The 57671-nt window shown below is 38.3% G+C and carries 51 protein-coding genes, 1 other RNA gene and 1 other annotated feature (2 of these 53 only partly in view); of the genes, 51 read left to right on the forward strand and 1 reads right to left on the reverse strand.

The window, feature by feature from the left end:
* From ACSV5T_RS01340 to ACSV5T_RS01370, 7 genes are all read left to right on the forward strand, one after another.
* Positions 1–1218: the 3' portion of a diaminopimelate decarboxylase family protein gene (locus tag ACSV5T_RS01340; protein WP_438320060.1), read on the forward strand. Its footprint begins 39 nt before the window's first position; the window shows 1218 of its 1257 coding nt (coding positions 40–1257); the start codon falls outside the window, past its left edge; the stop codon is at positions 1216–1218.
* A gap of 296 nt (positions 1219–1514) precedes the next feature.
* Positions 1515–2258 carry a Fe-S cluster assembly ATPase SufC gene (gene sufC / locus ACSV5T_RS01345; RefSeq protein WP_039969146.1) on the forward strand — a complete coding sequence of 248 codons (744 nt, stop codon included), beginning with the start codon at positions 1515–1517 and terminating at the stop codon, positions 2256–2258.
* Between the two features lie 8 nt (positions 2259–2266).
* Positions 2267–3676 (forward strand): Fe-S cluster assembly protein SufB, encoded by a 1410-nt coding sequence (gene sufB / locus ACSV5T_RS01350; RefSeq protein ID WP_295231997.1) that lies wholly within the window; start codon positions 2267–2269, stop codon positions 3674–3676.
* A 9-nt stretch (positions 3677–3685) separates the two neighbouring features.
* On the forward strand, positions 3686–4732 hold the full coding sequence (locus ACSV5T_RS01355) for a SufB/SufD family protein (protein WP_438320062.1): 1047 nt from the start codon (positions 3686–3688) through the stop codon (positions 4730–4732).
* Between the two features lie 12 nt (positions 4733–4744).
* Positions 4745–5974 carry a SufS family cysteine desulfurase gene (locus ACSV5T_RS01360; RefSeq protein ID WP_438320063.1) on the forward strand — a complete coding sequence of 410 codons (1230 nt, stop codon included), beginning with the start codon at positions 4745–4747 and terminating at the stop codon, positions 5972–5974.
* Between the two features lie 14 nt (positions 5975–5988).
* The gene (gene sufU, locus ACSV5T_RS01365; RefSeq protein WP_438320064.1) at positions 5989–6414 is read left to right on the forward strand and encodes a Fe-S cluster assembly sulfur transfer protein SufU; all 426 of its coding nucleotides are present in this window, start codon (positions 5989–5991) and stop codon (positions 6412–6414) included.
* Between the two features lies 1 nt (position 6415).
* Complete coding sequence (locus ACSV5T_RS01370; RefSeq protein WP_295781764.1) at positions 6416–7099, forward strand: HAD hydrolase-like protein; 684 nt, start codon at positions 6416–6418, stop codon at positions 7097–7099.
* A gap of 103 nt (positions 7100–7202) precedes the next feature.
* Here ACSV5T_RS01370 and ACSV5T_RS01375 read toward each other — a convergent pair whose 3' ends face one another.
* Positions 7203–7709, reverse strand: a complete 507-nt coding sequence (locus ACSV5T_RS01375; protein ID WP_005386379.1) for an S-adenosylmethionine decarboxylase family protein — start codon at positions 7707–7709, stop codon at positions 7203–7205.
* 214 nt (positions 7710–7923) lie between these two features.
* On the opposite strand from ACSV5T_RS01375, the gene ACSV5T_RS01380 reads away from it, so the two are divergent.
* From ACSV5T_RS01380 to ACSV5T_RS01595, 44 genes are all read left to right on the forward strand, one after another.
* Positions 7924–8403 (forward strand): CtsR family transcriptional regulator, encoded by a 480-nt coding sequence (locus tag ACSV5T_RS01380; protein ID WP_024065767.1) that lies wholly within the window; start codon positions 7924–7926, stop codon positions 8401–8403.
* Positions 8404–8451: 48 nt separating this feature from the next.
* Positions 8452–8949, forward strand: a complete 498-nt coding sequence (locus ACSV5T_RS01385; RefSeq protein WP_438320065.1) for a UvrB/UvrC motif-containing protein — start codon at positions 8452–8454, stop codon at positions 8947–8949.
* Positions 8950–8961: 12 nt separating this feature from the next.
* Positions 8962–10023 carry a protein arginine kinase gene (locus ACSV5T_RS01390; protein ID WP_438320066.1) on the forward strand — a complete coding sequence of 354 codons (1062 nt, stop codon included), beginning with the start codon at positions 8962–8964 and terminating at the stop codon, positions 10021–10023.
* Between the two features lie 220 nt (positions 10024–10243).
* Complete coding sequence (locus ACSV5T_RS01395) at positions 10244–12691, forward strand: ATP-dependent Clp protease ATP-binding subunit (RefSeq protein ID WP_438320067.1); 2448 nt, start codon at positions 10244–10246, stop codon at positions 12689–12691.
* 170 nt (positions 12692–12861) lie between these two features.
* A complete protein-coding gene (gene radA, locus ACSV5T_RS01400) occupies positions 12862–14235 on the forward strand; it encodes a DNA repair protein RadA (protein ID WP_024065771.1) in 1374 nt (457 codons plus the stop codon).
* Between the two features lie 15 nt (positions 14236–14250).
* Complete coding sequence (locus ACSV5T_RS01405; protein WP_178884862.1) at positions 14251–15402, forward strand: PIN/TRAM domain-containing protein; 1152 nt, start codon at positions 14251–14253, stop codon at positions 15400–15402.
* Entirely contained in the window at positions 15386–16561 is a 1176-nt protein-coding gene (ispD, locus tag ACSV5T_RS01410; protein WP_438320068.1) for a 2-C-methyl-D-erythritol 4-phosphate cytidylyltransferase, read from the forward strand. The genes ACSV5T_RS01405 and ispD overlap by 17 nt, the downstream gene beginning before the upstream one ends.
* Before the next feature lie 2 nt (positions 16562–16563).
* Positions 16564–18033 carry a glutamate--tRNA ligase gene (gene gltX / locus ACSV5T_RS01415; RefSeq protein ID WP_438320069.1) on the forward strand — a complete coding sequence of 490 codons (1470 nt, stop codon included), beginning with the start codon at positions 16564–16566 and terminating at the stop codon, positions 18031–18033.
* Between the two features lie 133 nt (positions 18034–18166).
* Complete coding sequence (locus ACSV5T_RS01420; RefSeq protein WP_257846481.1) at positions 18167–19120, forward strand: bile acid:sodium symporter family protein; 954 nt, start codon at positions 18167–18169, stop codon at positions 19118–19120.
* A gap of 242 nt (positions 19121–19362) precedes the next feature.
* Positions 19363–19568, forward strand: a binding site (T-box leader).
* 49 nt (positions 19569–19617) lie between these two features.
* Positions 19618–21066: a cysteine--tRNA ligase gene (gene cysS / locus ACSV5T_RS01425; protein ID WP_438320070.1), complete on the forward strand. Its 1449-nt coding sequence runs from the start codon at positions 19618–19620 to the stop codon at positions 21064–21066.
* Positions 21056–21532, forward strand: coding sequence for a Mini-ribonuclease 3 (locus ACSV5T_RS01430; RefSeq protein ID WP_296007162.1), 477 nt, complete (start codon positions 21056–21058; stop codon positions 21530–21532). The genes cysS and ACSV5T_RS01430 overlap by 11 nt, the downstream gene beginning before the upstream one ends.
* A gap of 1 nt (position 21533) precedes the next feature.
* The gene (gene rlmB, locus ACSV5T_RS01435; protein ID WP_119206442.1) at positions 21534–22265 is read left to right on the forward strand and encodes a 23S rRNA (guanosine(2251)-2'-O)-methyltransferase RlmB; all 732 of its coding nucleotides are present in this window, start codon (positions 21534–21536) and stop codon (positions 22263–22265) included.
* Positions 22266–22267: 2 nt separating this feature from the next.
* Entirely contained in the window at positions 22268–22801 is a 534-nt protein-coding gene (locus ACSV5T_RS01440; RefSeq protein ID WP_004697429.1) for an NYN domain-containing protein, read from the forward strand.
* Between the two features lie 72 nt (positions 22802–22873).
* Entirely contained in the window at positions 22874–23548 is a 675-nt protein-coding gene (gene sigH / locus ACSV5T_RS01445) for an RNA polymerase sporulation sigma factor SigH (protein ID WP_156718950.1), read from the forward strand.
* 5 nt (positions 23549–23553) lie between these two features.
* Positions 23554–23790 (forward strand): preprotein translocase subunit SecG, encoded by a 237-nt coding sequence (gene secG / locus ACSV5T_RS01450; RefSeq protein WP_004695991.1) that lies wholly within the window; start codon positions 23554–23556, stop codon positions 23788–23790.
* A 55-nt stretch (positions 23791–23845) separates the two neighbouring features.
* Complete coding sequence (rnr, locus tag ACSV5T_RS01455) at positions 23846–26230, forward strand: ribonuclease R (RefSeq protein ID WP_438320073.1); 2385 nt, start codon at positions 23846–23848, stop codon at positions 26228–26230.
* An 8-nt stretch (positions 26231–26238) separates the two neighbouring features.
* On the forward strand, positions 26239–26709 hold the full coding sequence (smpB, locus tag ACSV5T_RS01460) for an SsrA-binding protein SmpB (RefSeq protein ID WP_004697155.1): 471 nt from the start codon (positions 26239–26241) through the stop codon (positions 26707–26709).
* A 150-nt stretch (positions 26710–26859) separates the two neighbouring features.
* On the forward strand, positions 26860–27360 hold the full coding sequence (locus ACSV5T_RS01465) for a hypothetical protein (protein ID WP_438320074.1): 501 nt from the start codon (positions 26860–26862) through the stop codon (positions 27358–27360).
* Positions 27360–28091: a 6-carboxyhexanoate--CoA ligase gene (locus ACSV5T_RS01470; protein WP_438320075.1), complete on the forward strand. Its 732-nt coding sequence runs from the start codon at positions 27360–27362 to the stop codon at positions 28089–28091. The genes ACSV5T_RS01465 and ACSV5T_RS01470 overlap by 1 nt, the downstream gene beginning before the upstream one ends.
* A gap of 1 nt (position 28092) precedes the next feature.
* Positions 28093–29247, forward strand: coding sequence for an 8-amino-7-oxononanoate synthase (gene bioF / locus ACSV5T_RS01475; RefSeq protein ID WP_438320077.1), 1155 nt, complete (start codon positions 28093–28095; stop codon positions 29245–29247).
* Positions 29248–29424: 177 nt separating this feature from the next.
* Positions 29425–29766, forward strand: a transfer-messenger RNA (tmRNA) gene (ssrA, locus tag ACSV5T_RS01480).
* A 385-nt stretch (positions 29767–30151) separates the two neighbouring features.
* On the forward strand, positions 30152–31279 hold the full coding sequence (locus ACSV5T_RS01485; RefSeq protein WP_438320078.1) for an efflux RND transporter periplasmic adaptor subunit: 1128 nt from the start codon (positions 30152–30154) through the stop codon (positions 31277–31279).
* A 14-nt stretch (positions 31280–31293) separates the two neighbouring features.
* Complete coding sequence (locus ACSV5T_RS01490) at positions 31294–34476, forward strand: efflux RND transporter permease subunit (protein WP_438320079.1); 3183 nt, start codon at positions 31294–31296, stop codon at positions 34474–34476.
* Between the two features lie 155 nt (positions 34477–34631).
* A complete protein-coding gene (locus ACSV5T_RS01495; protein WP_303939778.1) occupies positions 34632–35573 on the forward strand; it encodes a manganese-dependent inorganic pyrophosphatase in 942 nt (313 codons plus the stop codon).
* Positions 35574–35677: 104 nt separating this feature from the next.
* Positions 35678–37867, forward strand: a complete 2190-nt coding sequence (gene pcrA, locus ACSV5T_RS01500; RefSeq protein ID WP_004697124.1) for a DNA helicase PcrA — start codon at positions 35678–35680, stop codon at positions 37865–37867.
* 81 nt (positions 37868–37948) lie between these two features.
* The gene (gene ligA / locus ACSV5T_RS01505; RefSeq protein WP_438320082.1) at positions 37949–39952 is read left to right on the forward strand and encodes an NAD-dependent DNA ligase LigA; all 2004 of its coding nucleotides are present in this window, start codon (positions 37949–37951) and stop codon (positions 39950–39952) included.
* Positions 39953–40027: 75 nt separating this feature from the next.
* Positions 40028–40318: an Asp-tRNA(Asn)/Glu-tRNA(Gln) amidotransferase subunit GatC gene (gene gatC / locus ACSV5T_RS01510; protein ID WP_295216830.1), complete on the forward strand. Its 291-nt coding sequence runs from the start codon at positions 40028–40030 to the stop codon at positions 40316–40318.
* A gap of 11 nt (positions 40319–40329) precedes the next feature.
* Positions 40330–41790 (forward strand): Asp-tRNA(Asn)/Glu-tRNA(Gln) amidotransferase subunit GatA, encoded by a 1461-nt coding sequence (gatA, locus tag ACSV5T_RS01515; protein WP_370816032.1) that lies wholly within the window; start codon positions 40330–40332, stop codon positions 41788–41790.
* Entirely contained in the window at positions 41787–43235 is a 1449-nt protein-coding gene (gene gatB / locus ACSV5T_RS01520) for an Asp-tRNA(Asn)/Glu-tRNA(Gln) amidotransferase subunit GatB (RefSeq protein ID WP_008714014.1), read from the forward strand. Before gatA ends, gatB begins: the two co-directional genes overlap by 4 nt.
* Positions 43236–43402: 167 nt before the next feature.
* Positions 43403–43819: a DUF4229 domain-containing protein gene (locus ACSV5T_RS01525; RefSeq protein WP_287540043.1), complete on the forward strand. Its 417-nt coding sequence runs from the start codon at positions 43403–43405 to the stop codon at positions 43817–43819.
* A 63-nt stretch (positions 43820–43882) separates the two neighbouring features.
* On the forward strand, positions 43883–45721 hold the full coding sequence (locus ACSV5T_RS01530; protein ID WP_438320083.1) for a DUF4080 domain-containing protein: 1839 nt from the start codon (positions 43883–43885) through the stop codon (positions 45719–45721).
* Between the two features lie 81 nt (positions 45722–45802).
* Positions 45803–46768 (forward strand): TIGR01212 family radical SAM protein, encoded by a 966-nt coding sequence (locus ACSV5T_RS01535; protein ID WP_438320084.1) that lies wholly within the window; start codon positions 45803–45805, stop codon positions 46766–46768.
* An 8-nt stretch (positions 46769–46776) separates the two neighbouring features.
* On the forward strand, positions 46777–47790 hold the full coding sequence (locus ACSV5T_RS01540; protein ID WP_438320085.1) for a PhoH family protein: 1014 nt from the start codon (positions 46777–46779) through the stop codon (positions 47788–47790).
* 2 nt (positions 47791–47792) lie between these two features.
* Complete coding sequence (ybeY, locus tag ACSV5T_RS01545; RefSeq protein ID WP_438320086.1) at positions 47793–48269, forward strand: rRNA maturation RNase YbeY; 477 nt, start codon at positions 47793–47795, stop codon at positions 48267–48269.
* Positions 48262–49161 (forward strand): GTPase Era, encoded by a 900-nt coding sequence (era, locus tag ACSV5T_RS01550; RefSeq protein WP_195185797.1) that lies wholly within the window; start codon positions 48262–48264, stop codon positions 49159–49161. Before ybeY ends, era begins: the two co-directional genes overlap by 8 nt.
* Positions 49162–49215: 54 nt before the next feature.
* Positions 49216–50547 (forward strand): hemolysin family protein, encoded by a 1332-nt coding sequence (locus tag ACSV5T_RS01555; protein WP_438320088.1) that lies wholly within the window; start codon positions 49216–49218, stop codon positions 50545–50547.
* Positions 50534–51238: a DNA repair protein RecO gene (gene recO, locus ACSV5T_RS01560; protein WP_438320090.1), complete on the forward strand. Its 705-nt coding sequence runs from the start codon at positions 50534–50536 to the stop codon at positions 51236–51238. Before ACSV5T_RS01555 ends, recO begins: the two co-directional genes overlap by 14 nt.
* A gap of 64 nt (positions 51239–51302) precedes the next feature.
* Entirely contained in the window at positions 51303–51833 is a 531-nt protein-coding gene (locus ACSV5T_RS01565) for a hypothetical protein (RefSeq protein WP_438320091.1), read from the forward strand.
* Positions 51834–52128: 295 nt separating this feature from the next.
* Positions 52129–53004 (forward strand): glycine--tRNA ligase subunit alpha, encoded by an 876-nt coding sequence (gene glyQ / locus ACSV5T_RS01570; protein ID WP_438320092.1) that lies wholly within the window; start codon positions 52129–52131, stop codon positions 53002–53004.
* A 1-nt stretch (position 53005) separates the two neighbouring features.
* The gene (gene glyS / locus ACSV5T_RS01575; protein ID WP_438320094.1) at positions 53006–55057 is read left to right on the forward strand and encodes a glycine--tRNA ligase subunit beta; all 2052 of its coding nucleotides are present in this window, start codon (positions 53006–53008) and stop codon (positions 55055–55057) included.
* Between the two features lie 167 nt (positions 55058–55224).
* A complete protein-coding gene (locus tag ACSV5T_RS01580) occupies positions 55225–55611 on the forward strand; it encodes a MarR family winged helix-turn-helix transcriptional regulator (protein ID WP_438320095.1) in 387 nt (128 codons plus the stop codon).
* Between the two features lie 131 nt (positions 55612–55742).
* Positions 55743–56084: a 50S ribosomal protein L19 gene (gene rplS / locus ACSV5T_RS01585; RefSeq protein WP_005377523.1), complete on the forward strand. Its 342-nt coding sequence runs from the start codon at positions 55743–55745 to the stop codon at positions 56082–56084.
* 68 nt (positions 56085–56152) lie between these two features.
* Positions 56153–57058 carry a ribosome biogenesis GTPase YlqF gene (ylqF, locus tag ACSV5T_RS01590; protein ID WP_438320096.1) on the forward strand — a complete coding sequence of 302 codons (906 nt, stop codon included), beginning with the start codon at positions 56153–56155 and terminating at the stop codon, positions 57056–57058.
* A protein-coding gene (locus tag ACSV5T_RS01595) for a ribonuclease HII (protein WP_438320097.1) crosses the window boundary here: on the forward strand, positions 57051–57671 show its 5' portion. It continues 177 nt past the right edge of the window; the window shows 621 of its 798 coding nt (coding positions 1–621); its start codon is at positions 57051–57053; its stop codon lies off the right edge, out of view. Before ylqF ends, ACSV5T_RS01595 begins: the two co-directional genes overlap by 8 nt.

Consider the following 57671-nt stretch of genomic DNA (forward strand, 5'->3'; position numbering starts at 1 on the left):
GAAAATATTATTGCCCAATATCCAACACCATTTCATATTTACGATGAAGAAGGTATCATTGAAAATATGAAATCTTTCGTCGATGCATTTTCTTGGAATAAAGGGTTTAAACAATATTTTGCTGTAAAAGCGACTCCAAATCCATATATTATGCGTGTGTTACAAAAACTTGGGGTAGGTGCGGACTGCTCTTCCTTGGCAGAGTTGATGCTATGCGAAAAAGTGGGCATTACAGGTCATGACATTATGTTCACATCTAATGACACACCATATGTAGAATATAAAAAAGCACTAGAAATGGGTGCTATTATCAACCTAGATGATATTACTCATATTGAATATTTAGAAAAAAATCATGGTTCTTTGCCTGATACGTTCTGCGTTCGTTATAACCCAGGCTCCTTAAAAGAAGGGGGCAATACGATTATTGGCCTTCCTGAAGAAGCTAAATACGGTATGACTCGTGAACAAATTTTTGAAGCATACAAACAACTACAAGCAAAAGGTGTAAAACACTTTGGTATCCATACAATGGTTGTTTCTAATGAACTTGATATCGATGGCTTAGTTGGTACTGCAGAGCTTTGCTTCAATCTTGCTGTAGATATTAAAAATGAACTTGGTATCAATGTCGAGTTTATCGATCTTGGTGGTGGTGTAGGTGTTGCTTACAAGCCAGAACAAACACCAGTAGACTTCCGTGCGCTCAGCAAGGGTGTAGAAGAAGCCTATAATAGAATTCTAGTAGCTAATGGCCTTGGTGATGTAGCATTAGCTTATGAATGTGGTCGTATGGTTACAGGTCCATTTGGTTACCTAGTTTCTACAGCAATTCATAAAAAAGATATTTATCGTCATTACATTGGTCTTGATTCTTGCATGGCAAATCTTATGCGTCCAGCATTATATGGTTCTTATCACCATATTACTGTAATGGGTAAAGAAAATGCGCCTAAGGACCATGTATATGATGTAACAGGCTCCTTATGTGAAAATAACGATAAGTTCGCAATCCAACGTGAATTGCCAAAAATTGATATTGGCGATCGTATCATCATTCATGATGCTGGTGCACATGGTCATTCCATGGGCTTTAACTATAATGGTAAATTGCGTTCTGCTGAGTTGTTATTACATAAAGATGGCTCTGTTACACAAATTCGTCGTGCTGAAACATATGATGATTTGTTTGGCACTCTTGATTTCTCCAATCTATAATTTAATATTGAGAATCGAATAGGATGAGAATGAATATTATTAAAAGCCTATCAATATATGTAATATATGATATTCTTTTAATTCCTGTATATTTTAGTAGGAATATCTTGCTATCATTTAGATAAGAATGTATAATAATTGTAGATTGTTATGCACATACTTGCTAAGTTGGCGAGAATTACGGCGGTATTCACGTTAGTGCGTACCGCCTTTTTATATGTGTCAGTATATACGTTTTACATATAACGATTGTATGCCTCGATATTGAGGATACATAATAAAAAGGAGTGAACATTTTGGCTGAATTACTTCAGATAAAAGATTTAAAGGTATCCGTTGAAGATAAACAAATCTTGAAAGGTATCAACTTAACAATTAATAAAGGTGAAATTCACGTTGTAATGGGCACAAATGGTGCAGGTAAGTCTACACTTGCTAATGCTATCATGGGTAACTCTACATATACTGTAGACAGCGGCTCCATTATTTTTGACGGTAAAGATATTACAGAAGATGCAGTAAACGATCGTGCAAAAGCTGGTATTTTCATGTCCTTCCAAAACCCAATTTCTATTCCTGGTATCACTGTAGAAAACTTCATTCGTACAGCGAAATCTACAATTACTGGTGAAAATGTACGTGCCTTATCCTTCAAAAAAGAATTGAAAGAAAAAATGGATGAATTATCCTTTGATTTGTCCTATGCACAACGTTATGTAAATGAAGGTTTCTCCGGTGGTGAACGCAAGAAAAATGAAATTCTTCAAATGTCCATTTTGAATCCTAAATTGGCTATTCTTGATGAAACTGACTCCGGTCTTGACGTAGACGCGGTTCGTATCGTATCCGAAGGCGTACAACGTTTCCACAACGAAGACAATGCTGTATTGATCATCACTCACCACAACCAAATCTTGCAAAAATTAAAACCTGACTATGTTCATGTATTGATCAACGGTAAGATCGTTAAAACTGGTGATGCTTCTCTTGTACGTGAAATCGAAGAAAAAGGTTACGACGCATACAAAGCATTAGCATAGGAGGCACAATGGAAGAAAGAAAGAAAACCCAAGTCGCGGATATGGACCGTGGTGTCTATGATATTAAGAATGACTTTGAATATTCTTATATTTCTGATGCCGGTTTAACAGAAGATATTATCCGTGAAATTTGGTCTAATAAAAATGAACCTGAATGGATGCTTGACTTCCGTTTGAAATCTTTAGAAATCTACAATCGTATGGGTATTCCAAACTGGATTCCTGATATTTCTGGCTTAGATATGGCTAACATCCATACTTATGTTAAGCCTAAAGTAGATATGAAAGAAAACTGGGACGAAGTTCCAGAAGAAATTAAAAGCACCTTTGACCGCTTAGGTATTCCAGAAGCAGAAAAAACATCTCTTGCTGGTGTTGGTGCGCAATATGACTCTGAAGTTGTTTACCACAGTATTCAAGAAGATCTTGTTAAACAAGGTGTTATCTATACTGATATTGAAACAGCATTACATGAGCATGAAGAAATCGTAAAAAAATACTGGATGACATTGATTCCACCTACAGACCATAAATGGGCTGCTCTTCATGGTGCAGTTTGGTCTGGCGGTTCCTTCGTATACGTTCCAGCAGGTGTACAAGTAGAGATTCCATTGCAATCTTACTTCCGCTTGAATGCACCAGGTGCTGGTCAGTTTGAACATACTATGATCATTGTAGAAGAAGGTGCTAAATTGCACTTTATTGAAGGTTGCTCTGCTCCTAAGTATGATGTATCTAACCTTCATGCCGGCGCTGTTGAATTGTTCGTTAAAGACAATGCTACATTGCGTTACTCTACAATTGAAAACTGGTCCAAAAATATGTACAACCTTAACACAAAACGTTGTGTAGTAGGTAAGAATGGTACAATCGAGTGGGTATCTGGTTCCTTTGGTTCCCGAGTTTCTTGCTTGTATCCAATGAGTATTCTTAACGGTGAAGGTGCGCATGCTGAATTTACAGGGGTAACATTCGCTGGTGAAGGCCAATTCCTTGATACAGGCTGTAAAGTGGTACATAATGCACCATATACAACAAGTAATGTAAACTCTAAATCCATCTCTAAATCCGGTGGCGCTGCAATTTACCGTGGCCTTTTGAAAATTGGTCCTAAAGCGGAACATTCTAAAGCAACAGTTTCTTGTGAATCCTTGATGCTTGATGCTGAGTCTCAATCTGATACAATCCCAGCAATTATCGTAGAAAACGATAATGTAGATTTAGGTCATGAAGCAAAAATCGGTCGTATTTCCGATGAAGCAATTTTCTACCTTATGACTCGTGGTATCAGCGAAGAAGAAGCTCGTGCTATGCTTGTTCGTGGTTTCGTAGAGCCAATCTCTAAAGAATTGCCACTAGAATATGCAGTAGAAATGAACAATCTAATCAATCTTGAATTAGAAGGTTCTATCGGTTAAGGAGGAATTATGAGCGAATTACTATTAAATGAACTCCCTAGACCGACATTCAGATGGTTACGCGTTAATCATACTGTAAGCTCTCTAGCTGGAGAAGATGCAGCGGTACAATCCATCGCTGTAGAAGCGAATAAAAATATACTTTCACCATTACCTGCTGGTGCAGCATTGCTAGATGGTAATTATGAAGGGGCTAATAAAGAAGCTGTTCAACTATTAGTGGAAAAAGCAGAAGGCTATGCCATCAATGTACCTGCTAAGGCGAAAGAAGTAGTAGGTATCCGCATTGATGCTAATGCTCGTGTGGCAAACCGTTTCCAATTTATCGTTGGAGAAGGTGCTGAATTAGAAGTACAATTCTATGTAACTGGTTCTGGCGATGCATTGACAAATGTTAGCTATTTAAACGAATACGATGTTAAAGAAGCTGGTAAAGTTGTAGTGAAAAAGGTAAATCTTTTACCTGAACATGTACAACATATCGAGCATCGATACACTAAATTAGAAGATAAAGCAGATGTAGAATACATCAATATTGAAATTGGTGGTAGTGAAAACATCTTGAATTACTATCACGATTTAGTAGGTCAAGAATCTCGTATGATTCATGATATTGCTTATCTTGGTAATAAAGAGCAAAAATTTGATATTTCTATGGTTATGAGTCATGGTGGCAAAAAGTCCTACAGTGATATTCATACCTTAGGTGCTCTTAGTGGTAATTCTAAAAAATCCTTCCGTGGTACTCTTGATTTCCTTCATGGTGCAACTGCAGCTGAAGGCGCGGAAGAAGATACTTGCTTGTTGTTAGACCCTACTGTAAAATCTATTTCTTTGCCACTATTATTGTGTAAAGAAGATAATGTAGTTGGTAACCATGCAGCAAGTGCAGGCCAAATTGATCATAATAAATTGTTCTATATCATGAGCCGTGGCTTTAGTGAAGTAGAAGCAAAACATATCATTGTTGAATCTATGATTCGACCTATTATTGATCGCATTGGTGATGAAACGATTGAAGAAGCAGCATTAGTAGCTGTACGTAATAAAATTTAAAGAGGCGTTTTTATGAGACCAATTGCAGAAGCATACAAAGACTTTCCTATATTACATAAAGAGCATAATGGGCACCGCGTTATCTATTTAGATAGCGGTGCTACTGCACAAATTCCACAGTCCGTAATTGACCGTGTTGTGGAACATATGACACAACGTAATGGTAATCCACATCGTGGTTCTCATATTTTGGCTATCGAAGCATCTGAAGACTATGAAAATGCACGGGATCGCGTAGTTGAATTTATCAATGCTCGCGAACGTGAAGAAGTCGTGTTTACACGTAATAGTACGGAATCTATGAACTTGATTGCCCATAGCTATGGTCTTCATAATGTGAAAAAAGGTGACAAGATTGTCATTACTGTTGCTGAGCATCATGCAAATCTTGTAACATGGCAATATGTGGCAGAACAAACTGGGGCAACTTTAGAATACATGTACCTTGATGAACATGGGCATTTAAAAGATGGTGAAATCAATAAAATTGATGAAAATACTAAAATCGTCGCTTTTGCTCATGTTAGTAACGTGCTTGGTATGGAATTCCCAGTAAAAGAATTAACTGAAAAGGCTCACTCTGTAGGCGCTATTGTTGTTCTAGATGGTGCTCAATCTACACCTCATAAAAAAATCGACGTTCAAGCATTAGATTGCGATTTCTTCGTATTCTCTGGCCATAAAATGTGTGCATCCCAAGGTATTGGTGTACTATATGGTAAACGTGAACTATTAGAAGCTATGCCTCCATTCCTATTGGGTGGTGACATGATTGAATATGTAAAAGAGCAAACTGCTACATTCAATGAGCTTCCATATAAATTCGAAGCTGGTACTCCAAATGCTGATGGTGCCGTTTCCTTGCATGCAGCTATTGATTATTTAGAATCCTTTGGCATGGATGCTATTGAAGCCTATGAAGAGGAACTTGTAGCATATATTCTTCCTAAGATTGTTGAATTGCCACATGTTCACGTAATTGGCTCTCAAAATCCTAAGGAAAAACACGGCGTAATTGCATTTACAGTAGATGATGTACATCCTCATGATGTAGCTACAATTTTGGATTCTAAGGGCATTTGTGTTCGTTCCGGTCACCACTGTGCACAACCATTAGGTGCATTCTACAACGTATCTGCATCCACTCGTCTAAGTATGTACTTATATACTCGTAAGGAAGATTTAGATGCTTTCCTTGAAGTATTAAAGACAGTTCGTTCAGTAATGGGTTTTAAAGATTAGGAGATTTACCATCAATGGAAATGGATCAATTATATACGGAACTTATTTTGGAACATAACCAAGATAAGCGTAATAAACATGAATTAGCTCATTTTACAAATTCTGAGCATGGCCATAACCCAAGTTGTGGTGATGACCTAACATTGCAACTCAATGTGGAAAATGGCATTATTAAAGATGCTGCATACACAGGTTCTGGTTGTGCTATCAGCCAAGCATCTGCATCTATGATGATTGATATCATCAAGGGCAAATCCGTTGAGGAAGCTCTTCGTTTGGTAGAAATTTTCTTAGGTATGATCAAAAAAGAGATTACCGATGAAAATGAGTTAGAAGAATTAGAAGATGCTATGGCATTACAAAATATTTCTAACATGCCAGCACGTGTTAAATGTGCAGTTCTTGCATGGCATACATTGAAAGAGGCTTTAAAGAAATAATATGAAGAAGACTATATTATTTGATTTAGATGGAACTTTAACGGATTCTCAAGAAGGCATTCTTAAAAGCATTAAATTTGCATTGGAACATTTCGGTTACGATGTACCTGATGAAGAAACATTACAATTATTCTTAGGACCACCATTGGTAGATGCGTTCCAAGAACATTGTGGTATGACCTTTGAGCAAGCGGAAGAAACATACTTTAAATTCCGTGAACGGTATGGTACCATCGGTAAATTTGAAAATAAAGTATATCCAAATATTGTAGATTTATTAGCTAAATGTAAAACTGAACAATATACTATAGCTGTAGCGACTGCAAAACCAGAACATTATGCTAAAGATATTCTAGACCACTTTGAATTGACACCATACTTTGATGTCATTGTAGGTGCCAATTATGAGGCTGGTTTATTGCATAAGAAAGAGATTCTTGAAAAGGCTCTTACCCTTTGTGGTAACCCATTGACCGATGACAATGGTCGTCGCTTGGCATTTATGGTTGGTGATCGCAAGTATGATGTAGAGGCAGCTAATGAACTTGGCTGTATCTCTATCGGTGTTACTTATGGTTATGGTACAGAAGCTGAACTAAAAGAAGCTGATGCAGAATACATTTGTGATGATGTTGATGAAATTGCTGATGTTCTTGACCTTGAAGAAATGATGGTTCGTAGATAAGCTATTATAAATAAAATATCAACTTTAAAAGGCTAGAGGAATTTCCTCTAGCCTTTTGGCATCTATCTAAAAAAGGACTAACCTATAGGTTAGTCCTTTTGTGTTATTTTTTTAGGCCGCTTTTTTTAGCTAATGTTTTGATAACCTTAGCACTTTGTTTTTTCAACTTGCCGCCTGTTTGTTTGAGTTGGATACGTGTGCGAGAGACACGACCAAGTGTAGTGATTTTAGTTTTGCGACGTGGTTTCATATCACGTTCGTTACCAAAGTCGCCACGTTGTACACTTGTTGCTTTTACCTTTTCAGCTCTGAAAGATTTACGTAACGCTTTCATAATCAATGTAAGCGGTAAGGATTGCTCAAAAGAATACAAATCAACAGCCACATAACCTAGAGCAGGATACGTGTGCAATGTAAAGTGAAAGCCTGGTGCAACAGATAGGAGGGCGATCTCCTCGTCCATAACTTGACAACTGATTTCATCAACATCAAGGTCAGCTAAATCAAATGCGGTTGCTACACTTTCTTGTACAGCTGTAGCGGATGAGATTGCATCTTCATCGCAGGAATATAAATCAATTAAAAGTTCTTGTCCTAATGCTTCTGCCATAACAACACCTTCTTTCATAAAAATATATCTCATTTATTATACCTATAATTTAAGATTAAGTCCAATTATAGGGGGATGTATTAAAAGGTCAAATGTATAGTATAGAAATTTGACCTTTATATTGACTAAAGTCAAAAAGTCAAATATAATAGATATATGTAAAAAGCAAATAGTCAAAATATATATTAAATAAAATGTTAAAGAGGTGTTTTTTATGAGTATGATAGCTGATAAAATAGAAAAGTTTATATTGGATCGTATGCGTGAAGAACAAGAGAAATTAATTTTAAAGCGTAACGAATTAGCTGATGAGTTAGATTGTGCACCTTCGCAAATTAGTTATGTTTTAAGTACGCGATTTTCCAATGAGCGTGGCTTTGATGTTGAATCAAGACGTGGATTAGGTGGATATATTCGAATCACAAAATTAAATCCAGAAAGTTCTGATTCTCTACCAGCTGTAACAACCTATCGTATTTATGAAGGTCAAAATACAGTAGATCGTTTAATTGATATAAAAGATGTAGACCAATCATTATTTCAATTACTACAAGCAGAAAAAATTACTCGTCGTGAGGCTCAATTGATGCATAATTCTTTTGCTACATTGATTGAAAATACGGATATTGAACATCGAAATAATGCAATTCGTGAGCTATACGCAACAATGGTGGATACACTACGGAAGGAGTGATGATCAGTGATATGTGATCATTGCCATAAAAATGAAGCTACTATCCATATGACAAATATTATAAATAATCAGAAAACGGAACAACATCTGTGCAATACTTGTGCTACAGCACTACAACAAGAGGGAAAATTATCTCCCTATAGTTCCTTTATGAATGATATGTGGGATGATAGCTTCTTTACCAATGATTTCTTTAAGAATATGGTCTATCCTGATAGTTTATTAAAATCACATCAGTCTAAACGTTGCCCTCAATGTGGTATTACTTATGATGAGTTTAACCGCGTAGGCAAGTTTGGTTGTGATACATGTTATGAAACCTTTGCTAGTGAAATAAGACCGTTATTACAACGATTACAAGGTAGTTCTGAATATGAAGGAACTGTTCCTAGCCATGGTCATAATGTATTTAAAGCCAAGTATGAACTAAAGCGATTGCGTCATCAATTAGACTCAGCAATTCAAGAAGAGAACTTCGAGGATGCAGCCATTTTAAGAGATAAAATAAAAGAATTGGAAGCCATCATTGGTGGCGATAAAGAGTAGGAGGTTCTTATTATGTTAGATACTATATTAGACTCTCCTTTAAGCCCATGGCTACAACACGATACGGATGCAACCGATCATATTGTCATATCTAGTCGAATCCGATTAGCACGCAATTTTGATGGAATATTGTTTACAAATCGTAATGATAAGTCATCTTTAGAAAAAGTAAATACTATTTCTAGAGGCTTGCTTCAACCTTTAAAAGAAGCAGATGGACATCAATACTCCAATATCAATCTTGAGCAATTAAGTGAGCGTGAACGCGCCATATTAGTCGAAAAACATTTGATGAGTCCTGCCTTAGAGGAGAAGCTCCCATATCGCAATTTAGTAATATCTGATGATGCATCTATTGTGATTATGGTGAATGAAGAAGATCACTTGCGAATTCAATCTATGGTCTCTGGATTGCGATTACATGAAGCTTATGAACATGCTCAAAAAATAGATAAGGCAATTGAAGCAAAATATCCATATGCTTTTGATGAACGGTTTGGTTATTTAACGGCTTGTCCTACTAATGTAGGCACAGGTTTGAGGGCATCTGTAATGTTACATTTGCCAGCATTGACCATATCGGGACGAATTACACGGCTTATTCGTAGCATCATTCAATTAGGCTATTCTGTACGCGGATTATATGGGGAAGGCTCCGAAGCGTTAGGAAATATTTACCAAATTTCTAATCAACGTACTATGGGTGTCAGTGAAGAGGATACTATCGAGCAATTGACGAAGATTGTAGAAGGTATTATTGCAGAAGAGCGAAAATCTCGACAATCCTTATTGCATAATGATAAAGAAGGTTTAGAAGATGTATTATGGCGCTCATATGGTGTTTTACAATATGCGCGTCGGGTAAATGGTAAAGAGGCCTTAACAAAGCTTAGCGATATCCAATTAGGCGTTGACTTAGAGATTTTACCTTCTTGGGGTAAGGATTCATTTAATGAGTTAATCGCCATAACTAGACCTAATTTTCTTTCTAAATATGCAGGAAATGATGATCTATCAGATATCGAGCGTGATAGCTATCGGGCGAAGGTAATCCGCCAAAAGCTTTCACATTAATATAAATTTACAAAAACTAAATTCACATATAATCATTTTATAACTATGTATTGAGAATTGAGGGCTCTACTCCGACTTGGTTAGAGTAAATAAGATAAATTCAAGTTGACTATAAATTTGTTTGTTTAGTTAATAGCTATTCCAATGGTATAGTCTACCATTGTTTACATATATTTGAAGAGAAATAATTACAATTTACATAGATAGATGAGGTGATATTATGATGCAACGATTTACAGATGATGCACAGCGTGTCCTTTCCTTTGCTCAAGAAGCAGCGCTGGAACTAGGACATGACTATGTAGGCACTGAACATGTACTCATCGGCCTTACAAAGGTTAAAAATGGTGTTGCCGCTAAGGCTTTAGAAGAGCTTGGTATTGTTACAGAAGATGTTTTTGAAGCTGTAGAAGAACAAGTTGGTCGCGGCAATAAAAAAGCAACCTCCATATATATGACACCTCGCGTTAAGCATGTACTTGAGTTAGCTATTCAAGTTGCTAATCGCATGAATCATAATTACGTTGGTACTGAGCATATTCTCTTAGGATTACTCAGCGACGGTGGTGGCGTTGCAGTTGGAATTCTACGGGCTATGAATATTCGTACCGACGATATAGTAGAAGCGATTCGTCACATCCTTGGCTCTAATACAAATGGCAATGATAATGGGCAAGAGGGTGTGAGTCATAATGGTGACCTAGGTGATTTAACTGATTTCGCAACGGACCTAAATGAGTCTGCAAAACAAGGTAAAATTGATCCTGTCATTGGTCGTGATACAGAAATTCAACGTGTTATCCAAATTCTTAGCCGTAGAACTAAAAATAACCCAGTTCTTATCGGTGAACCTGGTGTAGGTAAGACGGCTATTGCTGAAGGATTGGCGCAACGCATCGTCAATGGCAATGTGCCAGAAATTTTGCGCAACAAACGCATTATTTCTCTTAGTATTAGCTCTATGCTAGCTGGTGCAAAATACCGTGGTGAATTTGAAGAACGCTTGAAAAAAGCAATCGATGAAGTGCAAGAACATGATGATATGATTATCTTCATTGATGAAATTCATACATTGGTCGGCGCAGGAGCTACTGAAGGTGCAATGGATGCGGCAAACATTTTAAAACCAGCTTTGGCACGCGGTGAATTCCAAGTGATTGGCGCTACGACACTTGATGAATACAAAAAGCATATTGAAAAAGATGCTGCCTTAGAGCGTCGTTTCCAACCTATTCAAGTAGGGGAACCTAATGAAGAGGATGCTCTTGAAATCTTGATGGGGTTGCGAGATCGCTATGAGGCTTTCCATAAGGCTAAAATTACTGATGAGGCATTAAAAGCTGCTGTTACCTTATCTAGTCGATATATTACAGATCGATTTTTGCCTGATAAGGCTATCGATGTGGTTGATGAAGCTGCATCTAAGGTGCGTATGAAAGTCTTTTCTGCAGCGCCAGATGTTAAGGCTTTGGAAGACCGACTCAATACGGTAAAGAAGGAAAAGGAAGCTGCTGTTACATCTCAAGATTTTGAAAAAGCAGCTAAGCTTCGTGATGAAGAGCAAGCTCTCGTTAAAGAGATTGACGATAAAAAAGCTGTAGCTAAAGAGGAAAGTGATCAAAAACTAATAGTTACAGAAGAAGATATTGCTGCAGTAGTAGCTCAGTGGACGGGTATTCCGGTGGCTAAAATAGCAGAAGAAGAATCTGAAACCTTGCTTCATTTAGAAGATGAGCTACATAAACGCGTTATCGGTCAAGATGATGCTGTTACAGCTGTAGCGAAAGCTGTGCGCCGTGCAAGGGCTGGATTAAAGGATCCAAAACGTCCTATTGGTTCATTCTTATTCCTTGGACCAACAGGGGTTGGTAAAACTGAATTAGCAAGAGCTCTTGCATCCTCCTTGTTCGGCGATGAATCTGCTATGATTCGACTTGATATGTCTGAATATATGGAAAAGCATACTGTTTCTCGTCTAGTTGGGGCTCCTCCTGGATATGTAGGATATGAAGAGGGCGGTCAACTTACTGATGCAGTTCGTCGTAAACCATATAGCGTTATTTTACTTGATGAAGTAGAAAAGGCTCATGCAGATTTCTTTAATATCCTATTGCAAGTACTTGATGATGGTCGACTTACAGATAGTCAAGGTAGAACCGTAGACTTTAGAAATACGGTTATCATTATGACTAGTAATTTAGGAGCTAAAGCATTACATAAGAACTCTACAGAACTAGGCTTCTTAGCACCAAAAAAAGCTGAATCTACTGCTAAAGATGCTAAAAGTATTGATTTTAAAGAGGCTAAAAAGTCTGTTATGGATGCAGTCAAAAGTCATTTCAGACCAGAGTTTTTGAATCGTATTGATGAGATGATAGTATTCCATCCGTTAACTGAAGAGGACTTAACAAAAATTGTGACTATTTTGATGAGTGATGTAACAAAACGTCTTGGAGAACGTGATTTGCACTTAGAAATTACACCTGAGGCTATGAAATTACTTGTTAAAGAAGGTTCAGATTTTACTATGGGTGCTCGTCCTTTAAAACGTGCTATTCAACGTTTAATTGAGGACCCTGTATCCGATCTTATTTTGAAAGGTGAGGCGATAGCAGGTAAAACAATTAAAGCAGATGCAAAGGATAACGATATTGTTGTAACGGTTTAATATAAATACAAAAATATATAGTTAATGACTACCTTTCATATAAATTATATGGCTTAAATGGTATACTATAGAATAGTGATAGTTAACCATGTAGTAAAATTATGCATAAAAGGTCATGAATGGTTATCATTCATGACCTTTTTTATCTTTTATAACAGTTTTGAGGTAATATGGCAAAAGCAAAATCAGTATTCTTCTGTCAAAATTGTGGGGCTGAATCCTCTAAGTGGATGGGCCGTTGTCCACAATGTGGCGAATGGAATACATTAGTTGAAGAGATTATTAAAGAAACTAAACATAGCCGCACACCTTCACGAGGTGTGGGAAACCAAACAACAAAACCAACTGCTTTACCGGATATTGAAATTTCCTCCATTGCTCGTGTATCTACAACCTTTGGTGAAATTGATCGTGTATTAGGTGGAGGTATAGTACCTGGTGCTTTAATGCTATTAGGTGGCGATCCAGGCATCGGTAAATCTACATTATTACTACAGGTTTCCCAAAAGGTAGCCGATACTGTTGGTACGGTTCTCTATGCATCTGGTGAGGAGTCTCAATTACAGCTTAAACTTCGAGCAGAACGACTTCATATTAATAGTGAACGTTTACAAGTGATTGCCGATACAGATTTAGATCATATTTTAGAGCAAGCTGATGCAATGACGCCATCTTTACTTGTTATTGACTCTATACAGACCATGTATACCGGTGATATTGATGCTGCTCCAGGCAGTGTAAGCCAAGTGCGAGAATGTACATCTCGACTCCTTCGATTCTGTAAAGAACGCAATATTCCAACAGTAATCATTGGACACGTTACTAAGGAAGGTAATATTGCGGGGCCCCGTATGTTAGAACACATGGTGGATGTGGTACTTTATTTTGAAGGTGAACGGTCTTACCAATTCCGTATTTTGCGCTCCATTAAGAATCGCTTTGGATCCACATCTGAAACAGGTATCTTTGCCATGGTTGAGGAAGGTCTGCAGGAGCTCTCTAATCCTTCTGCTTCGTTGTTGGCAGAACGGTCTGATGAGGAAAGCGGCAGTGCCGTTATGATTTACCTTGAAGGGGTTCGTCCTATTCTTGTAGAGGTGCAAAGCCTTGTTGTTACAACTGCTTTTGGGATGCCACGACGGACTGCCATAGGTTATGATTTAAATCGTCTAATTGTGCTATTAGCAGTACTAGAAAAACGCTGTGGTTTTACATTAGGTAATAAGGACGTGTACGTTAACGTTATTGGTGGTCTCAAGGTGAACGAACCAGCTTGTGACTTGTCCATGGCTGTTGCTATCGTATCTAATTTAAAAAATCGCATCGTTCCTACTGATATGGTCATTTTAGGTGAGGTTGGGTTAACTGGTAATGTTCGTAGCATTCCACGTATTGAACAGCGTATTAATGAAGCTAAAAAATTAGGCTTTAAAAAGTTTATTATTCCTGAAGGCAATTATAAGCAGATCAAGGATAATGATAGTTCTATCAAGATTAGAGGCGTTAAATCTATTCAAGAAGCAATGCAACTGGTATTTTCTTAATTAGGAGGTGATTTGATGATTTATCGGATATTGCGCTATGTAATAGCCATTCTCGTAGGTACAGCGGCCTATGTTGGAATGGATAGCTTAGCACCTATTATCGACCCATATTTGGTCTCTCAATTCGAGTCCTTTGGGGATATGTCATTGACCATTGCACGTATTTCAGTATTAATTCTTGGTACTTTAATTGGCGTTATTATTGGTTATTTAATTTCTTCATTCATTTTAAAACAAGGTTTAGTGATTGCTAAACGATTAGAACGTATTCTCACTCATATTCCAAATCAAGAATTGATTGCAGGCACCATCGGTTTATTATTCGGTCTTATTATTGCAAATTTAATTGGTGTTGCATTCAATCAAGTACCTATTATAGGACCTTACATTCCTATTATATTGAGTGCTATCTTTGGATATAGTGGCCTTAAAATCATGGCTCGTAAAGGTCCTGAAATGTACAATAATTATGTACAGCAATGGGGCGGAGATGGAAGTAAAAAAACAAGTCGTTTTAAAATGTTCTCTACTCATAAATCTGATAAAGCTTCTAGTACGCCAAAATTATTAGATACTTCTGTTATTATTGATGGACGTATTAAGGAACTATGTAATACAGGTTTTATTGAAGGCCCTCTCATGGTTCCACTCTTTGTATTGAATGAGTTACAAATTATTTCTGACTCTGCAGATTCTACAAAGCGCAATCGTGGTCGCCGTGGTCTCGATATTTTGAAAGAAATGCAAGATGCCAATAAGGTAGCCATTGAAGTGGTAGAAGATGACTATGATGATCTTACAGAAGTTGACTCTAAATTGATGCGCCTCGCTTTAGATAAACAATGGAAGTTGATGACTAACGATTTTAACTTAAATAAGGTTGCTCGTGTACAAGGTATTGAAGTACTCAATCTTAATGAGCTAGCCAATGTACTTAAACCAGCCCTCATTGCAGGCGAATGGATTCGCGTGCAAATTATGAAAGAAGGCAAGGAGGTACATCAAGGCGTTGCGTATCTTGATGATGGTACAATGATTGTTGTGGAAGATGGTAAACCTTATGTGGGCCAAACCGTAGAGGTTATGGTTACATCCATATTACAAACGAGTGCAGGTCGCATGATCTTTGCTCGTGTAGATGGAGGACAAAATGGACAAGGTAATTAGTTGTATTGTTCTCGCCGCTGGTGCCGGGCGCCGTATGGGATATAAAGAAAATAAGATATTTATCCCTTTAGGGAGATTCTCTATCATTCAGCGTACACTACAAAATGTAGCAAAGGTTGAAGGTTTGAATGAGATTATTCTTGTTGTAGCCGATGGTGAACAAGAGTTTATGACAAAACATATTCAAGAGTTAGATTTAACTGTTCCAGTTCACATCGTACTGGGTGGAAAAGAACGGCAAGATTCTGTAGCATGTGGACTCAAGGCTGTATCAGAGGATACTAATATAGTTCTTGTTCATGATGGGGCGCGACCTTTAGCTTCTACTAAGCTGTTTAGTGATGTAGCTGAGGCGGCTAATATCCATGGTGCAGCTACTGTAGGTGTTCCGGCTACGGATACCATTAAACGGGTTAATACAGATCATAATGTTTTGGAAACATTACATCGTAGTGAGTTATATCAAATTCAAACGCCACAAGGCTTTCAAAAAGACTTGTTTGTAGAGGCTCATCAAGCGGCTTATGAAACAAAGTATCTTGGCACAGATGATGTATCTTTAGTAGAGTATATAGGAAAGCCTGTACATATAGTTGAAGGAGACTATTGTAATATAAAGGTAACAACACCGAATGATATTGCAGTAGCTAAACGATATTTAGGAATTGAGGATACACGTATGCGCGTTGGATTTGGTTATGATATTCATCAATTAAAAGCAGGTCGCCCTTGTATTCTTGGCGGTGTTCGTATCGAATCTGAACTTGGTCCTGATGGTCATTCCGATGCGGATGTTCTCATTCATGCATTGATGGATGCCATGCTAGGTGCTGCAGGTTTACGAGATATTGGATATTATTTCCCGCCTGAAGATGACCAGTATAAAGGGATTTCTAGCATGCTTTTACTAGAAAAGGTTAATTCCTTATTGAAAGAACGTGGGTTACAAGCCTATAATATAGATATTATGGTTATTTCAGAGACACCTAAGTTAAAGCCGCACATCGATACGATGAAGGCGAATTTACAATCTGTTTTAGAAATACCATTAGAACGTATTAGTATTAAAGCGACAACAAACGAAATGCTAGGTGCTATTGGGCGCCGTGAAGGCATTGCTGCACAAGCTGTCGTTTCTGTATATGAAGGAGAGGTATAATCATGAGTTCCATGAAAGTTCGTTTTGCTCCAAGCCCTACGGGTCCATTCCATATTGGTGGTGCTCGTTCTGCTTTGTTTAACTGGCTATTAGCACGTAAGGAAAAAGGCACATTTGTATTGCGTATTGAAGATACGGATTTGGCTCGTTCCACACGTGAAAGTGAAGAAAATATCAAAGCTTCCTTACAATGGCTTGGCATGAACTGGGATGAAGGTATTGATGTAGGTGGCGACAATGGCCCTTACCGTCAAACAGAACGTCTCGATTTATATAAAGAAGTAACACAACGCTTATTAGACGAAGGCAAAGCTTATGAGTGCTACTGCACACCAGAAGAATTAGATGCTGTTCGTCAAGAACAAATGGAGCGTGGCGAAACACCTAAATATAATGGTCATTGCCAACACTTAGACGAAGAAACTAAGGCTAAATATATTGCAGAAGGTCGTAAACCAACAATTCGCTTACGCGTTCCTTTGAATAAAACATATGCATTCGACGATATGGTACGTGGCCATGTATCTTTTGAGTCCAACGGTGTAGGTGACTTTGTTATCGTTAAATCCGATGGTATTCCTGTATATAACTTTGCGGTAGTAATGGACGATCATATGATGGGTATTACTCACGTTATTCGTGCAGAGGAACATTTATCTAATACACCACGTCAAATGGCTATTTATGAAGCTTTAGGTTGGGAAGTACCTAAGTTTGGCCACATTTCCTTGATTCTTGGTAAAGATTACAAGAAAATGTCCAAACGTCATGGTGCTACTTCTGTTGAACAATACAAACAATTAGGCTACTTGCCAGAAGCACTTGTAAACTTCTTAGCGCTTCTAGGTTGGGCTCCAGAAGGGGAAGAGGAGTTCTTTACACAAGATGAATTGATTCAAGCCTTCTCTATGGATCGCGTAGCTAAGAACCCTGCCGTATTCGACATTGATAAATTGAACCATATCAACTTCCACTACATGAAAAACTTGAGCGATGAAGAGTTATTCCATCTTTGCTTACCTCATTTGAAAGAGGTTGGTTTGGCTCCAGATAGCTTAAATCAAGCGGATATTGATTGGTTGACATTGTTATGCTCCACATTCCGCGATCATATTAGCTATGGTGCGCAAATTAAGGATCATGTAGGCATGTTCATGGGCGAAACAGTATTCCTTGAAGAAGGTCATGAAGAGGAATTGCGTGCTGTATTGAATGAAGAAACAGCGCCAACAGTTCTAGGTGCATTCCGTAATGCATTGGCAGAACTTGATGAAATTACACCTGACGTTGTAAAAGCAACGATTAAAGCTGTTATGAAAGAAACTGCTTTGAAGGGGAAATTCGTATTCATGCCAATCCGTGTGGCTTTAACAGGTCAAATGCATGGTCCAGATTTGAATAATATCGTTACATTACTTGGTAAAGAAAAATGCTTACATCGCTTAGACAATGTTAGCGCTTTAACAAAATAGTAATAGAAGCTAATTTAAAAGCTCTCATAGCTGAGGTTATGAGAGCTTTTTTATGTATATTGAGATTATTCAATAGAAATGCTATAATAATCGGCGTCTTTTATTTTTATTTATTATGAAAGTGAGTGCTTTTATGAGTATTATTCGTTCTCTTAACCACTTGTTCAATAGCTACCTTTCATGGATCGTGCTATTGATGGCAGTGCTAGCGTATTTATTACCAACTGTATTTTCTTGGATGACGCCGTACATTGCGTACATGCTTCAATTTGTTATGTTTGCCATGGGGTTAACATTAACAGCGCAAGTATTCCTTGATGTATTTAAGCAACCAATGAAGGTTATTCTTGTATCTGTTATCCAATTCTTATGGATGCCATTGGCAGGTTTCTTAGTGGCCCTTATCTTTAATTTCCCGCCAGAAATTGGTATCGGCTTCATCTTATTAGGTGCTTGCCCTGGTGGTACAGCTTCTAATGTTATGACATTCCTTGCTAATGGTAATGTTCCTTTATCTGTATCTGCAACGACTGTATCTACATTATTGGCTCCGATTTTGACACCTTTATTCGTTGTACTCTATGCAGGTGCTACATCTTCCATTGAAATTCAATTCATGCCGATGTTTATTTCTATCGTAAAAATCGTATTGGTACCAATTATCTTAGGTATCGTATTGAATTATTTCATCGGTTCTAAGATTGAACCTGTTAAATCTGTATGTCCTACAATTGCGGCTATTGCAGTATTGTTAATCTTGGCTGCTGTAACTGCAGTAAACCAAAAACAAATTGCTGAAACTGGTTTCATCATTTTCGTAGCTTGCTTGGTACAAAATGTGAGTGGTTACGTAGTAACGTACTTCATTTGTAAGGCCCTTAGCATCGATATTTCTTCCCGTCGTGCTATGCAAATTGAAGTGGCAATGCAAAACTCTGCATTATCCGTATCTTTAGCACTTAAACACTTTACACCTCAAGCAGCAGTAGCAGGTGCAGTGTTCTCTATCATCCATAACTTTACAGGCTCTATCTTTGCAGGTATTTGCCGTAAACATGATGATCAAGAAAAATTAGAAAACGCTTAATAGTTAATAACTAATGTTTCAATTATTATTTGTAAGTATACTTTTATAAATGATATTGGCATTAGTGATAAGCGTAGTAAAATATTTTCATTATAGAATTCCTCATCTTTTAAATTCTATATCCAGAATATGCATGTTTAATAGGCTAATTGGATATATTGAGAGATGAGGATTTTCTTGTTCTCATTGACATTCTATAGGATAATTGATACAATATTTACATATCTGAATATAGATGATTACTAATAGCTAAGACTGAAAGAAGTACTCTACAACTAACTTTTTAGCGAGAACCGATGGTGGGAGGGTTCAAGGATAGGTAGACGAAATGCATTCACGAGCTGACACTCCGATTATAGGTAGGTTTGTCCGGTGACGCGCCGTTATGCGATGAGTGGGTACTATATTGGTGCCTAACAGAGTGGAACCGCGGACCATCGTCTCTGTATGAGATGAGGGGTCTTTTTTATTTTACGAACATGGAGGCATCGGTAACGATGAGAGAAATTACAGTTTATAATACTATGACGCGCCAAAAAGAGGTGTTTAATCCTGTAACACCAGGTGAGGCAAAGATGTACGTATGTGGTGTTACACCATATAATCATCCTCATATTGGCAATGCACGTCCATTCGTAACATGGGACGTAATTCGTCGCTACATGAAACATGTAGGCTATAAAGTAACATATGTACAAAACTTTACTGATGTAGATGATAAGATTATCAATACATCTAATGGTGAAGGTGTATCTTGGGATACTATTGCAAACCGTTATATCGATAGCTATTTTGAAGTAATGGATGCACTTGGTGTACAACGTGCTGATATTTATCCTCGTGTTTCTACACATATCGAAGACATTATTGCTATGATTTCTACATTGATTGAAAAAGGCTATGCTTATGAACTCGATGGCGATGTATATTATAGCGTTGATAAATTTGAACATTATGGTGAGTTATCTGGCCGTACATTAGATGATATGGAAGCAGGTGCTCGTATCGAAGTTGATGGCCGTAAGAAAAACCCTATGGATTTTGCATTATGGAAAGCAGCAAAACCAGGTGAACCATATTGGGAAAGCCCTTGGGGAAATGGTCGTCCAGGCTGGCATATTGAATGTTCTGCTATGAGCCAAAAATATTTAGGTACAGAATTTGACTTCCATGGTGGTGGTAGTGATTTGATCTTCCCTCATCATGAAAACGAAATTGCCCAATCTGAAGGTTGTTCTGGTCAACATCCATCTGTACGCTATTGGTTACACAATGGTTTCATTACCATTAATTCTGAAAAAATGTCTAAATCCTTGAATAACTTCTTCTTGGTAAAAGATATTTTGGAACAATATAGCCCAGACGCATTGCGCTACTTCTTGTTGAGCACACATTATCGTAGTCCATTAGATTTCTCTGATGAACGTTTAGAAGAAGCAAATAAATCCTTAGAACGTTTAAGCACTGCTATTGAAAATCTATTGTATCTTGAAAAATGTGAAGCAGGTCCATGTGATGAAGCGCAACACTTATTAGAAAAAGCTAAAGAATATGAAGAAGAATTTGAAGCAGCTATGAGCGATGACTTCAATACTGCGTTAGCTACATCTAGCATGTTCGGTCTTGCTAAAGAGATCAACATTTACTATCAAACTGTAACAGGTCGTGAAGGTGTTGTTTGCCAAGAAGCAATCACTGAAGTAAAACGTATCTTCAAGTTCATGACAGAAGTAATTGGTATTCTTGAAAAAGCATGGGAAGGCAACACAGGTGCTAACGCTGCTGAATACGAAGAATTAATGCAAGTGATCTTGTCTGTACGTCAAGCGTGCCGCGAACAAAAACAATGGGCATTAGCTGATTGCATCCGCGATCGTTTGGCTGAAATCGGTATTACTATTGAGGATTCCCCTCAAGGTGCACGGTGGAAAAAACGTGAAGTTTAAACAATTTCAATTCTTAAAGAATGAAGCGATAAAAAAGTTGACGGCTCTTGAACAAGAGCCGCTTCGTTTGCGTAAACGAACTATAGAGGAGTGCCTCAGTGCAGATGCAGTAATGCTTGCCTATATTGGCGATGCCGTATACTCCATGTATGTTCGTGAACGAGTAGTACAAATGAATATATCCAAGGTACAAGTGTTGCACACAATTGTTACTGAGTTTATTTGTGCTAAGTCACAAGCGAAGGTATTGCTTGAAATAGAGGATACTTTTACAGAACAAGAACAAGCTATTGCAAGACGTGCTAGAAATAGTAATGTAAATGTGCCTAAAAGTAGTTCTGTTCAAGAGTATCGTAGTAGTACAGCTTTTGAAGCAGTACTTGGATTTCTTTATGAAACGCGTCAAGATGAGCGCTTACAAGATATTATGAAGCAAGCCTTTTCAATAACTCTACGAGGTATGTAGTATGGATAATTATATTGTAGGTCGCAATGCGGTTAAAGAGGCCCTTAAAAGTGGTCGTTCCATCCAGCGCATTATGGTCAGTGAAGATAAGGTTAAAACAGGTCTAGCTGATATTGTTGGCCTTGCTAAATCTCAAGGCATTGAAGTGCGTCCAACGCCTATCAAACAAATGAATAAATATGATTTAGAGGTACCACACCAAGGTGTTATTGCTCTTGTTTCTGCTGTTCAATTTAAGGAACTCGGTGAAGTATTACAAGAGACGAATCATGAGGTACCTTTGCTTATTTTGACGGATGGCGTTGAAGATCCACATAATATGGGTGCTATCATCCGTACTGCGGAATGTGTAGGGGCTACGGCTGTACTCATTCCTAAGCGTCACAATGCACCTATTAATGCTACCGTAGCTAAAACATCAGCAGGTGCTATTGAACAAATTCCACTCGTGCAAGTTGGGAATGTAGCTCAAACTATTAAACAACTTCAAAAACAAGGTTTCTGGGTTATGGGCGCTCATATGGAAGGTGATCGCACTTTATACGAGGCGGATATGACAATTCCTACAGTTATCGTTATAGGTAACGAAGGAAAGGGGATTAGCCGCGTTGTGAAAGAGGCTTGTGACTTCCTTGTTACCATTCCTATGTATGGGAATTTAAATTCTTTGAATGCATCTGTGGCGGCAGCAGTTCTTATGTATGAGGCTGTACGTCAACGACAAGCGAAATAATTATGCTAAAAGATATCTTAATTGTAGATGGATATAATGTGATATTCGCCTGGACTCATCTAAAGAAACTCGCCCATGAGTCATTAGAACATGCCCGTATGGAGCTTCGAGATAGACTGTTAAACTACGGAAAATTCAAGGGATATGAAGTTATCCTTGTATTTGATGGTAAATATACAAAATCTGGAGGCTCTGTAGAGGCTATTACGAGCGGATTTCTCGAAGTGTATACTGAGGATGGAGAGACGGCGGATTCCTTTATTGAACGAGAGGTATTTTTGCGGAAAGGCAAATATACTAATGTATATGTTGTAACCTCTGATGGAGCTGAACAAAATCAAATTCTTGGATCTGGAGGCTTGCGCATTCCAGCTCGAGAATTACAAAATATGATTCGCATAGCTAAGGAAGAGGAACGACTACAATACGCTCATGAACATAGACGAGATCAATTTAGCTTGCGACGTAATGAAGTAGGAGGGTTATTATCTCCTGAAGTAGCTGAAAAGCTAGAGAAATTACGGCGTGGCCATTGATAGTTGAAAATCACATATAGTTCCAGTATAATGAATATATTGGTTTTTCTGCTCAATTGTAAGGAGGAGCATATGAACACAATTCATACACGCAAGCCCGATTACAATTTCAAAGAAATGACCGATGAGCAAGTTGTGGTCATAGCTCAAGAAGAGCAAAATGAGTTTGCAATCGATTATATTGTTAATAAATATAAAAACTTTGTTCGTGCAAAGGCGCGTTCTTACTTTTTAGTAGGCGCAGATCGTGAAGATATCATTCAAGAAGGGATGATTGGTCTTTATAAGGCTACGCGGGATTTTAAACATGATAAATTAGCGTCCTTTAGAGCTTTTGCGGAGCTTTGTATAACTAGACAGATTATTACGGCTATTAAGTCGGCTACTAGACAAAAACATGCACCTTTAAATTCCTATGTATCTTTAAATAAGCCAGTTTATACAGAGGAATCAGAGCGTACATTGATCGAGATGCTATCTTCAGCAAAGGTTACCAATCCTGAGGACCTTATTATCAGCCAAGAGGAATTGGATGATATTGAGCGCAATATTGGTCATATTTTAAGTGAACTCGAGTGGGAGGTCTTGGAAGGATATCTAGACGGACGTTCTTATCAAGAAATGGCTGAGGTCACTGATCGCAGTGTCAAATCTATAGACAATGCGTTACAAAGGGTTAAACGTAAATTAGAGAAGTATTTAGAACATCGGATTTTGGACTCTCCAAGAGCCACACAGGAAGGATGACAGTCGTGACAAATTTTTTAATGATTGTAGAAGTAATCGTATCTATTTTATTAATCGTAGTAGTTGTTGCACAGAATAGCAAAAACGCAGGCATGGGCGGTGCTGTATCTGGTGCGGCGGACTCTTCTTTTGGTGGTAAGCAACGCGGTTTAGACGCTTTCTTATCTAAATGTACGATTATATTGGGGATTATCTTTGCTGTGTTGAGCTTAGTGTTAGGGGCAATGATTAATCAATTCTAATGATGAAAGCCTGCTTTGCAGGCTTTTTCTTTTTTCAGAATAAGGAGGTGAAGATTTGAAGAAGAAAGTATTAGACTTTTATAAATCTATACAACCACATGCATATCATATTGAAGATGCTGCTATGGATAATCACATCCGAGGTGGTAAGGATCTTGAGATGTTTATTCGTTCAGCAAAAATGCTTTCTCGAGAAGGAGTGCTAACATCTTCTCGACCTGATGTATATCAATATGCGGAACAACAACATGAAGAATATGAAGGTATTTATAAGGGCTATCGTAAGTCGTATGGCTTTGTGATTATGCCTGAAGATGAAGATATATATGTAGCAGAACAAAATAAAGGGACTGCTATGCACAATGATAAGGTTCGAGTTCGCGTTGTACCTTCTAACTATACAAAGCATAAACGAGAAGGCATTATCGTAGATGTTATTGAACGAGCTAATGAAACTGTAGTAGGTACCTATGATCGACAACAACACTTTGGCTTTGTTATCCCTGATGATGAGCGTATAGGGACCGATATCTTTGTAGATTTAAAAAATACATTAGATGCACGTAGTGGCGCAAAGGTACTAGTCAAAATTACAAAATGGCCGGAAGGTGATAAAAAGCCAGAAGGTATTATTACTGAAATTCTTGGCTATAAAGGTGATGTGGGGCTCGATATTAACTGCATCATGGCGAATCATAAGATTCCATTTAATTTCCCCGACGATGTCATTAAAGCTAGCAAAAAAATTGATACTGTGATTCATGAGGATCCTGATCGTTGGGACCTTCGTGATGTACAAATGGTTACGATCGATGGGGAAGACGCAAAGGATTTAGACGATGCTGTGAGTGGTCGTAAATTGCCAAATGGTAATTATGAATTAGGCGTACATATTGCAGATGTTAGTCATTATGTAACATCTGGGCAACCTATTGATAATGAGGCTTACAAACGTGGTACATCTGTATATTTAGTTGATAGAGTAGTACCGATGTTACCAGAGGTTTTATCCAATGGCATTTGTAGTTTAAATGCTCATGAAGACCGTTATGCTATGACGTGTATGATGGAAATAGATAAAGATGGTAAGGTTGTAAATTATCGTATTCGTCCATCTATTATCCATGTAGGACGTCGTTGTAGCTATAAAGAGGTCTATAAAGCATTAGAGGAAAATATTATTCCTCATGACTTACAAGACTTTATGCCTATGCTGCATGATTTGGCAGAAATCTCTAAGATTTTGAATCGAATGCGTCGTCGTAGAGGTGCATTGGACTTTGATTTTCCTGAGTACAAGGTATTACTTGATCATGATGGGACACCGTTGCGCATCGTAAAACGAGATCGTACCATGGCTGAACGACTTATCGAAGAATGTATGCTCATTGCCAATGAAACAGTGGCTACACATTTAGAGCATACACACCGTACATCGGTATATCGTATTCATGAGAATCCTAGTGAAGAAAAACTAGATTTATTCCAAAAGGTGCTTAATTATTTAGGTCAAAACTTAGTACTTAGTGCTGATGGTGTAACACCAAGAGATTTCCAAAAAATCTTAGATGTAGTAAAAGGGAAAGATATTGAGCAAGTAGCTCAAATTATGACCTTGCGTTCTATGCAACAGGCTAAATATAGCATCAACAATGTAGGGCATTTTGGGTTGGCATCTACATGTTACACCCATTTCACATCTCCTATTAGACGATATCCAGACTTAATGGTTCATCGCCTTCTAAAAGCTGATATGCATTGGAAAAATGGCTATTCTAAACGCGATGTGGACGAATCATTCTTAGCAGGAGCTGTTGAACATTCTTCTATGCAAGAACAAGTTGCTACAGAGGCTGAACGAGATACAGTAGATCTTAAAAAGACACAATATATGGTTCCATTTGTAGGAGAAGTCTTTGAAGGAACTATTTCTAGCATTACGTCCTTTGGGATGTTTGTAGAATTAGAAAATGGTATCGATGGCCTTGTGCATATGAGCATGATGAATGATGATTACTATTTCTTTGATGAAGAACATTTTGTGCTTGTAGGTAAGAGAACAGGTAAAACCTATCACTTAGGCGAAAAGGTAACTGTTACATTAGTAAAAGCCGATGTAGAAAAGAAACAGATCGACTTTGTACTAGGTGAAGTTAATAATCTAATGGCTATTCAAGAACAATTGCGAAGTGGTTCTGACTATGCAAGTAGTCGCGATGGTTTTGATGGTGGCAAAGGTCGTAAATCTTCGGGCAAAGGTCGTAAATCTTCGGGCAAATCTAGTAAAAAATCTTCCCGACGTGATAGCAGTAAATCTGGCCATTCTAGATATGATACTTTCAGTAAAAAATCTAACAAAGGTAAATCAAGTCGTAAGAAGTCTAATAAAACGACTAAGCGCAATCAATCTAAGAAATCTAAAAGTAAACGTAAACGATAGAGGTATATATGGCAAAACAATCTAGTCCATCTCTTATTGCTGATAATCGTAAGGCCCGTCATGATTTTAATATTCATGAAACCTATGAAGCAGGCATTGCTTTGACAGGTACTGAAATTAAATCGATACGTCAAGGTAAACTGAACTTAAAGGATAGCTTTTGTCGCATTGATAAAGGTGAACTCTTGTTGTATGGGGTTCATATCAGCCCATACGAACAGGGAAATCGCTTTAATCATGAACCTGAACGGACCCGTAAATTGTTGATGCATAAATCTGAAATCAATAAATTACATGCACAGGTTAAGGAGAAAGGATTCTCTTTAGTGCCGCTCAATTTCCATTTTAGCCATGGTTATGTAAAGGTAACTGTAGGTCTTGTAACTGGTAAAAAGTTATACGATAAGCGGCAAGATATGGCAGAACGCGATGCTAAGCGAGATATTGCAAAGCGTCTCAAAGAGCAACAAAAATATTAAAATAAAAAGATCGAGTCATAATGGCTCGATTTTTTTGTGATATTTGTCAACTTATTTTGTATTTTTAGTTGATAAATGTGTATATTGAAATTATAATGTAAACAAGAGAAGTGTTTGTGGTTGACATTTTCTAAGTAGAGGAGATCCATCATGAATCAGAACATTCGGTACATTACAGAGATTGCTATTTTAACGGCTATGATTACTGTGTTAGGTGCTATTAAAATACCTAATGTCATTCCAGGTATAGAATTTCAACTATCAGCCCCGTTAGCGGTAGCTATATGTGCCGTATTCGGATTTAAGAAATATATTATTAGTGGTTGTCTATCTAGTTTAATCGGCTTAGCGCTAGGTACCCAAACTATATTAAATGTCATGATTGCTATGCAATTCCGCCTCATTGTAGGGTTAATCCTTTGGATGTGCCATAATCATATGATCGGTATTATGATTTCAGGCCCAATTGCATCCGCCTTAGCACGGCTAACATTGTCTATTTATATTGGTAAGGCCGCATTACCTATGGTTGCCTTGGCAGTGCCTGGCATGATTTTTACGGTTATTATGGCTCCTGTATTTGTAAAAGTATTCCGTAAAATCCACAGTCAAGCACATCAAAATCATGTAATAAAAGGCAAGGTATCATAATGAGTGAATTATATAGTGTACGTATGCGTGCAGCACAAGGTGGTCCCCATGAAAAAGGGGGCCACCATATTTCTGGGGCAGAACGTATTGTAAAATTAGATGATGTTGGCGCTATAGCACAATCCTTAGCTGAACGTGCACTGCATCACAGTAAAGGAACAGCTGATTTTATAAATATTACTGTAGATTTAATCCCACCAGAGAAGATTACATATATAGACTGTCTAAAGGTAGAGGAACATAAAACTGGTAGTATTTATGAATCTCATCAATTGGCGACTGAACTATTAGATGGTCCTGCTATTAGTAAGACGGCTGTTCACAAAGCTATTTCTATGTTAAAAAGTTTAGATAGATCCATGCGTGGCGCTATGTTAGTAGATGCTATTACTGGTGAGCGTTTAGATACAGGCAATCGTGGGGTGCGTGTGAGTCACATGGACTCCTTTGACTCTCATGCATTAGGCGATAATGAACATATGAGAGAGGCTTTAGTATTGGCCTCTAAGGTTCAATCCGCAGATGGTATTGTTGGTGAATTATGCTGGTCTGATGATCCAGATTATACAGTAGGCTATGTTGCTTGTAATGGCGTATACCATCGACTTCCCAATATGAAAGAATTAGGGTCTAATATAGGGGGACGCGTTTTCTTTATTCAATCTGATATAGATAGTGAAAGTGTAATTACGTATCTGGAGAGTGCTCCAGTACTTGTTCAACGGAGATAAAATGTACGAATTTTTTAAAGAACAATTAGATACTAAGGTACAGAATCATAATCTACGAACCTTAAAAGAATACTGCCCTATTGATGCAGTGCGAGTAAAACGAGATGATAAAGAATATTTGATGATGGCTTCAAATAACTATTTGGGCTTAACTTTTGATTCTCGTGTAATAGAAGGGGCCCTGAAAGGGACTCAACAATATGGAACAGGATCTGGTGGATCGCGCCTTGTATCTGGTACATTTCCATTATTTATAGAGCTCGAAAGGTCATTAGCTAAATTTAAGAATACTGAAAAAGCCCTTGTATTTAATACTGGTTATATGGCCAATGTAGGAACTATTTCTGCCGTAGCTGATAAGAATACTATTATTTTTAGCGATGCTCTAAATCATGCGAGTATTATAGATGGTTGCAGATTGAGTAGAGGGGCCGTAAAGGCTTACAGCCATTGTGATGTAGATGAATTAAAGTACTTATTAAAACAAGCAGATCGAAATGTACGTAAGCTTATAGTTACAGATGGTGTATTTAGCATGGATGGGGATATTGCACCACTAGATAAACTATATGAATTAAGTCGTGACTATAATGCATTACTCATGGTAGATGATGCTCATGCAACTGGAACTATTGGTAATGGTCATGGTACAGCGGCCTATTTTGGACTTGAAAAAGAAGTAGACATACAACTTGGTACATTGAGTAAATCTTTGGGCTCTGTTGGTGGCTATGTAGCTGCAAATAGCACTATCATAGATTATCTCGTTAATACGAGCCGTAGTTTTATATTCTCTACCGCATTATCTCCTGCTGATATAGGGGCTGCCTTAGCTGCACTACATATTCTTGAATCAGATATATCCGTTTTACGGCGTTTACATAAAAATGTAAATTATATGGCAGACCGATTGATTTCTATAGGAATTGATGCTACCAATGAAACACCAATTTTCCCAATCCTTATTGGACATAACGAGGATACATTAGCCGTTTCGAACTATTTGTATGAGGCTGGAATCATTGGAACTGCTATTCGACCACCTACAGTACCTATTGGTGAAAGTAGAATTAGACTAACGGTGACTGCTGCGTATAATAAAGAACAAATAGATTATGTGTGCCAATCACTGTATAATGCTATGAAACAGTTATAATCATGATAATAGATAATATATCCACTAAAGACAGGGATAAAAGAATCCTTGGATTGGTAAAGTTGTCAAATTTAGATATGTTGAAAAGGCTAAGAGTCGTGAATATACTGAATTGGTGAAGGTTTCATATAATTGACAGTAATACTAAATAGGCTTATAATTATGAGACCGACGCACGGGGATGTAAAGGTTTCGACAGGGGTGCGTGTGGTATAGATAGCGAGTCGGCGTTCCATGAGGCCGTTAAACGGTGGGAAAACATTTAAACGCAGAAGAAAATTTTGCATTAGCTGCATAAGCTACGTCCCTCATACTTGTGCCTACCAAGTGTGAATGGACGTCAAACCGTAGGCTGGCTTAATTCAGTTGTTCATATGAATTAGGCGAGACAATATGAACTGGGGTTGTGTAGCTTGTCTGTGAGCGGTAGCAACCTGAGATCTTAATCATAGACTGTGCTCGGAGAAGTCTATATGGCAACACTTTTGGACAGGGGTTCGACTCCCCTCATCTCCACCAATATTAAAGCTAAAGCTAGAAGAGGCGTGATTACTGTACAAACGCAGTAGTTACCTAATCTTCTAGCTTTTTTTAGTGTTCCTATATGTTCGCTTAAATACGTATTTATTCGCTTGAAATTTCCCCTTTATTTCCCCTTTATTTCCCCACGGAGCACAGATATTTAATTAGAAAATGTGTACACAAAGAATCTAAAATGTCAATAATTTTTATCGTTTTGATTGTGCACAATGAATATGAATTTATATAGATTTTATCTATGTTTTATAAAGGTGGAAGGGTATCGAAAAAATTGACTTTGTCTATAGAATCCTGTAAAATATATAAAGATATTTATGTAATTATGACACATAGATGAATAGTTTCGTGTAAAGGAGTACAGATAATGAAGTTCCGTTATTCCCGTATGTTAGCGGCTCTCGTTGTATCCGCTGTAATGGTTGCTGGTTGTGGCAGTAATCAACAGCAAGCAGGCGATGTGAGTGTCAATGCATACAAAATTACTGCAAGTGATGCACAGGTAAACCAAACCTATGCTGGTACAGTAGTTGCAGAAAACTCTGTAGCTGTACATGCTCGTGTAAGTGGTTACGTAGTTGAAAAATTTGTTAAAGGCGGGGAGCAAGTTGTAGCTGGCCAGCCATTATATCGTATCGATTCTCGTCAATACGAAGCTACTCTTGCTAATGCAGAAGCGCAAGCTGCTCAAGCTAATGCGACTTATAAAAATGCTGAAGTAGACCTTAATCGTTATGAAACATTAGCTCAACAAGATGCTATTGCGCAACAACGTGTAGATACACAACGCAGTACTGTAGAACAAGCTAAGGCAGCTTATGAAGCATACCAAGCATCCGTAAAAATTGCTCAAGATAACTATGGCGATACAATGGTATATGCACCATATTCTGGTACATTACGTATGGATGATATCGATATGGGTACATTTGTACAAGCAGGTTCTACAACATTAGTAACTATTGATTCTATCGATCCTATCTTTGTTGAATTTAGTATGACAGAGCAAGAATATCTTGACTTCATGAAAAATCCAACTGGCGATGATTCCAATGGTCCAAATATTCAATTAAAACTTGCTGATGGCGAAACGTATAATCAACCTGGTTCTATTGTTCAAGCCGCAAAAAGTCTTGATCAATCAACAGGTAAGCTTGTGTTGAAAGCATCTTTCCCAAATCCTGATCATTTGTTGTTGCCAAATATGTTTGCTACAGTAATTTCTCCTGGTCAAAAACTTAAAAATGCTATTCTTGTTCCTAGTCGCGCTATTCTTCAAATTATGGATAAAAACTTTATCTTTGTTGTAAATGCTGATGGTGTAGTAGAACAAAAAAGTGTTGAAGTTGGCGGTACAAGTGGTAGCGATACAATTATCAAAGCTGGTTTAGCACCTGGAGACACAATCATCGTTGATGGTTTGACTAAGGTTAAAAACGGTGCGAAAGTTAATGCTAAATTGCTTTCCAAAGAACAATTAAAAGCTACAAAATAGAAGGGGGCTAGATCGTGTCGAAATTCTTTATTAATCGACCTATCTTTGCCATCGTAATAGCCATTGTTATTACTTTGGTAGGTCTCATTTCTATGATGAACCTCCCGGTAGCTCGATATCCTCAAATTTCTCCACCTACAGTTCGTGTAAATACTGCCTATACTGGTGCAACGGCTCAAGTTGTAAATGATACCGTGGCTAGTGTTATTGAAACACAAATTGTAGGCGTACAAGATATGGACTATATGACATCTAGTAGCTCTAGTAACGGTAGCTACTCTTTGACTGTTCAGTTCAATCAAGGTACAGATGCCGATATGGATACGGTTAATACTCAAAACCGTGTTCAAGCAGCACTTGCACAGTTGCCTGCAGAGGTACAAGCAGTTGGTGTTACAACTACTAAATCCTCTGGTGATATGGCCTTGATTTTCTCTTTGAACTCCCCAAACGGTACATATGACTCCACATTCTTAAAAAACTATGGTACTAACTATATGATGGATGCCATCAAAGCTATTAAGGGTGTCGGTTCTGTACAAGAGTTCGGCTCTGACTATGCTATGCGCATTTGGTTAGATCCAGCGAAGATGCAAAATCTTGGTGTTACCATTTCTGAAGTAACGGCAGCTATTAAGGGGCAAAACTTACAGGCTGCGGCAGGTACAGTTGGTCAAAATCCTACTAATGGGGAGCAAGCATTCCAATATCCTATCAAAATTGAAGGTCGTCTTGTGACGCCTGAACAATTTGGCAATATTGCTATTAAAAGTTCTAATGGTAAGGTATTGCATCTAAAAGATGTTGCTCGCATTCAAATTGGCGCTAAAGGATATGACTTTATTGCTAAGTCCGCTCATAAAGAGGTTGCAGGTTTTGCTATTTCTTTACAAAATGATGCGAATGCATTAGAAACTATTGCGAATGTTAAGAAGGTACTAGATGAACAATCTAAATCTTTCCCACCAGATATGCAATATAACGTAGTTGTAGATAATACTAAATTCGTAAGTGCTTCCATTAATGAGGTAGAGCATACCTTTGTAGAAGCATTGTTACTCGTTCTTATCGTAGTATATGTGTTCCTACAATCCTGGAGATCTACGATTATTCCTATGATTGCTGTTCCAGTATCCTTGCTAGGTACATTTGGTGCTTTCGTATTGCTTGGTTTTTCCATCAATACGTTAACATTATTCGCCATGGTATTGGCAATCGGCCTCGTTGTTGATGATGCTATCGTAGTAGTAGAAGCGGTAGAGTATGAATTAAAATATAATGGCTTACCTCCGAAAGAGGCGGCTATTAAAGCGATGGAAAATGTACAAGGTCCTGTAATTGGTATTGCTTTCGTATTAGTCGCAGTATTCGTACCAGTTGCCTTTATGGGCGGTATGACAGGTATCTTATACAAACAATTTGCCCTAACAATCGCTGTGTCTGTTGTTATCTCTGCAATTGTAGCTCTTGTGTTAACACCAGCGTTATGTGCTACGATGTTGAAACCTCATACGCCTAAAGAGCGTGAAGATTGGGTGCATCGTCAGTTAAATAAATTCAATGCAGCTCTAGAACGTTTCAGCAATTGGTATGGTATTCAATTGGCTCGTTTAAGCCATCGTTTGAGCTTAACTGTTATTGCATTGTTAATCTTTGCTGGTGGTACTGGTTTAGTATTCCATTTCTTACCAACATCCTTTGTACCTGCAGAGGATAGCGGTTATTACATGATTGCTGTTAATGAGCCGCCAGGTGCTACATCAGAACGTACTATGGCTACACTTGAAAAAATCGCATCTTTCTTGGAAGGTAAAAATGATCCTGAAAAGCCTAAGGATGAACAATTATTCCAATCTGTGTTTACTGTAGCAGGCTTTGACCTCTTAGGGAACGGTCAAAAATCTAGTGCTGGTGTAATCTTTGCTACTATGTCTGACTGGAAGTATCGTACAACACAAGCTACATCCATTAACGCTATGATTGGTCAAACATTTGGTTTTGCTGCACAACGTGTTCCTGAAGCTACAGTTATTGCAATTAACCCACCATCTATTCCTGGTCTTGGTACTACTGGTGGCTTTAGCATGTACCTCATTAACAAAGCTGGTGACAGCCCACAAGTTATGGCGGAACGTGCTAATGAATTCTTAGCAGAAGCTCGTAAGAGTCCAGCAATTCAATCTATTTACACTACATTTGAAACATCTACACCATCCTTACAATTTGATGTGAATCGTGAAAAAGCGGCTCAAGATGGTGTGGCATTAGCTGATATCTTTACTACATTGCAAGGTTTCTATGGTAGTATTCAAGTCAATGACTTCACTACATATGGTAAAAACTATAAAGTAGTAGTTCAAGCTGAAGACGCTTATCGTCAAAATGCAGAACAGCTTAATATGTTGGCTGTTCGTAATAGCAAGGGCCTTATGGTTCCAGTATCTAACTATATTACGAAGGAACAAACAGGTACACCATCTAGTATCACTCGTTTCGATAATGCGATGGCTGTACAAATCGGTGGTTCTCAAGCGAATGGTTACTCCTCTGGTGACGCGATTAATGCATTGAAAGAGGCGGCAGCTAAAACTTTACCAGCCGGTTATACATATGACTGGGCAGGTCAATCTCGTGAAGAGTTGAAAGCTGGTTCTCAAACCATCATGATTCTTGGTTTAGGTCTAGTATTTGTATTCTTAATCTTAGCTGCCTTGTATGAATCTTGGAAGGTTCCATTTGCCGTATTGTTCTCTGTACCATCTGGTATGATTGGTGCTTCTTTAGTTCCATTCTTGTTGAACTTTACAGGTAGATATTCCTTAGCTAATGATATTTACATGCAGATCGGTCTCTTAACTCTTGTTGGTTTGGCCGCAAAAAATGCGATTTTGATCATTGAGTATGCTAAGATTCGTGTTGACGAACGTGGCATGAACGTTGTTGATGCTGCTATTGAAGCTGCAAAAATTCGTTTGCGTCCAATCTTGATGACATCCTTTGCGTTCATCCTTGGTGTATTGCCATTGGCAGTATCTACTGGTGCTGGTTCTGGTGCTCGTACATCCATGGGTATTACTGTAGTAGCAGGGATGACAACAGCAACATTGTTTGGTATCTTTATCATTCCAATGCTGTTCATCATCATTGAAACACTTGGACCTGGTTTGTTTACAAACCGCAAAAAAAATCACGACTAATCATTTACATTAGATAATTTTGTAGAATGACAAAAACACGTCACTACTTAGTAGTGGCGTGTTTTTTTATATAATTTATGATATAATAATATAGTTAAAAATCGGATTGACGTAAGTCGATATTAAGTATGAAATTTATATAAAAGAGGTATATTATGAGTGATGTAAAAACATATGTAGCAGGTCATAAAAGCCCTGATACAGATTCTATTTGTTCTGCTATTTCCTTTGCTAATTTTTTAACACAAATGGGTACACCCGCTACTCCAGTATGTGCAGGTGAAGCAAATAAAGAAACAACATATGTATTGAATCATTTTGGTTTTGAACACCCTCAAATCGTTAAGAATTGGGAAGAATTCGCTCCAGAAGGCGGCAACTTGTACTTAACTGACCACAACGAATCTAAACAAATCATTGATGGTTACAAATCCATGAATATGTGTGGCGTTGTGGATCATCACCGCATTGGTGACTTTGAAACTGATGGTCCTGTATTTATGCGTTTAGAACCAGTAGGTTGCTCCAATACAATCATTACTAAATTGTACATTGAAAACAATCAAGCAATCCCTAAAGCTATTGCAGGCTTGATGTTGTCTGCTATCATTTCTGATACTGTTTTATTCCGTTCTCCAACATGTACTGAAACAGATAAAGAAATGGCTCACAAATTGGCAGAAATCGCTGGTGTAGATATCGAGTCCTATGGCCTTGATATGTTAAAAGCTGGTGCAGATATTTCTGATTTGACTAACGACGATATCGTTCGTACAGACATGAAAGAATTCTCCGAAGCAGGTAAAACGATTTCTATCGGTCAAATTTCTGTTATGGATACAACAGATGTATTGGCTAAACAAGCTGAACTTGTAGCTGCATTAGAGGCTCTTCGCAGCGCTAATAACTATGATGCATCTTACATCATGGTTACAAATATTCTTGATGAAAGCACTACATTGTTATTCAGTGGTGATGTGGAAGCAGTAGTAACAAAAGCATTTGAAAAAGAAGTTAAAGACAATGGCGTATTCTTGCCAAATACTATGTCTCGTAAAAAACAAATCGTACCACCAATTCTTGGTGCTATGAAATAGTATAGTAGTATACAAAGGAAAAAGAACGTTGCTTGCAACGTTCTTCTTCTCTATTTATATGATTATGAAATTATAGTATATGTAAGGGCGATAGGGGTGTTCCGATGAATTCATTATTAACAGGTTTAAATAAAGAGCAACAACAAGCCGTTCAACATACGGAAGGCCCTTTATTGATTTTAGCTGGTGCTGGATCTGGTAAAACAAAGGTGTTAACCGTTCGCATTGCACATTTATTGGCTCAAGGTGTTAATCCATATGAAATCTTGGCGATTACATTTACCAACAAAGCGGCTAAGGAGATGAAGAGCCGTGTAGAAGGTCTTGTTGGGGATGTAGCCAATCGTATTTGGCTTAGCACATTTCATAGCTTCTGTGCGAAATTCTTGCGTTTTGAATTAGACAACTTCTTAGGTTATAACAGTAACTTTACAATCTACGATACATCTGACTCTCAAGCTGTTATTAAGGCTGCTTTAAAAGCATTAAACCTCGACGATAAATACTATCCTGTAGGTGCTATGATTGGTGCCATATCTGATGCAAAAAATAAATTGTTATTTGCCTCAGATTTTAGAAAGCAAGCAAGAGACTTTTACCAACAAAAGGTTGCTGATGTATATGAGTATTATGAACGGGAATTGCGTAAGAATAATGCTCTAGATTTTGATGATCTTTTATTGGTAGCTGTTAAATTATTGCAGTCCAATGAGGCTGTGTTAGATAAATATAGCAAGCGTTTTCGTTATGTTATGATCGACGAGTATCAAGATACGAACCATGCTCAATATTTATTGGCTAAATTATTAGCCTCTCATTGGAAAAACATTGCCGTTGTAGGTGATGCTGATCAAAGTATCTATGCATGGCGTGGCGCAGATATTCAAAATATCTTGGACTTTGAAAAGGATTATCCAAACTGCACATCTATCAAGTTGGAACAAAACTACCGTTCTACAAAGATTATTCTTGATGCAGCCAATGCAGTAATTGAAAATAACGAAGGTCGTCCTAAGAAAAATTTATGGACCGATAAGACAGAAGGGGCTAAAATTCAGCATTTTACGGCTCAGTCTGAACATGAAGAAGCTGCTTTCATCGGCGATACTATCGCTAAAAAGCACGATATTCATGGTGTGCCTTATGGTGATATGGCTATTTTGTACCGTACAAATGCTCAATCTCGTGTACTTGAAGAGGCACTTATCAAACGGGCTCTGCCATATACGATGGTAGGGGGCACGAAGTTCTACGATCGTAAAGAAATTAAGGACGTTTTAGCTTACTTACGCGTGTTATACAATCCATTCGATGATTTGAGTTTATTGCGTATCATCAATGTACCTAAGCGTAGTATTGGTGCTACTACAGTGGCAAAACTACAAGATTATGCTCGTGCAAATGGCACGTCCTTGTTTATGACATTAACACAGCTGCATCTAGTAGATACGATTAAAGGTAAGACAAAGGAAAAGTTAGAAGAATTCGGCATCCTTATCTTTACTCTTGTAGCTGAAATGGAAGATAAAACGGTACTTGATATCTTAGAATCTATTCTTGATAGAACCGGATACTTGGCACAATTAGAAGAGAGTACAGATCCACAAGATCAGGCTCGCGCTGAGAATATCGGTGAACTTTTATCTGTAGCTAAAGACTTCCAAGATACAAATCCAAATGGTACAGTGGAAGACTTCTTGGAACAAGTAGCACTCGTAAATGATGTTGATTCTTTCGAGCAAGAAGAGTCTAAAGTGACATTGATGACATTACATGCTGCGAAAGGTCTGGAGTTCCCTATTGTATTCTTAGGTGGCTTGGAGGAAGGTTTATTCCCTCATAGTCGCACCTTGATGAATCCTGAGGAAATTGAAGAGGAACGCCGCCTTGCTTATGTAGGTATTACTCGTGCTGAAAAGGAATTATATATTTCTAATGCCACTACGCGTACCGTATTTGGACGCACTAGCAGCTATTTACCATCTCGTTTTATCGATGAAATTCCAGAAGAGTTAGTAGATGGTTTGCGTGCTAAGCGTAAAGTACCTGATGATATTAAGCGTCATGTGCCGCAACATATGAGTGTCACAAGCCGACCAGTTACAAAGCCAATCGTTCGCAATGAAGTAATTGCCGATTGGAAGGTTGGCGATACGGCTATTCATAGTAAGTGGGGCAATGGTAAGGTTATCAATGTTGCCGGCGAAGGGGCTGGTATGAAGCTGACAATTGAATTCCCCACACAAGGTGTACGTGTAGTAATGGCAAAATTTGCACCTGTTAAGAAGGGATAAAACTTGTGTATGGCAGTTAACCTCTCTACATTACTTGTTAGGAACGTATAGAGTGTTACTGCACAGTAAAAGGGATGTAATATGAATCCGAAAGATAGAATTAAAGAGTTACAACAAGAGCTAACTCATGCGCAGTATTTATACTACGTAAAAGATGCTCCTACAATGAGTGACTTTGAATATGATAAAAAATATCGTGAGCTTGTTGATTTGGAAACAGCTCATCCTGAATATATTGTGCCATCATCTCCAACACAACGGGTAGGCATGAAGGTGGAAGGTTCTTTTGAAAAGGTCGTCCATGGCCGCCCTATGTTGAGCTTATCTAATGTATTTAGTGCTGATGAAGTACGTGCATTTGCTAGCCGTGTAGAGAAGGAATTAGGTCATAAGCCTTCTGCTTATGTGGTAGAACTTAAAATCGATGGTTTAGCTGTTAATTTACACTATGAGAACGGCATGTTTGTACGTGCTGTAACACGTGGTGATGGTCGCGTTGGTGAAGACGTAACTGCTAATGTGCGTACTATTAAATCCATTCCTTTATATCTAGAGGATGCGCCAGAATTTATCGAGGTTCGCGGTGAAGCATATATGCCTCATAGTGAATTTAAACGTATAAATGAAGAACGTGACGAAGAGGGCTTGCCTACCTTCGTAAATCCTCGTAATGCAGCAGCTGGTTCTTTGCGTCAGCAAGATCCTGCCATTACGGCGAGTCGTAATTTAGCATTCTTTGCCTATGCAATCGGCTCTGAAGTGGGGGCCAATATTCATAGTCAAGAGGAATTGCTACAAAGTCTAGAAACGTTCAAGTTTTCTGTAAATCCTCATTATCGCGTATGTAAAACAATTGATGAGGTAATCGAAGCTATTAATTATTGGGGTGAAAAGCGTCATGAGTTGCCTTACGACACAGATGGCATGGTAATTAAGGTTAATAGTTTTGACGACCAAGAGGTACTTGGTAGTACTGCAAAGGATCCTAAATGGGCAACAGCATACAAATATCCACCAGAAGAAGTGGAAACCATTCTTAAGGATATCACTATCAATGTGGGGCGTACGGGGGTTCTTACACCAACTGGTGAATTGGAATCTGTATTCGTATCCGGTACAAACGTAAGTCGTGTTACATTACATAATCAAGACTTCATCAATGAAAAAGATATTCGCATTGGTGACCACGTGATCATTCACAAGGCAGCCGAGATTATTCCAGAGGTTATTCGCGTAGTTCCAGAAAAACGAACTGGTTCTGAAGTGCCTTTCACAATTCCTAATACATGTCCTGTATGCGAATTTCCTGCAGTTCGACGTGAAGGTGAAGCCGCTGTTCGTTGTACCAATAAACATTGTCCTGCCATTGAAAAGGAACAAATTATCCATTTTGCATCTCGCGATGCTATGAATATCGATGGTCTCGGGCCTAGCATTGTAGAAAACCTAATCAATAATAAGTTGATTACTAATGTGGTGGATTTATATCATTTAACGGTAGATCAACTAGTTACCATGGACCGAATGGGTAAGAAGTCTGCTGAGAATTTGGTGAAAGCCATCGCAGACTCTAAAACTCGTGGGTTAGACCGCGTATTGTATGGCCTCGGTATTCGCCTAATTGGATCTAAAGCAGCCGGCACAATTGCAAGTGTTGTAAAATCTATGGAACGATTCATGACTATTACTAAGGAAGAACTCGTTGCAGTAGAAGAGATTGGTCCTACTATGGCTGATAGTATTGTTGAATACCGTCAAGATCCTGCTCATGTAGAAATCATTGAAGGTTTAACAGCGGCAGGACTTAAGATGACTGTAGATGTTGTTGAAGCAGCAGGCAACCAAATGGAAGGCGAAATCGTCGTTCTCACAGGTAAACTTGAAGTTATGGGCCGCAGTGAAGCTGGTAAGATTCTTGAAGCTCATGGGGCTAAGGTGACAGGTTCCGTCTCTAAGAAAACAACCCTTGTTATTGCTGGCGAAGACAGTGGTAGTAAGCTTACTAAAGCAAATGAATTGGGTATTCGTGTTATGAATGAAGAAGAGTTTGTAGAACTCCTACGCGAACTCGGAGAAATCCAATAGACATACATTCTTACAATTTTTTGAAAATATATATTATTTGCTTTATAATAAGTAATTATGAAAGGATGTGTTCCGATGAAAATCAGCCAAGAGGAAATTAAAAAGATCGCCTTACTTTCACGATTGGAAGTTAAGGAAGAACATATGGCACATGTAGAAAAAGAGTTATCCGATATCTTGACTTATGTTGCTGAACTAGATGCATTAGAGCTTAATGATGTAGAACCAATGGCTCATGCAGTACCATTGAACAATGTATTTAGAGAGGATGAAACAAAACCATCCTTAGACCATGATTTAGCTTTGTCCAATGCTCCAGAAGCAGAGGATGGGTACTTTAAAGTACCTCGCGTTGTACAAGAATAGGAGGTTTCGCTGTGGCAACAATTCATGAATTACACAAGAAACTAGTGAATAAAGAAATCAGTGCCGTTGAATTGACGAATGCTGTTATTGCACATAAAGCGAAAGTGGAACCGACTGTACATGCGTACTTATCCGATTCTCATGATCGTGCTTTAGCTACAGCTAAGCTTGTAGATGAAGCAATTGCTAAAGGTGAAGCTATTTCTCCATTGGCAGGTATCCCTGGTGCAATTAAAGATAATATTTGTATTAAAGATGAACCTGCAACATGTGCATCTAAAATGTTAGAGAACTTTGTACCTCCATACAATGCGTCTGTTATTGAACGTTTACAAGATAATCAATTTGTAAGTCTTGGTAAACTTAACATGGACGAATTTGCTATGGGTGGTTCCACAGAGAACTCTGCATTAGCAAAAACGACTAACCCTTGGAATGCAGATTGCGTACCAGGTGGTTCTTCTGGTGGTAGTGCTGCAGCTGTATCTAGTGGCTCTGCAATTTGGGCTCTTGGCTCTGATACTGGTGGTTCTATTCGTCAACCAGCGTCCTTCTGTGGCGTTGTAGGTTTAAAACCAACATACGGTAATGTATCTCGTTATGGTTTAATCGCCTTTGCATCCTCTTTGGACCAAATTGGACCTATTACTCGTGATGTAACAGATGCTGCTTTAGTATTAAATGCAATCTCTGGTCATGATGCGAAAGACTCCACATCCATTCCAGGTGCTCGTGTAGACTACACTACAGCTCTTGTAAATGATGTAAAAAATCTTAAAATCGGTGTGCCAAAAGAATTCTTTGGCGAAGGTCTCAATAGCGAAGTTCGTAAAGCTATGGAAGAGGCTATCGAAACATATAAAAAATTAGGTGCTGAAATCGTTGAGGTTTCCTTGCCTAACTCTAAATATGCGTTGTCTGCATACTATATCATCGCATTGGCAGAAGCTAGTTCCAACTTGGCTCGTTATGACGGTGTAAGCTATGGAATGCGCGTATCTGCAGATAATCTTGTAGATATGTCTACTAAAACTCGTACAGAAGGTTTTGGCCCTGAAGTACAACGCCGTATCTTGTTAGGTACCTATGTATTGAGCGCTGGTTACTATGATGCTTACTATTTGAAAGCATTAAAAGTACGTCGCCTCATTAAAAATGAATTTGATGAAGCATTCTCCAAAGTGGATTTGATTTTAACACCAACTGCACCTAATACATCTTATAAATTTGGTGAAAAAGCAAATGATCCATTGGCAATGTACTTAGAAGATATCTGTACAGTACCAGCAAACCTTGCAGGTATTCCAGGTATTAGCATTCCAGCAGGTATGAGTAGCAGCAATTTGCCAATTGGCTTACAATTGCTTGGTCCTGCTATGGGTGAAGAAACATTGTTACGTGCTGCTTTCACATTTGAACAAGCACGTCCAGATTGTCAATTAGTAGCACCAACTGGGGAGGTTTCTCTATGAGTAGTAAATACGAAACAGTCGTTGGTTTAGAGGTTCATACAGAGCTTAAGACTAAGTCTAAAATCTTCTGTGGTTGTACCACTGAATTCGGCGGCGATCAAAATACACATGTATGCCCAGTATGCCTTGGCTTACCTGGTGCTATGCCTGTGTTAAATAAACAAGTAGTGGAATTTGCTATCAAAGTAGGTTTAGCATTGAACTGTGAAATTCTAAACTTTAACAAATTTGACCGTAAAAACTACTACTATCCAGATTTGCCTAAAAATTATCAAACATCTCAATATGATTTGCCAATTTGCTTGAATGGTCATTTAGACATCGAAGTAAATGGTGAAACTAAACGCATTGGTATTACGCGTATTCACATGGAAGAAGATGCAGGTAAACTCGTTCACAGTGGTAACACTATTTCCGATTCTAAATCTTCTAACGTTGACTACAACCGTACAGGTGTTCCTCTTCTTGAAATCGTATCTGAACCAGATATTCGTTCCGGTGCAGAAGCAAGAGCATATGTTGAAAAACTACGTTCCATCTTGCAATACTTAGAAGTATCTGACGGTCGTATGGAAGAAGGTTCCTTGCGTGGTGACTGTAACGTATCCGTACGTTTGCGCGGTACTAAAGAGTTTGGTACGCGTACAGAAACTAAGAATGTTAACTCCTTAACAGCTATTCAAAAGGTTGTTGAATATGAAGCCTTGCGTCAAGCTAAGTTGATCGAAGCTGGCGGTAAAGTAGATCAAGAAACACGTACTTGGGATGATGCTCAAGGCATTACTATTGGTATGCGTAAGAAAGATGAAGAAAACGATTACCGTTACTTCCCTGAACCAGACTTGGTACCAATTGTAATTACGGACGAAAAAATTGAAGAAGTACGTCGTGCGCTACCTGAATTGCAAGATGCTAAGATTGAACGCTTTGTATCTGAATATGGTTTGTCTCGTGAAGACGCAACAATCCTTACTGTATCTCGTAAAACTGCAGATTTCTTAGATGCTACTGTAAAAGCAGGTGCAGATGCTAAGACTGTTGCTAACTGGATGCTTGGTGACTTGTCCAAGATGATTAATGAAAGTGGTTTAACATTCGCTGAATCTAAAGTAAGCCCAGAAAACTTGGCTGGTATGATTGCCCTTATCGATAAAGGTACAATCTCTGGTAAAATTGCGAAAAAAGTTATCGTATCCATGTGGGAATCCGGCAAGGATGCTGATACTATCGTAAAAGAAGAAGGTCTTGTTCAAATTACAGATACTGGTGCTATTGAAGAAATTGTTAAGCAAGTTATTGCTAATAATCCACAACCAGTGGCAGATTTCAAAGGTGGCAATGGTAAGGCTATTGGTTTCTTAGTAGGTCAAGTTATGAAGGAATCTAAAGGCCGTGCTAACCCTGGTATGGTAAATCAATTGCTTCAAAAATACTTGAAAGACTAATTTGCCCGTTAGCCTATAGTCATATAAGCAATACAAACAAAAATATCCCCTAGAGATATATGAATTTATATCTATAGGGGATATTTATTTGCATTTTTATCATAGAAATATGGTATAATAAGTTGTATAAAATTAATTATTATTTTGGTCATATAAAGGACGTAACGATGTCTGATCAACACAATACAAATAACAATCAAAATACATATAGAAATAATGAACGTAGCGATAGCTTTGGTAGTAATGCTCACTTCGGAGAGCCAAATACACGGGTATTATCTGATGATGAACGCCGTGACTTTGATGGTGTAACCATTGAAGAGGTAGGAGACTCTGTTCATGTGGACTCTACACCTAGTAATATGAACGAAGAGTATCAACGCGGTGAAGAGTACAATCAATATGGCCCTCATGTTAAGGTGTATAGCTTTAATAGTACGAGTTGGCTAAGTCGTATTGTTTTAATTATCATTCTAGCAATTGTATTAGCAGCTGTAGTATTTTTTGGTGGCATTATCCTATCTGTTGTAGGGGTTGTCATTTTAGTGGGAGCTATTGTTTCCTTTATCTTTGGCCTCTTTTAATGGTATAATATATATATTATGACTAGACGGTGGCTGAGCCATTCGATGATATAAAGGGGACCTATGAACGTAGTTTTATCCACATTAAACTCAAAATTTATACATTCCTCCCTGGCTTTGCGATATCTCAAAGCCTACGGGCAGGCTCACGGACAGGCATACGATATAGTAGAATATACTATTAATATGCCTGTTTTACATATTCTTAGCGATATTACAGAGCGCAATATAGATGTATTGGGCTTTGCTTGCTATATCTGGAACATTGAAATGACCTTACATGTGGTGGACATGGTGAAAGCAGTTCGACCAGATATTAAAATTATCTTAGGCGGTCCGGAGGTATCTTTCACTGCCGATGAAATTCTAAATCGTTGCCATGCTGTAGATTATGTTGTACAAGGCGAAGGGGAAGAAGCCTTTTATAAACTCATTAGCGCACTAACAAATGGCAAGGATGGCCTTACAGAGGAAATTGCTGGCGTTCGTGGGCGCCATATTACAGGTCAACTTATGGGATCCACTGAGGCCGTAGAGGTTAAAGATCTTAGCACTATTCCATTTCCATATGTAGAAGAGGATATGATTGATTTAGAACATAAAATTATCTACTATGAGTCCTCTCGTGGTTGTCCGTTCTCTTGTCAGTATTGCTTATCTGGCAATAAGAATACAGTGCGATTCTTCCCACAAGAGCGAACTTTTAAAGAATTACAATGGTTTATCGACCATAAGGTAAAGCAAGTTAAGTTTGTAGATAGAACATTTAACTGTGCACCACATCATCATCGTCCATTGATGGAATTTATGCGAGATGCCAATACAGAGACGAACTTCCATTTAGAAATGGAACCGGAGCTCATGACGGAGTGGGAAACCAATATTCTTTGTGAAACACCACCAGGGCGTATTCAAATCGAAGTGGGCGTACAAAGTACACATAAGAAAACGTTAGATGCTATCAATCGATATAATGATTGGCCGTACATTCAAAAGGCAATTCGCCCTATTATTGAGGCGGGACGCACACATGTACATATGGATTTAATTGTAGGCTTACCTTACGAAAATAAAGCACGATTTGGATTATCCTTCAACGATTTATTTAGCTTACAACCTCATGCGCTACAAATAGGGTTCTTGAAACTATTAAAAGGCTCTGGTGTACGCCGTATGGAGGAATACCAATATATTAGTGATCCATTAGCTCCTTATGAGGTTTTGAGTACCCATGTATTGCCATATAGTGATGTACGATTCTTAAAGCATTTTGAAGATGTATTTGAACGCTTCTATAATAGTGAACGCTTTAGAACTGTCTTTGGCTATATTGGTAGCAAACTCATTAAGGAGCATACTGATACATCCATAACTGGGGAAGATACAGTAACAAATCATGTACCACCTATGAAAAAGTATGATCCTTCTAAAGTGGAGCCTAAAAAAGACGCTTTTTCTTATTTCTGTGAAATGACACAAGCTTGGCTCGATGCAGGCAATCACAAGGTTAACTTGAAAGATATCGACCAAATCGAGTTCTTATATAATTTCTTCTTGGCTAAAGGCGACAATGTAGCGGCCGAATTACTACAGTACGATACACTTGTTAGCTATCGTGGGAAGGTTCGAAGCGAAGCCGTTGGTTTGCCGAAGCAGACAAAAGAGCTTTTACAAGAAGGGGAAGCATTCTGGCGCAACGAAGAGATTGCATCTCAGTATATTCCAAACTATACATTTAAAGAATGGCGCAAGATTCGCCAGCAATATGTGGAAATGCCGATGTCTAAGGAGACGGCACATGTATTAGGTATAGATAATGTACCTAATACACCATTTACAGTTGTAATAGACGTAAATAAAGAGGTAAAACCATTTATACGTCCTGAAATAGAGGCTTGTTAGTAATACAAAAATAATTTATTTAATTTTAATAGTCGAAATATTACATAACAAGTGATGATTGGTTAGTTAAATAGGAGTGTTATGACCGATACAACGAGACCAAAACGATACCGCATGGTATCTAAATATTATAAAGAAACCTATGGGGAAAAGGTTTATAAATTACCTGTTGCGTTGCCCCTAACTTGTCCTAATCGGGATGGTTCGGCAGGTGTAGGAGGATGTACCTTCTGTGGTGAAATCGGTGCGGGCTATGAAAATCGTCCTGCTTGGATGACAGTGCGCATGCAATTAGAGGAAAACATTGCTCATATAGGTCCTAAATATAAGGCGAAAAAATTTATACCCTATTATCAAAACTTTAGTAACACCTATTTGGGACTTGATGACTTTAAAAGCTATATGGAGCAAGGCTGTATCGACGAAGCGGTAGGCATTGCTATTGCAACAAGACCAGATTGTATTGCCGATGAATATTTGGAAATACTTGCTGACATTAGAGACCGCTTTCAAAAGGATATTTATATTGAATTAGGATTGCAAACGGTCAATTATGATACCCTTGAAAAGATTAATCGTGGCCATGATTTAGCTCAGTTTATTGATGCTGTATTGCGCATCAAACGATATGGATTTAATGTCACAACCCATATGATTGTTAATTTACCTTGGGATACAATGCAGGATACCATCGAAGGGGCCCGTATTTTGTCAGCCCTTGGCGTAGATCAAGTAAAACTGCATGCTTTATATATCGTTAAAAATACATTGATGGCTAAGTGGTATCAAGAGGGGCAATTCACCTTAATTAGTGCCGAAGAATATGCTGATCGGGTTGTTAATTTTGTACGTCACTTGCATCCTGATATTGTATTACAACGTCTTGTCGGGCGAGCACCTGAAGATAATACGTTATTTACGAACTGGTCCATGGGGTGGTGGCGCGTTCAAGATTTGATCGATGATAAGTTAGACGAACTAGATGCTCATCAAGGTGATTTATGTGATTATTTAAACGGCAAAGCCGTTCGTAAGTTTATAGATTAGGAGGTTATATGAGCGAACAAGTTTTTACATTTCCTACATATGACCTAGCACAATCCATACTAGGTCAACATAATCGATATTTGCATATGATGCTTGAAGTCATCTCTGTAGATGTAGTGGCACGCGGGGATACTGTGGTTATCAAGGGCGATGAAAAGCAAGTAGAGGCCCTGTATCGCACCTTAGAAGAACTAGTATTCCTATACAGAGAAGGTAGTACCATCACTGAGTCCCAAGTTCGTATTGCGGCCAAACTCGTAGCGAACGGTAAAGCTGATGCTGTACATACTATGTTTGAAGATACCTTATCTGTTAATATGCGCGGTAAAAATATTACGCCTAAAACGGAAGGTCAGAAATACTATGTAGATAGCATCCGTAAAAATACCATTACCTTTGGCATAGGCCCTGCTGGTACAGGTAAAACATTCCTAGCCGTAGCGTTAGCTGCATTTTATTTAAAAAACCGCAACGTAGATAAAATTATTTTGACTCGTCCTGCTGTAGAGGCTGGTGAACGGTTGGGCTTCTTACCTGGCGAATTACAAGATAAGGTAGATCCATATTTGAGACCTCTTTATGATGCATTACATGAAATGTTTGGCATTGAGCAAGTACAACGCTTTATGGAACGCGGTACTATAGAGGTAGCACCACTAGCATATATGCGTGGTCGTACCTTAGAAAATGCGTTCGTTATTCTAGATGAAGCACAAAATACGACGGCTGAACAGATGAAAATGTTCTTAACCCGTTTAGGTAATAATTCTAAAATGGTTGTGAACGGTGATAAAACACAAATTGACTTGCCACCACGTGTTGTGTCTGGTCTCGGCGAGGCTGAAAAGGTATTGCGTCATGTACCTGGTATTAATATGGTTTACTTTAGCGACCAAGACGTTGTTCGTCATGATTTAGTAGGTCGCATTGTAAAAGCTTACGATGCATATCACGAACGTAAGTTAGCTGGTGAGACTGCAGAATCTAATGCAGTATCCAAAGAGAATGTAGCGAAAGGATAAGCATGTATATAAATATTAGCTATGATGAAGGAGTTCAAGAGGATTCCAATATTGAGGCCGTTATCCGTAAGGTCTGTGATGAAGTAAGTCGCGTATATGGCCTTGAAGAAGATGAAATGAGTATTTTACTCTGTGATAATGCTAAAATTCACGAGCTTAATAAGGAGTATCGCGGTATCGATAGACCAACCGATGTATTGTCTTTTGCCCTTAATGAAGGGGATGATTACGAAGGTAGTGAAGAGGAACATCACTTACTCGGCGATATGATTATTTCCTTAGAGCGTACTCGTGAACAAGCTATTGAATATGGACATAGCTTTGAACGAGAATTAGCGTATTTAACGACTCACAGCTGCTTACATATTTTAGGCTATGACCATATGAACGACGAAGATAAAAAAGAGATGCGTACCGAAGAGGAATTTATCTTAGGTAACCTCGGTTATGTGCGGGAGGATGCACCATACAATGAATAAGAACGAACATTTTAAATCTGGCTTTGTTGCCGTTGTAGGACGCCCTAATGTTGGTAAATCTACATTAATTAATGCCCTTATTGGCGACAAAATTGCTATCGTATCCGATAAGGCTCAAACAACGCGTAATCGTATTATCTGTGTATATACAGATGAAGCAAAACAAATTGTCTTCATGGATACGCCAGGTGTACATAAGCCAAAACATAAATTAGGTGAATTCATGGTAGACGCTGCCATTGAGTCCTTAAAAGAAACAGAAGCTGTTTTATTTGTAGTAGCAGGCAATGAAAAGCGAGGACCTGGGGACAACTTCATTATTGAACAATTGAAACGTGTAAAGGTTCCTGTTTTCTTAGTTGTTAACAAGATTGATACCCTCAAAAAAGAAGAGCTTTTAGAAGCCATCGTTTCTTATCAAGATGCATATCCATTTGCAGGGGTTATTCCTATTTCTGCAAAGGATAAAGAGAACTTAACTGAAGTTCTTAAGGTATTAGAGGAAACATTACCTGAAGGTCCGCAATACTTCCCAGAAGATATGATTACGGATCAACCAGAACGTTTAATTATTTCCGATATCGTACGCGAAAAAATCTTATTGTCTACTCGTGATGAAATTCCTCATGCTATCGCTGTAGACGTAGATGAAATGAAAACTCGTGATGATGGCACAACCTATATTCGCGCTACTATCTACTGTGAACGAGATTCCCAAAAGGGCATCATTATCGGTAAAAAAGGGGCCTTGTTAAAACAACTTGGTGCTGAAGCGCGTGCAGATATTCAAAAACTATTGGCCACAAAGGTGTACTTAGACCTTTGGGTTAAGGTTAAAAAGGATTGGCGCAATAAATCCGGCATGTTATCTGAACTTGGTTATAGAAAATAAATTTTGTTATAATAAAAACTAACATGTTTTCTCAATTGTATGAAAGGAATTAAGATGGATAGTGTAGATGGCCTGTTACCCATAGGGTTTGGTCTTGTATGTATATTTTTAATTAACTTTTTTGTGGTTGCAAAGTTCTCCTTTGCTCGTCTTCGTAAAGAGCATGTAGAGGATATGGATATTCTCTTGGAAAAGGATCGAGAGTTTTTATTAAAGCTCTATCAAAACCCTGAGTATTTCTTAAATACGACTCAGTTTTTGATTTTATTCTTTATTTTAGCTCTTGCTGGAACTGGCACCTATGTATTTGATAATATCGTAAATCAACTTGTATCGGTATTTAATGTACATAGTACATGGATGCACTTTGTACTAGATATACTTTTATTGCTATTTATTAGCTTAATTGTTCTTATCTTTGGTGAAATCGTACCTAAAGCATTAGGCCTATCCTTCCCAACAAAGTACGTAAATACCTATTGCCGTATTGTAGTAGCTGCTGGTCGCTTGGTATATCCGTTTATTTGGATTGCTAGCAAAATCTCTACGGTTATTTTGGGCTTTTACAAAACAAAATATTTAACAGAGCTAGACCTTGTATACTCTGAAGAAGAAATCCGTATGATGATTTCTCGAAGCCATGAAGAAGGTCAACTAGACCAAGTGGAATCTGAGTTGATCGATAATGTATTTAACTTTGTGGACCGTAGAGCCAAAGAGGTTATGGTACCTCGTCAAGATGTGGACTGTATTTTCGTTGAAGACGGCTATGATGAAGCGATGAAATTTATTCGTTCTAAAGCACATACACGTTATCCTCTATGTGTGGAGGATAAGGATCATATCATCGGTCTTGTTCATATTAAGGACCTCATGGAGCGTCCTAACCAAGCACGTAAAGATTTGCGTAATGTAAAACGAGATATTTTAACTGTGCCAGAAGTAATGAAATTATCTACATTACTACAATACATGAGAACTCGCCGTATTTATCAAGCTGTTGTTGTAGATGAGTATGGTGGTATGGTTGGTCTCGTAGGGCTTGAAGATATTATTGAAGAGCTCGTTGGGGATATTCAAGACGAACATGAACCGCACTTACCAGCTAAAATCGCTTATACAGATGGATCCTTTGAATTTGATGGTAAGGTTCTCGTAGACGAAGTAGAAGAAATGATGGACATTGAAATCGACGATTCTGACTCTGATACAATCGGCGGCTATGTATTTGGTCTCTTAGAACGGACGCCAATCGTTGGTGATACGGTCGATGCATTGGGATATACCTTTGAAGTAACACAAATGCAAGGGTATCGCGTTTCTCGTATTAAAGTAACACCTTTACCGGTAGAGGAAACAACGGAAGAAGAACATGAAGAAGCTTAATGGTGGTTTTAACACACCTGCCATCGTCATTAGTCGAAAAAAACATAAGCTATACTCCGTATTTACTTTTATCACACCTAGCTTAGGGCTCATTCGTGCATCCATACCGCATAAGCGTATGATGACCATGCGTAATAGTTCCTATTTACGTCCCTTTAGTGCCATGTATATTACAGTGGTACCTGATGGTGAATATGTAAATGTAACACAAATCGATGGTTCCTATGTGGTAGAATCGTTAGATGTGAATTTAGATAATATTGCTTACGCTGCAGTCGCAAGTGAGCTCATTCAAGAGCTATTTGCTATGTACGATGTAGAACGCAAGGTGTTTGATACCGTTGTAAACTACTCCAAGCAAATTCGGCGCCGCAACGTACAGCTCGGAACGATAATGCTTGGTTGGCAATTATTATCCCTCGCAGGTGTTGTACCTAGCGCTAATGCTTTTTTACATGAGGATGGTATTGAGCCATTCTGGTTGCAGGTGCGAGAAACCACGAATCTGAGTATTTCTCGTTCTGTGAAAGCTGGATTACCACAAATTCTCGCTTATCAGTGGGGCGAAGATACACCTATAGAACTTCCAAAAATAATTTGGAAGGAACTTGAAAAGCTACTATTTGCATACTGCGAGCAAGAAATCGGTAAACCATTACAAAGCGTTAAGTTTTTAAATTCCATAATTTAATGATAGTAAAAGGCAGTTTGAGAAATCAAACTGCCTTTTGTTGAAATATATTATGAGGTACTATATGGATACAATATTCTCTTCGTTGCCTATCGAAAAAATAAATGAAGAAAAAACTTTAGATTTACAAGAAATCCAACAGATATATAATTTTCTTTTAACTAATGACTATTATGTATCTGCTGATTATGGGGTAATAAATAAGTTATTTCAAACGATGGTTTTAAATAATAGTTGGGATCCCAAAATGGCACTCAGATACTTTGACTATTTATGTTTTCTAAGTTGGGAATATGAAGCTATCATTGTTAGAGATCTTCTATTAGACAATCATGTTAGCTTAGCTGGTGAATTTTGTTTAGATACAGAATTGGTAAAAGATGGACTAAGTTATTTTAGAGATGATGCTATTTGGAGAGGGAAAAATTATTATGATGACACTATTCCAGCATGTATGTCTGAATGGGCCATTTATTATGATGAACAAGATCAAAGGTTTCATAAAGTGGAACCGTCAATGATAGAAAATATTGTTATTGAGGTAATTGACGCTGAACAGGGCATTTATATGATTGAAAAAAATAATACTGATTGACAATTTTCCCCCTGTATTGCTAAAATATTGTGTATAATATATGCGATGAAGCAGAGTAGTAAACCCCTCTAGCGAGTGAGGATGGTGTAAGCTCACATTTGGTTGAAGGCGCTGTAGAGCATTGGCAGGAACGCAGGTATCTGTTAGTAAAGGCCAACATAGAAAAAAGAGGGCGCAAGCCAAATAGGGTGGAACCGCGGGTATACTCGTCCCTGTAACGTTTTTCGTTACAGGGACTTTTTTGTTTGTAACGAAATGGTTGATTTTATGTCGGTTGTGTAAAGTGGAGGCAGCAATGACATTTCAAGAGATTATTTTAAATCTACAAAAATTCTGGAGCGATCAAGGTTGTATCGTTCAAAATCCATATGACATTGAAAAAGGTGCAGGCACAATGAACCCTGCAACATTCTTGCATGCTATTGGTCCTGAACCATGGGCTGTATGTTATGTAGAACCTTCTCGTCGTCCAGCAGACGGTCGTTATGGTGATAACCCTAACCGTTTGTTCCAACATCATCAATTCCAAGTTATTGTGAAACCATCTCCAGATAATATCCAAGAATTGTACTTACAATCCTTGGCAACACTTGGTATTCATGCGGAAGATCACGATATTCGTTTCGTAGAGGATAACTGGGAATCCCCAACATTGGGTGCTTGGGGCCTTGGTTGGGAAGTATGGCTCGATGGTATGGAAGTAACTCAGTTCACATATTTCCAACAAGTTGGTTCCATTGACTGTAAACCAGTGTCCGTAGAAATTACATACGGTTTAGAACGTTTGGCTATGTACATTCAAGGCGTAGAAAACGTATATGACCTTAAATGGAATGAAAATGTTACATATGGCGATGTTTGGCATGCTAATGAAGTTGAACAATCCGTATATAACTTTGAATTAGCAGATACAGATATGCTTTTCAAATTGTTTGATATGTACGAAGCAGAAGTAAAACGCGTTTGTGAAGCAGGTTATGTATTACCAGCTTACGACTATGTATTGAAATGTTCCCACACATTCAACTTGCTTGATTCCCGTGGTGCTATTTCCATTAGCGAACGTACTGCTTTCATCGGTCGCGTACGTGCATTAGCTCGTATTTGTGCACAACAATACCTCGCTAAACGTGAAGAATTAGGTTTCCCACTTTTGAAAGGAGATAAATAAGATGGCAAAGGATTTATTATTTGAAATCGGTGCAGAAGAAATTCCTGCCGGCTTTATGCCCAATATCTTAGGTCAATTGAAACAATTGGCTGAAACAAAATTAAATGATGCCCATCTTCCTTTTGAAAGCATCGCAACATACGGCACACCACGTCGTTTGGCTCTTATCGTGAAAGGTCTTGCTGACACATCCGCTGAAATCAGCGAACGACATAAAGGTCCTTCAGCATCCATCGCATATGATGCTGATGGTAATGCAACAAAAGCAGCTATCGGTTTTGCTCGTGGTAAAGGTCTAGATGTAGCTGATCTCGTTGTAGAAGACGGCTATATTTATGCTGAAACTAAAACTGCAGGCGTACCAGCAAAAGATATCGTAACTGATATGTTGCCACAATTGATTACAGGTCTTAACTTCCCTAAATCCATGCATTGGGGCAACCTAGATGCTAAATTTGTACGTCCTGTGCGTTGGCTTGTAGCATTACTTGATGAAGAGGTAATCCCTGTAGAATTTGCTACTGTAAAATCTGGTAATGTAACACGTGGTCATCGCTTCTTAGGTGCTGATGAAATCACTATTAAAAATGCAGCATCCTATGTAGATACATTAAAAGAAAACTTTGTTATGGTTGATCAAGACGCACGTCGTGAATTGATTTCCAAACAATTACATGATATTGCAGCTTCTAAAAACGCATCCATCGTTTGGGATGATGATTTGTTAGAAGAAATTAACTATCTCGTTGAATGGCCTACTGCATTGTGTGGTGGCTTTGAAGAGTCCTACTTGGCACTTCCAGATGCAGCTATCATTACACCAATGAAAGACCATCAACGTTACTTCCCATTGGTTGACCAAGATGGTAAATTGTTGCCAATGTTCTTAACAGTTCGTAACGGCTCCGATCATTCTATCGAAGTAGTTCAAGCTGGTAATGAACGCGTATTACGCGCACGCCTTGATGATGCTAAATTCTTCTTCAATGAAGACCGCAAGAAACCTCTTATAGACCGTCAAGATGGTTTGACTAAAATCGTATTCCAAGAAGGTCTTGGTAACTTAGCAGATAAAACTGAACGTTTGCTTAAATTGGGCCGTGTATTCGGTGAAGAATGTGGCTTACACGAAGATGCAGCTGTTGTATTAGAACGTGCTACAGAGCTTGCTAAAACTGACCTTACAACAGGTATGGTTACAGAGTTTACTGAATTACAAGGTGTAATGGGTAAAGAATATGCTTTACTTGATGGTGAATCTACTGAGGTAGCAGAAGCTATTTTCGAACAATATTTACCACGTTTTGCAGGCGATGTATTGCCTCAAACTGAAGCAGGTAAAGTATTGTCTATCATCGATAAAGTAGATAATATCGTTGCTACTTTCAGCCGTGGTTTAATCCCTACAGGTTCTCAAGATCCATATGCATTGCGTCGTCAAACTATTGGTATCTTGAACATCTTGCTTGGTAGTGAATGGAACATCAGCTTGCGTCCAATCTTCAAAGCATCTATGGAATTGCTTAATGTACCAGTTGAAAAACAAGACGAATTGCTTGGTCAAGTAGAAGAGTTCTTCACACTTCGTTTGAAAAATATCTTCCTTGATCGCGAAGTTCCTCATCATGTAATCGATTTGTTGTTGTCCAACAATGAATTGTCCGTTGCTGATGCTGAAGGTCTTGTAAATGCATTGTTAGCAAACCGTATCGATGAAAACGTTGAGCTTGTTCAAGCTTATACTCGTATGTACAATCTTGTAAAAGATGTGGAATATACAGGTGTTAATAGCGACTTGTTGAAAGAAGACGCTGAAAAAGCATTATTCGAAGCTGCTTCTAAAGCATCTGAAGCAAGTCTTGCTGCATGGGAAGCTAATGATTATGCTGCAGTTGTAGCAGTTCCAGCTACTTTGGTTCCAGCCATCAACAAATTCTTTGAAGATGTAATGGTTATGGATAAAGATGAAGCTATTAAAGCTAACCGTTTACAACTTGTTCGCTTAGCGTACAACGTAATGGCTATTATCGGTGATATTAGCGCATTAAAATAATATATTTTGTATTAGATACATTAAACTTTTACAGAAATATATGAAAGAAGAGGTACCATTTGGTACCTCTTTTTGCTTTTACGAAGAATATACATATTTTATGCAGGAATTTTTGAGATCATGGCGAATTCTTATAATATACAAAGTTGTATGAGGAGATAACTGTCATGAATCATGATGAATTATATAAAGCCTTATGTAAGGTGCCAAACGGCAAAGAAAAGTCTCGTGATAAAATAATTATAGAATTATATTTGCGATCTCAAGGAGCATCTCAAAAACAATTAGTGGATGCTCTTAATATGCGTCCTGCTACAGTATCAGAGCAGACGGATATACTTATTGAATTAGGGTATGTAACAAAGCATATTGATTATATGGATAAACGAATTTCTGTAGTAGGTCTTACGGAAGAGGGAAAACGACTAGGTAAATCATTATTACATTCATATGATCAATTTCTTAATGTACTATTTTCTGATTTTTCTGATGATGAAAAAGATGATTTATATCGCTTGTTAGGTAAGTTAAAGCGCCCAATCTTAAGCAAATAATTAGTTTCTCAAAATTATATAGAAAATACTTGCGAACAGTACGTGATTTATGATACTATATTGCTGTTAATTTGAGACAGTCCGCTGCCTATAAGGTGTAGGTATTGAATGTCTGCAAACAGGAGGAAACAATGAACATTATTAACGTACTTGAACAAGAACAACTTCGTACAGACATCCCTACTTTCCGCGCTGGTGACACAGTTCGCGTACACGTAAAAGTAGTGGAAGGTTCTCGTGAACGTATCCAAGTATTCGAAGGTTTGGTAATTAAACGTCAAAACGGTGGCGTACGTGAAACTTTCACAGTTCGTCGTATTGCATCCGGTGTAGGTGTAGAACGTACATTCCCACTTCACAGCCCACGCTTAGCTAAAATCGAAGTTATGCGCCGTGGTGTTGTTCGTCGTGCTAAATTGTACTACTTACGTAACCTTACTGGTAAAGCTGCTCGTATTCGCGAAAAACGCTAATGTTCATAAAAGGCTGCCGTCGGCAGCCTTTTATTTTTGCTAAAATTTAGATGTAGAAAGGAAATACTATGGCAGATTCACCTATCGTACATTGGTTCCCTGGGCATATGGCGAAAGCCACACGTATGATTACGGAGTATATCAAAAAGGTAGACGTAGTTATCGAGTTACTCGATGCGCGTATTCCTCGTTCTAGTGCCAATCCTGTAATTACTGAACTTGTTGGTCAGAAACCTCATATCGTATTGTTAAATAAAGTTGATTTAGCAGATCCTAAAGCCACAAAGGAATGGACTGAATTCTTTACTAAACAAGGCATCACGGTATTGGCTATCGATTCTAAGTCTGGCAAGGGTAATAAGAAGTTAATATCTACTGTAGAGCGTTTGAGTAAGCCTATCATTGATCGTTGGGTTGCAAAAGGCATTCGTAGTCGTTCTGTACGTACTATTATTTTAGGTATCCCTAATGTGGGTAAATCTACATTGATTAACTCCTTAGCTGGTTCTGCAGCAACACGTACAGCTAATAAAGCTGGTCATACCCGTGGTCAACAATGGGTTAAAATCGGTAAAAACCTTGAATTGCTTGATACACCAGGTGTATTATGGCCTAAACTAGAAGACCAACGCGCAGCGGCTCGTCTTGCTATGACGGGGGCCGTTTCTGATGATGTGTATGATTTAGAGCATGTCATTAAACAATTAATTAATCACTTATTGACGAATACACCTAATATTTTGGTGGAGCGATATAAATTAAAAGAAGAAGAAATGACGGATGTAGATACGATTCTTGAAAGTATCGGCCGTCGTCGTGGTTGTCTCGTAAGTGGTGGCGTAGTAGACTTTGATAAAGCTCGCCGCATCATCTTGCAAGATTATCGTAATACTAAACTTGGTACTATTACATTAGACCAAGTAGATGAAGAGCCATACTATCCTGAAGCTGGTGAGGAAACACAAAATGGATAAGGATGTTTTTTCTAAATTAAAGGTTGCAGACATTAAGGCTCTCTTTGAAACTGAACAAGCCTTAGAGATTTTGCCATTGGCTCAAGAGGATACTCGAAGTTCCGTTCAAAAATTAGCTGTTTCTTATATTAAACGTCAAGAAAAAGAGTTAAAAGAACAGCAACGTCTCATGAGCATGTATGACTATGAAGGCATGTTCTATGATCAAGGTATCTATCATGTGGCTGGTGTCGATGAGGTAGGTCGTGGTCCTATTGCGGGGCCTGTGACGGTAGCAGCTGTTATCTTGCCACCTATGACCTTAATTCCAGGCCTTAATGACTCTAAAAAGCTAACAGAAGAAAAGCGTGAGGCCCTCTACGATATCATCATGGACGAAGCCGTAGCAGTTAGTTGCATTTCTTATGGCCCAGAAAAGATTGATGAGCTCAACATCTATGAAGCAACGCGACAAGCGATGTATGAGGCGATTCGTACGCTCAGCGTACCAGCTGAAGCTGTAGTAGTTGATGCTATGAAATTGCCTGATTTGACGATTCCCGTTGAATCTATTATTAAGGGCGATAGTAAAAGCGCTAATATTGCTGCTGCATCAATCATTGCAAAGGTTACA

The organism is Veillonella sp. ZSJB6 (assembly GCF_051549505.1).
Taxonomy (GTDB): domain Bacteria; phylum Bacillota; class Negativicutes; order Veillonellales; family Veillonellaceae; genus Veillonella.

Excerpts from the sequence above, each read along its gene's own strand:
- sufB (WP_295231997.1), top strand. The coding sequence starts at position 2,267 with ATGGAAGAAAGAAAGAAAACCCAAGTCGCGGATATGGACCGTGGTGTC.
- ACSV5T_RS01355 (WP_438320062.1), top strand. The coding sequence starts at position 3,686 with ATGAGCGAATTACTATTAAATGAACTCCCTAGACCGACATTCAGATGG.
- ACSV5T_RS01360 (WP_438320063.1), top strand. The coding sequence starts at position 4,745 with ATGAGACCAATTGCAGAAGCATACAAAGACTTTCCTATATTACATAAA.
- sufU (WP_438320064.1), top strand. The coding sequence starts at position 5,989 with ATGGAAATGGATCAATTATATACGGAACTTATTTTGGAACATAACCAA.
- ACSV5T_RS01370 (WP_295781764.1), top strand. The coding sequence starts at position 6,416 with ATGAAGAAGACTATATTATTTGATTTAGATGGAACTTTAACGGATTCT.
- ACSV5T_RS01375 (WP_005386379.1), bottom strand. The coding sequence starts at position 7,709 with ATGGCAGAAGCATTAGGACAAGAACTTTTAATTGATTTATATTCCTGC.
- ACSV5T_RS01380 (WP_024065767.1), top strand. The coding sequence starts at position 7,924 with ATGAGTATGATAGCTGATAAAATAGAAAAGTTTATATTGGATCGTATG.
- ACSV5T_RS01385 (WP_438320065.1), top strand. The coding sequence starts at position 8,452 with ATGACAAATATTATAAATAATCAGAAAACGGAACAACATCTGTGCAAT.
- ACSV5T_RS01390 (WP_438320066.1), top strand. The coding sequence starts at position 8,962 with ATGTTAGATACTATATTAGACTCTCCTTTAAGCCCATGGCTACAACAC.
- ACSV5T_RS01395 (WP_438320067.1), top strand. The coding sequence starts at position 10,244 with ATGATGCAACGATTTACAGATGATGCACAGCGTGTCCTTTCCTTTGCT.
- radA (WP_024065771.1), top strand. The coding sequence starts at position 12,862 with ATGGCAAAAGCAAAATCAGTATTCTTCTGTCAAAATTGTGGGGCTGAA.
- ACSV5T_RS01405 (WP_178884862.1), top strand. The coding sequence starts at position 14,251 with ATGATTTATCGGATATTGCGCTATGTAATAGCCATTCTCGTAGGTACA.
- ispD (WP_438320068.1), top strand. The coding sequence starts at position 15,386 with ATGGACAAGGTAATTAGTTGTATTGTTCTCGCCGCTGGTGCCGGGCGC.
- gltX (WP_438320069.1), top strand. The coding sequence starts at position 16,564 with ATGAGTTCCATGAAAGTTCGTTTTGCTCCAAGCCCTACGGGTCCATTC.
- ACSV5T_RS01420 (WP_257846481.1), top strand. The coding sequence starts at position 18,167 with ATGAGTATTATTCGTTCTCTTAACCACTTGTTCAATAGCTACCTTTCA.
- cysS (WP_438320070.1), top strand. The coding sequence starts at position 19,618 with ATGAGAGAAATTACAGTTTATAATACTATGACGCGCCAAAAAGAGGTG.
- rlmB (WP_119206442.1), top strand. The coding sequence starts at position 21,534 with ATGGATAATTATATTGTAGGTCGCAATGCGGTTAAAGAGGCCCTTAAA.
- ACSV5T_RS01440 (WP_004697429.1), top strand. The coding sequence starts at position 22,268 with ATGCTAAAAGATATCTTAATTGTAGATGGATATAATGTGATATTCGCC.
- sigH (WP_156718950.1), top strand. The coding sequence starts at position 22,874 with ATGAACACAATTCATACACGCAAGCCCGATTACAATTTCAAAGAAATG.
- smpB (WP_004697155.1), top strand. The coding sequence starts at position 26,239 with ATGGCAAAACAATCTAGTCCATCTCTTATTGCTGATAATCGTAAGGCC.
- ACSV5T_RS01465 (WP_438320074.1), top strand. The coding sequence starts at position 26,860 with ATGAATCAGAACATTCGGTACATTACAGAGATTGCTATTTTAACGGCT.
- ACSV5T_RS01470 (WP_438320075.1), top strand. The coding sequence starts at position 27,360 with ATGAGTGAATTATATAGTGTACGTATGCGTGCAGCACAAGGTGGTCCC.
- bioF (WP_438320077.1), top strand. The coding sequence starts at position 28,093 with ATGTACGAATTTTTTAAAGAACAATTAGATACTAAGGTACAGAATCAT.
- ACSV5T_RS01485 (WP_438320078.1), top strand. The coding sequence starts at position 30,152 with ATGAAGTTCCGTTATTCCCGTATGTTAGCGGCTCTCGTTGTATCCGCT.
- ACSV5T_RS01495 (WP_303939778.1), top strand. The coding sequence starts at position 34,632 with ATGAGTGATGTAAAAACATATGTAGCAGGTCATAAAAGCCCTGATACA.
- pcrA (WP_004697124.1), top strand. The coding sequence starts at position 35,678 with ATGAATTCATTATTAACAGGTTTAAATAAAGAGCAACAACAAGCCGTT.
- ligA (WP_438320082.1), top strand. The coding sequence starts at position 37,949 with ATGAATCCGAAAGATAGAATTAAAGAGTTACAACAAGAGCTAACTCAT.
- gatC (WP_295216830.1), top strand. The coding sequence starts at position 40,028 with ATGAAAATCAGCCAAGAGGAAATTAAAAAGATCGCCTTACTTTCACGA.
- gatB (WP_008714014.1), top strand. The coding sequence starts at position 41,787 with ATGAGTAGTAAATACGAAACAGTCGTTGGTTTAGAGGTTCATACAGAG.
- ACSV5T_RS01525 (WP_287540043.1), top strand. The coding sequence starts at position 43,403 with ATGTCTGATCAACACAATACAAATAACAATCAAAATACATATAGAAAT.
- ACSV5T_RS01530 (WP_438320083.1), top strand. The coding sequence starts at position 43,883 with ATGAACGTAGTTTTATCCACATTAAACTCAAAATTTATACATTCCTCC.
- ACSV5T_RS01535 (WP_438320084.1), top strand. The coding sequence starts at position 45,803 with ATGACCGATACAACGAGACCAAAACGATACCGCATGGTATCTAAATAT.
- ACSV5T_RS01540 (WP_438320085.1), top strand. The coding sequence starts at position 46,777 with ATGAGCGAACAAGTTTTTACATTTCCTACATATGACCTAGCACAATCC.
- ybeY (WP_438320086.1), top strand. The coding sequence starts at position 47,793 with ATGTATATAAATATTAGCTATGATGAAGGAGTTCAAGAGGATTCCAAT.
- era (WP_195185797.1), top strand. The coding sequence starts at position 48,262 with ATGAATAAGAACGAACATTTTAAATCTGGCTTTGTTGCCGTTGTAGGA.
- ACSV5T_RS01555 (WP_438320088.1), top strand. The coding sequence starts at position 49,216 with ATGGATAGTGTAGATGGCCTGTTACCCATAGGGTTTGGTCTTGTATGT.
- recO (WP_438320090.1), top strand. The coding sequence starts at position 50,534 with ATGAAGAAGCTTAATGGTGGTTTTAACACACCTGCCATCGTCATTAGT.
- ACSV5T_RS01565 (WP_438320091.1), top strand. The coding sequence starts at position 51,303 with ATGGATACAATATTCTCTTCGTTGCCTATCGAAAAAATAAATGAAGAA.
- glyQ (WP_438320092.1), top strand. The coding sequence starts at position 52,129 with ATGACATTTCAAGAGATTATTTTAAATCTACAAAAATTCTGGAGCGAT.
- glyS (WP_438320094.1), top strand. The coding sequence starts at position 53,006 with ATGGCAAAGGATTTATTATTTGAAATCGGTGCAGAAGAAATTCCTGCC.
- ACSV5T_RS01580 (WP_438320095.1), top strand. The coding sequence starts at position 55,225 with ATGAATCATGATGAATTATATAAAGCCTTATGTAAGGTGCCAAACGGC.
- rplS (WP_005377523.1), top strand. The coding sequence starts at position 55,743 with ATGAACATTATTAACGTACTTGAACAAGAACAACTTCGTACAGACATC.
- ylqF (WP_438320096.1), top strand. The coding sequence starts at position 56,153 with ATGGCAGATTCACCTATCGTACATTGGTTCCCTGGGCATATGGCGAAA.